At 54.7% G+C, this 57,313-nt stretch carries 55 protein-coding genes (2 of these 55 running past the window's edge); 20 read left to right on the forward strand and 35 right to left on the reverse strand.

What is annotated here, in order from left to right:
- The 4 genes in view from tauD to tauA are tightly spaced (at most 10 nt apart) and all read right to left on the reverse strand, a layout consistent with a single transcriptional unit that may run on beyond the window.
- Positions 1-690, reverse strand: the 5' portion of a protein-coding gene (gene tauD, locus NYE92_RS13035) for a taurine dioxygenase (protein ID WP_013027483.1). The gene continues 150 nt to the left of window position 1, outside the view; only the first 690 of its 840 coding nucleotides appear in the window; it begins with the start codon at positions 688-690; its stop codon lies beyond the left edge, outside the window.
- Positions 687-1,517 (reverse strand): taurine ABC transporter permease TauC, encoded by an 831-nt coding sequence (gene tauC, locus NYE92_RS13040; RefSeq protein WP_013027484.1) that lies wholly within the window; start codon positions 1,515-1,517, stop codon positions 687-689. The genes tauD and tauC overlap by 4 nt, the downstream gene beginning before the upstream one ends.
- A complete protein-coding gene (tauB, locus tag NYE92_RS13045; RefSeq protein ID WP_014604865.1) occupies positions 1,514-2,281 on the reverse strand; it encodes a taurine ABC transporter ATP-binding subunit in 768 nt (255 codons plus the stop codon). Before tauB ends, tauC begins: the two co-directional genes overlap by 4 nt.
- A gap of 10 nt (positions 2,282-2,291) precedes the next feature.
- Positions 2,292-3,281 carry a taurine ABC transporter substrate-binding protein gene (tauA, locus tag NYE92_RS13050; RefSeq protein WP_259019053.1) on the reverse strand — a complete coding sequence of 330 codons (990 nt, stop codon included), beginning with the start codon at positions 3,279-3,281 and terminating at the stop codon, positions 2,292-2,294.
- Between the two features lie 221 nt (positions 3,282-3,502).
- On the opposite strand from tauA, the gene NYE92_RS13055 reads away from it, so the two are divergent.
- On the forward strand, positions 3,503-4,483 hold the full coding sequence (locus NYE92_RS13055) for a LacI family DNA-binding transcriptional regulator (RefSeq protein WP_014604864.1): 981 nt from the start codon (positions 3,503-3,505) through the stop codon (positions 4,481-4,483).
- 2 nt (positions 4,484-4,485) lie between these two features.
- Here the strand turns inward: NYE92_RS13055 and NYE92_RS13060 are convergent, their stop codons facing one another.
- A complete protein-coding gene (locus tag NYE92_RS13060) occupies positions 4,486-5,088 on the reverse strand; it encodes a LysE family translocator (protein ID WP_014604863.1) in 603 nt (200 codons plus the stop codon).
- Positions 5,089-5,142: 54 nt separating this feature from the next.
- On the opposite strand from NYE92_RS13060, the gene NYE92_RS13065 reads away from it, so the two are divergent.
- The 3 genes from NYE92_RS13065 (at position 5,143) to NYE92_RS13075 (ending at position 7,313) form a co-directional block, all read left to right on the forward strand.
- Entirely contained in the window at positions 5,143-6,159 is a 1,017-nt protein-coding gene (locus NYE92_RS13065) for a hydrolase (RefSeq protein ID WP_024471369.1), read from the forward strand.
- Between the two features lie 4 nt (positions 6,160-6,163).
- On the forward strand, positions 6,164-6,382 hold the full coding sequence (locus NYE92_RS13070; protein ID WP_013027490.1) for a YheU family protein: 219 nt from the start codon (positions 6,164-6,166) through the stop codon (positions 6,380-6,382).
- Between the two features lie 61 nt (positions 6,383-6,443).
- The gene (locus tag NYE92_RS13075; RefSeq protein WP_013027491.1) at positions 6,444-7,313 is read left to right on the forward strand and encodes a phosphoribulokinase; all 870 of its coding nucleotides are present in this window, start codon (positions 6,444-6,446) and stop codon (positions 7,311-7,313) included.
- Between the two features lie 29 nt (positions 7,314-7,342).
- On the opposite strand, the gene NYE92_RS13080 is transcribed toward NYE92_RS13075, so the two are convergent.
- Positions 7,343-7,747 carry an OsmC family protein gene (locus NYE92_RS13080; RefSeq protein WP_013027492.1) on the reverse strand — a complete coding sequence of 135 codons (405 nt, stop codon included), beginning with the start codon at positions 7,745-7,747 and terminating at the stop codon, positions 7,343-7,345.
- A 303-nt stretch (positions 7,748-8,050) separates the two neighbouring features.
- Here NYE92_RS13080 and crp point away from each other — a divergent pair, with 303 nt between their 5' ends.
- Both crp and NYE92_RS13090 read left to right on the forward strand, forming a co-directional pair.
- Positions 8,051-8,683, forward strand: coding sequence for a cAMP-activated global transcriptional regulator CRP (gene crp, locus NYE92_RS13085; protein ID WP_000242758.1), 633 nt, complete (start codon positions 8,051-8,053; stop codon positions 8,681-8,683).
- A 58-nt stretch (positions 8,684-8,741) separates the two neighbouring features.
- Positions 8,742-10,817 carry a YccS/YhfK family putative transporter gene (locus NYE92_RS13090; protein ID WP_014604862.1) on the forward strand — a complete coding sequence of 692 codons (2,076 nt, stop codon included), beginning with the start codon at positions 8,742-8,744 and terminating at the stop codon, positions 10,815-10,817.
- Between the two features lies 1 nt (position 10,818).
- On the opposite strand, the gene NYE92_RS13095 is transcribed toward NYE92_RS13090, so the two are convergent.
- The 5 genes from NYE92_RS13095 to ppiA form a co-directional block, all read right to left on the reverse strand.
- Positions 10,819-12,039 (reverse strand): aspartate aminotransferase family protein, encoded by a 1,221-nt coding sequence (locus tag NYE92_RS13095; RefSeq protein WP_029569221.1) that lies wholly within the window; start codon positions 12,037-12,039, stop codon positions 10,819-10,821.
- Between the two features lie 88 nt (positions 12,040-12,127).
- Entirely contained in the window at positions 12,128-12,703 is a 576-nt protein-coding gene (locus NYE92_RS13100) for an aminodeoxychorismate synthase component II (RefSeq protein ID WP_013027495.1), read from the reverse strand.
- A gap of 170 nt (positions 12,704-12,873) precedes the next feature.
- Positions 12,874-13,473, reverse strand: a complete 600-nt coding sequence (locus NYE92_RS13105; RefSeq protein WP_024471371.1) for a putative adenosine monophosphate-protein transferase Fic — start codon at positions 13,471-13,473, stop codon at positions 12,874-12,876.
- Complete coding sequence (locus NYE92_RS13110) at positions 13,463-13,633, reverse strand: YhfG family protein (RefSeq protein WP_013027497.1); 171 nt, start codon at positions 13,631-13,633, stop codon at positions 13,463-13,465. The genes NYE92_RS13105 and NYE92_RS13110 overlap by 11 nt, the downstream gene beginning before the upstream one ends.
- Positions 13,634-13,711: 78 nt before the next feature.
- Positions 13,712-14,284 carry a peptidylprolyl isomerase A gene (gene ppiA, locus NYE92_RS13115; RefSeq protein ID WP_014604860.1) on the reverse strand — a complete coding sequence of 191 codons (573 nt, stop codon included), beginning with the start codon at positions 14,282-14,284 and terminating at the stop codon, positions 13,712-13,714.
- A gap of 260 nt (positions 14,285-14,544) precedes the next feature.
- Between ppiA and tsgA the strand changes: the two genes are divergently transcribed.
- The gene (tsgA, locus tag NYE92_RS13120) at positions 14,545-15,723 is read left to right on the forward strand and encodes an MFS transporter TsgA (protein WP_024471372.1); all 1,179 of its coding nucleotides are present in this window, start codon (positions 14,545-14,547) and stop codon (positions 15,721-15,723) included.
- Between the two features lie 36 nt (positions 15,724-15,759).
- Here tsgA and NYE92_RS13125 read toward each other — a convergent pair whose 3' ends face one another.
- The 13 genes from NYE92_RS13125 to pilM form a co-directional block, all read right to left on the reverse strand.
- Complete coding sequence (locus NYE92_RS13125) at positions 15,760-17,043, reverse strand: cytosine deaminase (RefSeq protein ID WP_024471373.1); 1,284 nt, start codon at positions 17,041-17,043, stop codon at positions 15,760-15,762.
- A 275-nt stretch (positions 17,044-17,318) separates the two neighbouring features.
- Positions 17,319-18,323 carry a tryptophan--tRNA ligase gene (trpS, locus tag NYE92_RS13130; protein WP_013027501.1) on the reverse strand — a complete coding sequence of 335 codons (1,005 nt, stop codon included), beginning with the start codon at positions 18,321-18,323 and terminating at the stop codon, positions 17,319-17,321.
- A gap of 17 nt (positions 18,324-18,340) precedes the next feature.
- The gene (locus tag NYE92_RS13135; protein WP_019106456.1) at positions 18,341-19,018 is read right to left on the reverse strand and encodes a phosphoglycolate phosphatase; all 678 of its coding nucleotides are present in this window, start codon (positions 19,016-19,018) and stop codon (positions 18,341-18,343) included.
- Positions 19,002-19,685: a ribulose-phosphate 3-epimerase gene (rpe, locus tag NYE92_RS13140; protein ID WP_014594778.1), complete on the reverse strand. Its 684-nt coding sequence runs from the start codon at positions 19,683-19,685 to the stop codon at positions 19,002-19,004. The genes NYE92_RS13135 and rpe overlap by 17 nt, the downstream gene beginning before the upstream one ends.
- Before the next feature lie 66 nt (positions 19,686-19,751).
- Positions 19,752-20,564 (reverse strand): adenine-specific DNA-methyltransferase, encoded by an 813-nt coding sequence (gene dam, locus NYE92_RS13145; RefSeq protein ID WP_013027504.1) that lies wholly within the window; start codon positions 20,562-20,564, stop codon positions 19,752-19,754.
- Between the two features lie 96 nt (positions 20,565-20,660).
- Complete coding sequence (locus NYE92_RS13150; RefSeq protein ID WP_024471374.1) at positions 20,661-21,713, reverse strand: SPOR domain-containing protein; 1,053 nt, start codon at positions 21,711-21,713, stop codon at positions 20,661-20,663.
- A gap of 71 nt (positions 21,714-21,784) precedes the next feature.
- Positions 21,785-22,873, reverse strand: coding sequence for a 3-dehydroquinate synthase (gene aroB, locus NYE92_RS13155; RefSeq protein WP_029569222.1), 1,089 nt, complete (start codon positions 22,871-22,873; stop codon positions 21,785-21,787).
- A gap of 38 nt (positions 22,874-22,911) precedes the next feature.
- A complete protein-coding gene (aroK, locus tag NYE92_RS13160; RefSeq protein ID WP_013027507.1) occupies positions 22,912-23,433 on the reverse strand; it encodes a shikimate kinase AroK in 522 nt (173 codons plus the stop codon).
- A gap of 363 nt (positions 23,434-23,796) precedes the next feature.
- Positions 23,797-25,068, reverse strand: a complete 1,272-nt coding sequence (hofQ, locus tag NYE92_RS13165) for a DNA uptake porin HofQ (protein WP_259019057.1) — start codon at positions 25,066-25,068, stop codon at positions 23,797-23,799.
- The gene (locus NYE92_RS13170) at positions 25,001-25,393 is read right to left on the reverse strand and encodes a HofP DNA utilization family protein (RefSeq protein ID WP_133345168.1); all 393 of its coding nucleotides are present in this window, start codon (positions 25,391-25,393) and stop codon (positions 25,001-25,003) included. Before NYE92_RS13170 ends, hofQ begins: the two co-directional genes overlap by 68 nt.
- Positions 25,380-25,868 carry a hypothetical protein gene (locus tag NYE92_RS13175; RefSeq protein WP_210532374.1) on the reverse strand — a complete coding sequence of 163 codons (489 nt, stop codon included), beginning with the start codon at positions 25,866-25,868 and terminating at the stop codon, positions 25,380-25,382. The genes NYE92_RS13170 and NYE92_RS13175 overlap by 14 nt, the downstream gene beginning before the upstream one ends.
- A complete protein-coding gene (locus tag NYE92_RS13180) occupies positions 25,861-26,403 on the reverse strand; it encodes a PilN domain-containing protein (protein WP_210523038.1) in 543 nt (180 codons plus the stop codon). The genes NYE92_RS13175 and NYE92_RS13180 overlap by 8 nt, the downstream gene beginning before the upstream one ends.
- Complete coding sequence (gene pilM, locus NYE92_RS13185; protein WP_026021070.1) at positions 26,403-27,206, reverse strand: type IV pilus biogenesis protein PilM; 804 nt, start codon at positions 27,204-27,206, stop codon at positions 26,403-26,405. The genes NYE92_RS13180 and pilM overlap by 1 nt, the downstream gene beginning before the upstream one ends.
- Before the next feature lie 116 nt (positions 27,207-27,322).
- Between pilM and mrcA the strand changes: the two genes are divergently transcribed.
- Positions 27,323-29,875, forward strand: a complete 2,553-nt coding sequence (gene mrcA, locus NYE92_RS13190; protein WP_014604852.1) for a peptidoglycan glycosyltransferase/peptidoglycan DD-transpeptidase MrcA — start codon at positions 27,323-27,325, stop codon at positions 29,873-29,875.
- A gap of 55 nt (positions 29,876-29,930) precedes the next feature.
- Here the strand turns inward: mrcA and nudE are convergent, their stop codons facing one another.
- Positions 29,931-30,497, reverse strand: coding sequence for an ADP compounds hydrolase NudE (gene nudE / locus NYE92_RS13195; protein ID WP_013027514.1), 567 nt, complete (start codon positions 30,495-30,497; stop codon positions 29,931-29,933).
- Between the two features lie 382 nt (positions 30,498-30,879).
- On the opposite strand from nudE, the gene NYE92_RS13200 reads away from it, so the two are divergent.
- The 5 genes from NYE92_RS13200 (at position 30,880) to pckA (ending at position 36,947) form a co-directional block, all read left to right on the forward strand.
- Positions 30,880-33,015 carry an intracellular growth attenuator family protein gene (locus NYE92_RS13200; RefSeq protein ID WP_110286923.1) on the forward strand — a complete coding sequence of 712 codons (2,136 nt, stop codon included), beginning with the start codon at positions 30,880-30,882 and terminating at the stop codon, positions 33,013-33,015.
- 56 nt (positions 33,016-33,071) lie between these two features.
- Entirely contained in the window at positions 33,072-33,737 is a 666-nt protein-coding gene (gene yrfG / locus NYE92_RS13205) for a GMP/IMP nucleotidase (RefSeq protein WP_370620537.1), read from the forward strand.
- Positions 33,734-34,135 carry a ribosome-associated heat shock protein Hsp15 gene (gene hslR / locus NYE92_RS13210; protein ID WP_013027517.1) on the forward strand — a complete coding sequence of 134 codons (402 nt, stop codon included), beginning with the start codon at positions 33,734-33,736 and terminating at the stop codon, positions 34,133-34,135. Before yrfG ends, hslR begins: the two co-directional genes overlap by 4 nt.
- Positions 34,136-34,180: 45 nt before the next feature.
- Entirely contained in the window at positions 34,181-35,047 is an 867-nt protein-coding gene (gene hslO, locus NYE92_RS13215; protein WP_013027518.1) for an Hsp33 family molecular chaperone HslO, read from the forward strand.
- Positions 35,048-35,327: 280 nt separating this feature from the next.
- Positions 35,328-36,947: a phosphoenolpyruvate carboxykinase (ATP) gene (gene pckA, locus NYE92_RS13220; RefSeq protein ID WP_014594786.1), complete on the forward strand. Its 1,620-nt coding sequence runs from the start codon at positions 35,328-35,330 to the stop codon at positions 36,945-36,947.
- A gap of 38 nt (positions 36,948-36,985) precedes the next feature.
- Here pckA and envZ read toward each other — a convergent pair whose 3' ends face one another.
- Together envZ and ompR are read right to left on the reverse strand one after the other, a co-directional pair.
- Entirely contained in the window at positions 36,986-38,350 is a 1,365-nt protein-coding gene (gene envZ, locus NYE92_RS13225) for a two-component system sensor histidine kinase EnvZ (protein WP_013027520.1), read from the reverse strand.
- Positions 38,347-39,066, reverse strand: coding sequence for a two-component system response regulator OmpR (gene ompR / locus NYE92_RS13230; RefSeq protein WP_001157751.1), 720 nt, complete (start codon positions 39,064-39,066; stop codon positions 38,347-38,349). Before ompR ends, envZ begins: the two co-directional genes overlap by 4 nt.
- 535 nt (positions 39,067-39,601) lie before the next feature.
- Here ompR and yjbE point away from each other — a divergent pair.
- The 4 genes from yjbE (at position 39,602) to NYE92_RS13250 (ending at position 44,882) form a co-directional block, all read left to right on the forward strand.
- Complete coding sequence (gene yjbE / locus NYE92_RS13235) at positions 39,602-39,850, forward strand: exopolysaccharide production protein YjbE (protein WP_014604850.1); 249 nt, start codon at positions 39,602-39,604, stop codon at positions 39,848-39,850.
- 163 nt (positions 39,851-40,013) lie between these two features.
- Positions 40,014-40,490, forward strand: coding sequence for a transcription elongation factor GreB (gene greB, locus NYE92_RS13240; protein WP_014604849.1), 477 nt, complete (start codon positions 40,014-40,016; stop codon positions 40,488-40,490).
- Positions 40,491-40,589: 99 nt separating this feature from the next.
- Positions 40,590-42,914 (forward strand): Tex family protein, encoded by a 2,325-nt coding sequence (locus NYE92_RS13245; RefSeq protein WP_014604848.1) that lies wholly within the window; start codon positions 40,590-40,592, stop codon positions 42,912-42,914.
- 282 nt (positions 42,915-43,196) lie between these two features.
- Complete coding sequence (locus tag NYE92_RS13250) at positions 43,197-44,882, forward strand: alpha-amylase family glycosyl hydrolase (RefSeq protein WP_015699385.1); 1,686 nt, start codon at positions 43,197-43,199, stop codon at positions 44,880-44,882.
- On the opposite strand, the gene NYE92_RS13255 is transcribed toward NYE92_RS13250, so the two are convergent.
- Together NYE92_RS13255 and bioH are read right to left on the reverse strand one after the other, a co-directional pair.
- Entirely contained in the window at positions 44,883-45,152 is a 270-nt protein-coding gene (locus NYE92_RS13255) for a YdgH/BhsA/McbA-like domain containing protein (RefSeq protein WP_026021071.1), read from the reverse strand.
- A 169-nt stretch (positions 45,153-45,321) separates the two neighbouring features.
- Positions 45,322-46,098 carry a pimeloyl-ACP methyl ester esterase BioH gene (bioH, locus tag NYE92_RS13260; RefSeq protein WP_014594791.1) on the reverse strand — a complete coding sequence of 259 codons (777 nt, stop codon included), beginning with the start codon at positions 46,096-46,098 and terminating at the stop codon, positions 45,322-45,324.
- Positions 46,099-46,132: 34 nt separating this feature from the next.
- Between bioH and gntX the strand changes: the two genes are divergently transcribed.
- Both gntX and nfuA read left to right on the forward strand, forming a co-directional pair.
- On the forward strand, positions 46,133-46,813 hold the full coding sequence (gene gntX, locus NYE92_RS13265) for a DNA utilization protein GntX (RefSeq protein ID WP_014604845.1): 681 nt from the start codon (positions 46,133-46,135) through the stop codon (positions 46,811-46,813).
- Between the two features lie 58 nt (positions 46,814-46,871).
- The gene (gene nfuA, locus NYE92_RS13270) at positions 46,872-47,447 is read left to right on the forward strand and encodes a Fe-S biogenesis protein NfuA (RefSeq protein ID WP_013027528.1); all 576 of its coding nucleotides are present in this window, start codon (positions 46,872-46,874) and stop codon (positions 47,445-47,447) included.
- A gap of 37 nt (positions 47,448-47,484) precedes the next feature.
- On the opposite strand, the gene malQ is transcribed toward nfuA, so the two are convergent.
- The 5 genes from malQ to glpE all read right to left on the reverse strand — a co-directional run bounded on the left by malQ (position 47,485) and on the right by glpE (position 54,098).
- Positions 47,485-49,557, reverse strand: coding sequence for a 4-alpha-glucanotransferase (malQ, locus tag NYE92_RS13275; protein WP_014604844.1), 2,073 nt, complete (start codon positions 49,555-49,557; stop codon positions 47,485-47,487).
- Between the two features lie 9 nt (positions 49,558-49,566).
- Entirely contained in the window at positions 49,567-51,972 is a 2,406-nt protein-coding gene (malP, locus tag NYE92_RS13280; RefSeq protein WP_014604843.1) for a maltodextrin phosphorylase, read from the reverse strand.
- A gap of 153 nt (positions 51,973-52,125) precedes the next feature.
- The gene (locus tag NYE92_RS13285; RefSeq protein ID WP_013027531.1) at positions 52,126-52,884 is read right to left on the reverse strand and encodes a DeoR/GlpR family transcriptional regulator; all 759 of its coding nucleotides are present in this window, start codon (positions 52,882-52,884) and stop codon (positions 52,126-52,128) included.
- 39 nt (positions 52,885-52,923) lie between these two features.
- Positions 52,924-53,742, reverse strand: a complete 819-nt coding sequence (gene glpG / locus NYE92_RS13290) for a rhomboid family intramembrane serine protease GlpG (protein ID WP_013027532.1) — start codon at positions 53,740-53,742, stop codon at positions 52,924-52,926.
- Between the two features lie 29 nt (positions 53,743-53,771).
- A complete protein-coding gene (gene glpE, locus NYE92_RS13295; protein WP_014604842.1) occupies positions 53,772-54,098 on the reverse strand; it encodes a thiosulfate sulfurtransferase GlpE in 327 nt (108 codons plus the stop codon).
- A 226-nt stretch (positions 54,099-54,324) separates the two neighbouring features.
- Here glpE and glpD point away from each other — a divergent pair, with 226 nt between their 5' ends.
- Positions 54,325-55,830, forward strand: a complete 1,506-nt coding sequence (gene glpD, locus NYE92_RS13300; RefSeq protein ID WP_014604841.1) for a glycerol-3-phosphate dehydrogenase — start codon at positions 54,325-54,327, stop codon at positions 55,828-55,830.
- 905 nt (positions 55,831-56,735) lie between these two features.
- On the opposite strand, the gene glgP is transcribed toward glpD, so the two are convergent.
- On the reverse strand, positions 56,736-57,313 hold the final stretch of the coding sequence (glgP, locus tag NYE92_RS13305; RefSeq protein WP_013027535.1) for a glycogen phosphorylase. It continues 1,870 nt past the right edge of the window; 578 of the gene's 2,448 nt are visible here — the last part of the coding sequence; the start codon falls outside the window, past its right edge — the gene reads right to left on this strand; it ends in the stop codon at positions 56,736-56,738.

The raw sequence follows: 57,313 nt of genomic DNA on the forward strand, positions 1-57,313 counted from the left end.
GGTCACGTGGGCAAACAAAAAGCCCAGTAGCGCGTCGCTCTCTTTCTGACTGATATCCATAATTCGCGTAGTAAACCCCTCGTTGACAAACAGGGCCTTCTTGCCACTCACGGGATGGGTGCGGATCACCGGATGATAAACGGGGGGATTTTTCGCCACAGCCTGCTGCCACTGCCGATGCGCCTCTTCCGTCTTGCGATGCTTATATTCAGGAAACGCCTTGGTAAAGTCATGCTCTGCACGTAACTCAGCCAGTAATGTCTTAAAAGGCGCAGACAGCGCCTCGTAAGCGGCAATGCCGCTGGTCCACAACGTATCGCCCCCAGACTCAGGCAGCACTTTAGACGCAAGTAACGCCACGGCGGGCGGCGTTTGAATAAAGGTCACATCGGTATGCCAGTTGTCATTATCCGGCGGATTATCCTGGTGCGTGTCCAGAACGATGATCTCTTCCACGCCCTCGGCATGAGGGTAAACCGGATGAATATGGAGATCGCCAAAGCGAATCGCCAGTGCGCGATGCTGCTCGGGCGTAATGACCTGTTCGCGCAGGAACAGCACCTGGTGACGCAGCAGCGCATGATAAAGCTGTTCAAACTGCGCGTCGCTGAGGGGACGTGATACATCAAGGTTGCCGACCTGGGCACCGATAAAAGGCCCCAGCGGCTTGATGGCTAACTTTTCGTTCATTTTTGCTCTCCATTCCAGGGCGTTAACCGGCGTTGCAACGCACGCAGACTCAGCTCTAAACCAAACGCAATCACGGCAATGACCGCGATCCCTGCCAGCACCACATCCGTAGCAAGAAACTCGCCCGCCGACTGCACCATAAAACCCAAGCCTCGGGTTGCCGCGATTAACTCGGCAGCCACCAGCGTTGACCATCCCACGCCCAGACCAATCCGTAACCCGGTCAGTATCTCCGGCAGGGCGCCAGGCAAAATGACCCAACGCAGCTGTTGCCAGCGGGTCGCTCCCAACGAGGCCGCCGCACGCAGACGAACCTGCTGAGCATGACGCACGCCCGCCACCGTCGACAGCACCACCGGGGCGAATATAGCCAGATAAATCAACAGGATTTTCGAGGTCTCGCCAATACCAAACCAGATCACCATCAGCGGCAAATACGCCAGCGGCGGTACGGGCCGGTACAGCTCAATCAGCGGATCGATCAACGCACGCACGACCGGGCTGATGCCCATCGCGATCCCCACCGGGATGCCGATCGCCGCCGCCGCGGTTAAGGCAATCAGCATCCGCGTCAGACTGGCCGACAGATGCTGCCACAGCGTGGCGTCCATAAATCCTTGCGGGCCAGCCACCAGCAGTAGCTTACTTACTACCTGCTGCGGCGAAGGTAAAAACAGCGGTGCAATGAGGCCCAGCGCGGTCACGCTCCACCAGACGAACAGCAGCACAAGCAGGCTCAGGGCGCTCAGCGTAAACGAGGTGGAAAAAGGCCAGCGCAGGCGACGGTGGCGCACGGTGGCCGGCTCATCGTTGATCAGCGCACTCATACAAAGGCCTCCCGCTGTTCAAATACCCGACTCAACACATATTCCCGCTGGGCAATAAAATCAGGATCGGATTTAATGCTCCGGCAGGGTTCGCCCTCCACGAAACGCTGACCAAAATTAAGCGTCATTTTTTCCTGCACGCGCCCTGGCCCGGGAGAGAGCAGCACCAGCTCGCTGGCCAGAAAGATGGCTTCTTCAATGTCGTGAGTGATAAGCAGAATCTGCTTACCGCTGTTGCGCCACAGGGTTAATAACAGGGTTTGCATTTGCTCACGCGTAAACGCGTCAAGTGCGCCGAAAGGCTCATCCAACAGCAACAGTTGTGGATTGGCCGCCAGCGCCCGGGCGATCCCGACGCGCTGGCGCTGGCCTCCTGACAGCTGCCAGATAGGGCGTTTTTCCGCACCTTCGAGTCCGACGCTTTTGATGAAACCCCGTGCAATCTCCTCACGCTGCTGGCGCGCCATGCCGGCTATCTGCAAGCCGAAAGCCACGTTATCCAGCACGTTACGCCACGGCAGCAGGCCTTCGTTCTGAAACACCACGCCACGCTCTGCGCCCGGCCCGCGCACAGGCTCCCCGTCCAGGGAAACCGTGCCGGACTCAACCGGTAAAAATCCGGCGATCAGGTTAAGCAGGGTTGTTTTGCCACAGCCTGACGGCCCCAGCACGACCATCAACGCTTTTTTATCAAGCTGTAACGTGATGTCCTGCAACACAGGCTGGCCGCCATAACTCGCGTTCAGGTGAGCGATACGTAACATGGCGCTCTCCTCAGGGTTTAGCCAAGGGGGCAACAAAGCGGCTGGTGACATAACGGCTGTAATCACTGCCAGCCTGCGGCACTTTTCCCTGCGCTTTCAGAAACTGCGCCGTATCCACGATGGCCTTGTTCACCGGCTGATCCAGCTGTTTAACCTGCTGCGCGGCCGTAAGGTAGGTATTGCCTTTTACCAGTTCCGGAACCGCTTGCTCTGGCACGCCGCTTAAACGCGAAAGCTTGCTGAGGTTGTCAGCCTGTTTCAGCCACTTTTCCGGGTCATCCAGATAGGCTTTCTGCGCCTCAAGGGCGCTGCGGGCAAAGGCGGTAACAATATCAGGATGCTGCTGTGCGAAGTCTTTACGCACGACCCAGACATCCAGCGTAGGCGATCCCCAGCGGCCAACCTGAGAAGAGTCTGTCAGGACCTTGCTGTCCTTTTCCAGTGCATTGACAGCCGGTGCCCAAACGTACGCGCCGTCGATATCGCCCCGCTGCCAGGCGGCCACAATAGCGGGCGGCTGCAGGTTCACCAGTTGGACCTGGGAGGGTTTAATTCCCCAGTGCTTCAAGGCAGCAAGCAGGCTGTAGTGCGTGGTGGAGATAAAGGGGACGGCGATGCGTTTGCCAATCAGATCCTGAGGGCTGGCGATGGTTTTCCTGACAACAAGCGCTTCTGAATTCCCCAACTGAGAGGCGAGCAAAAACGCTTCTATCGGGAGTTGCTGCGTCGCCGCAACCGCTAGCGGACTGGACCCAATATTGCCTATCTGCACATCTCCGGATGCCAAGGCGCGCAATACGCCCGCCCCACTGTCGAATTTGCGCCAGGCTACCGTTGCGCCGCTCTCTTTAGCAAAAGTGTTATCTGCCTGCGCCACCTTGGCCGGTTCGGCAGAGGTTTGATACGCCACCGTCACGTCGACCGCGCCGGCCTGAAACGCCAGCAGTGACAGCACAGTAACCAAAATGGTTGACTGCCCTTTTAACATGATTTTCCCCATCACTTTTATGATGTGGGCAGTGTTGCTGGCAGGATTAATTTCACAAAGGAATTAAAAGTTATCCCTAATAGAAAGAAATTCTTAGATCATCATCTGCAATAGATTGCTGTTATATGCAAATTAAAATTCAGACAAAAAGCCATAAATTTGTCAGGCGCTCACATGCTGGGTGTGCTATTGATATGCGCTATTATTTGCTCCCGGTGAGGCCTGCGAGTTCGATGTCGATCGACAAAGTTGCCCTGTTAGCTGGCGTGTCTAAAGCCACGGTATCCCGCGTGCTTAACGCTCATCCAGGTGTGAAAGCGGATACGCGCCAGAAAGTGCTGGATGCCATTTCAACCAGCGGCTATCAGCCAAACCTGTTAGCGCGTCAGTTGCGTACCTCACAAAGCCATATGCTGCTGGTGCTGATTTCAGATATCACCAATCCCTTTTGTTCCAGGGTGGTGCAAGGCATTGAAGCGGAAGCCGAAATGCATGGCTACCATATCCTGTTGTGTAATTCCGCCTCGCAGTTTAAACGCGAAGCCGCTTACCTGACGCTGCTCACAGGCAAAGTCGTTGATGGCGTCATTACCATGGACGCGGCGGCCGGGCTGGAAAGCCTTATCGATATCATTGGAGATGCGCCCTGGGTGCAGTGCTCAGAGTTTGATCCCCAGATTGCGGCATCCTCGGTCTCCATCGATCATCTTGAGGCTGCGCGCGATACCGTACATTACCTTGCTGCCAGAGGCCGCCAACGCATTGCACTGGTCAACGGTGACATGCGTTATCTGTATTCCCAGTATCGTGAGCAGGGTTATCGCCAGGCCATTGAGCAAACGGATTTGGGCTGGTCTAAGGTCGTCTATACTGCGGATATTTCCTGTGAAGAAGGCAGTCGGGCTTTACGGGAGATGTTGCACTCACCCGAGCGACCAGACGCGGTCTTTGCCGTGTCCGATGTACTGGCGGTCGGCGTCGTGCATGCGGCGCTGGAAGCAGGCTTGCGCGTGCCCGAGGATTTGGCTGTGGTCGGGTTTGACGGTATTCCCTTTACCGGCAGCCTGAATCCGCCTTTGACCACCATAGAGCAACCGATGAATGAGCTGGGCGCCCGCAGCGTACAGTTGCTGCTGAAAAAAATCCGTCAGCCCCATGCGCCGGTTGTCAGGGAGGTGCTGCCCTGGAAGCGCCTGGAACGCGCCTCCAGTTAACGTCAGCGCCAGATGAGCAGTACGCAGGCTGCGGTTAACAGCCCCATACTGAGGTTAAATATCTTCCACGCGCGCGGACTGCGTAAAACACGGCCAATCATCGCGCCAAACCCCATCCAGATGATGCCCGCGACCAGATTGACCATCACCATCCCTACGCTGATTAACAGGACAGAGTGGCGATATCCGGCACCGGCCAGGCTAAAGCTGGCTATCGCCCCCAGGGCCATTAACCAGGCTTTGGGATTGATCAACTGCAACAATCCTCCCTGCCAGAAGGGCATGGGCGCGACCGGCGCCGCATCGGTCTCCAGCTTTTCGTATGCGGCGGTCGCAATTTTCCATGCCAGCCACAGAAGATAGAGGCTCCCGGCAACTTTCAGGATAAGGTGCAGCGAGGGATAGAGCAGGATCAATCCCCCTACGCCAAACGCCACCATCAGTAGCATCAGTTGCATACCAATCATGATGCCGACCATTAACGGAAGGGTACGGAAAAAGCCAAAGTTGGCGCCCGAGGCGGTGAGTAACATATTATTAGGACCGGGTGTAATCGCCGCGACCCAGAGAAACCCTAACATTGATAAAAAAAGACTGAGTTCCATTAATCCGGGTTCTCCCTCCATTATGTGAAAACTTATCGAAGCTAACAGTGTGATATGGAACAGACAAGCCTTTACAACATGAAATTTTCGGGCCCGGACGGCGCGGCGTTCAGCCCTATGCGCGGCCTGACCAATCCGCATGTGCAAACCATACTGCCGCGCCTGTTCCGCCGTACTATAGCGTTAACGCCTCACTGGCAGCGGCTGGATTTACCCGATGGTGATTTTGTCGATCTGGCCTGGAGTGAAGATCCACAGTTTGCCGCGCATAAACCACGCGTGGTGCTGTTTCATGGTCTGGAAGGAAGCTTCCACAGTCCCTACATCCATGGCCTGATGCAAGTCTGCAGGCAACGTGGCTGGCTGGCCGTAGTGATGCATTTTCGCGGCTGTAGCGGCGAGCCGAACAGGCTAAACCGGATTTACCACTCCGGCGAGACGGAAGATGCACGCTTTTTCCTGACCTGGCTGAAGGCCCGCTGGGGACAGGTTCCTACTGCAGCAGTGGGGTTTTCGCTGGGCGGGAATATGCTGGGTTGCCTGCTGGGCCAACAGGGCAGTGACGTTGCGCTGGATGCCGGCGTTATCGTTTCGGCACCCTTGATGCTTGAACCCTGTAGCGCCCGACTGGAACGCGGGTTTTCCCAAATTTATCAGCGTTACCTGCTGAGCCAGCTTAAAAAGAATGCCAGGCGCAAGCTGCACGCATGGCCCGACACCTTACCGGTCAATCTCAGTCAGCTGAATGCCCTGCGTCGCCTGCGTGATTTTGACGACGCCATCACGGCCCGGGCGCATGGCTTTGCCGACGCCACGGACTATTATCGCCGTGCCAGCGCCCTGCCGTTGCTGAGATCGGTGACAAAACCGTTGCTGATTATCCATGCAAAAGATGACCCCTTTATGAGCGATGAGGTGATCCCGCAAAATGACCAGTTATCTGCCACTATTACCTATCAGCTGACAACACACGGTGGTCATGTTGGATTTGTGAGTGGTACCCTGCGTCAGCCTGAATTGTGGCTGGAACAGCGCGTGCCGCAGTGGATTTCCCCTTATCTGGATAGCTAACCCTGTGATTATTCCCTGGCAACAGGTTTCTCCCGAAACCCTTGAAAACGTTATTGAAGCCTTTGTTCTGCGCGAAGGTACCGACTACGGCGAACAGGAACTCAGCCTGACCGAAAAAGTCGCCAATGTGCGACGCCAGCTGCAGCAAGGTGAAGTCGTGCTGGTCTGGTCTGAGCTTCACGAATCGGTCAACATCATGCGCAAAAGTGAGTTCCGTGGCTGATGCACAGAACGAAAAATCGTGCTAACAATGCTCATCGCCTGATTTCACAGGGAGTTTCACTATGTCGGCACGTCATCCGATTATCGCGGTAACAGGTTCCAGCGGTGCCGGAACCACTACCACCAGCCTCGCATTCCGTAAAATTTTTCAGCAACTCAATTTGCACGCGGCCGAGCTGGAAGGGGACAGTTTCCACCGATTTACCCGGCCTGAAATGGATATGGCTATCCGTAAGGCGCGCGATCTGGGTCGCCATATCAGCTACTTTGGCCCGGAGGCGAATGATTTCGGTCTGCTGGAGCAGACCTTTGTTGAATACGGTGATCAGGGCAAGGGCCAGTCACGTAAATACCTGCATACCTACGACGAAGCGGTGCCCTGGAATCAGGTACCAGGTACCTTTACCCCGTGGCAGCCGCTGCCACCGGATACGGACGTGCTGTTTTATGAAGGACTGCACGGCGGCGTCGTGACGGCTCAGCACAACGTCGCTGAAAAAGTGGATTTACTGGTCGGCGTCGTCCCCATCGTTAACCTGGAGTGGATTCAGAAGCTGGTACGCGATACCGGTGAACGCGGTCATTCGCGTGAAGCCGTAATGGATTCGGTGGTGCGCTCAATGGAAGATTACATCAATTTCATTACGCCGCAGTTCTCACGCACCCATATTAACTTTCAGCGGGTTCCAACCGTCGACACCTCTAACCCCTTTGCGGCACGCACCATTCCTTCACTGGATGAAAGTTTTGTCGTCATCCACTTTCAGGGGCTGGAAGATATTGATTTTCCCTACCTACTGGCCATGCTGCAGGGATCGTTTATTTCCAATATCAACACGCTGGTTGTACCTGGCGGGAAAATGGGGCTGGCGATGGAATTAATTATGGCACCGCTGGTAAAACGGCTCATGGAAGGCAAACGCATTGAATAAAATCAGAGGCCGCGCTGGCCTCTGAATAATTACAGCTCGATAACTTCGTAACTGTGGGTAATTTCCACCCCTTTGCCTAACATAATGGCAACCGAGCAATACTTCTCAGCTGAAAGGTCGACCGCACGCGCCACGGCTTTATCTGAAAGTGCTTTTCCACTGACGATAAAATGCAGGTTGATGCGGGTAAAGATGCGAGGCGCTTCTTCCCGGCGTTCTGATTCGAGTTTTACTTCGCAATCAGCCACATCGTTGCGACCTTTTTGCAAAATTGATACCACATCAATGGCGCTGCATCCGCCGGCCGCCATCAGCACCATTTCCATAGGGCTGGGCGCTTTATCGCCGGAATTGCCGTCCATTAAGACCTGATGTCCGGACGAAGACTCGCCGAGGAATGTTAACCCTTCAACCCATTTGACTCTTGCCTGCATAATCTGGCCCCCAGAATGCCCTGTTTTTGCGTCAGAGTACGCTTTTGCCTGGTAAACAGCAATCCGGAGAAATCAGCCTTATTGCTGAAGCGAGACAACACAAGACAGTCGGCGAAAGCTGTGCTACAAACAGTGCTGAAAATATTTTTCGTCATCCGAAGACGAAGCCGGGAAGAATGATGCGCTCTGCGCAAATGCAGCCCGAATAATTTCCTGAATGGAAACACGCTTAACGCTTTCATCGCCTGGCAGGGAAACTGAGCCCTGTATTTTGGGCACGATTACAATAGAGGATAATAGCGAATGGTTCTCGGCAAACCGCAAACAGACCCTACACTTGAATGGTTCCTGTCCCATTGCCATATTCACAAGTATCCATCCAAAAGTACGCTGATTCACCAAGGTGAAAAAGCCGAAACGCTTTACTACATCGTGAAAGGTTCCGTCGCGGTACTGATTAAGGATGAAGAAGGCAAAGAGATGATTCTTTCTTATCTGAATCAAGGCGATTTTATTGGTGAGCTTGGCCTGTTTGAAGAAGGTCAGGAGCGCAGCGCCTGGGTACGTGCGAAAACTGCGTGCGAAGTGGCAGAGATTTCCTACAAGAAATTCCGTCAGCTCATTCAGGTTAACCCGGATATTTTGATGCGCCTTTCTTCTCAGATGGCTCGCCGTCTGCAGGTGACGTCAGAAAAAGTGGGGAATCTCGCTTTCCTGGATGTGACCGGACGCATTGCACAAACGTTGCTTAATCTGGCTAAACAGCCAGATGCCATGACGCATCCTGACGGCATGCAAATTAAAATTACTCGTCAGGAAATTGGCCAAATCGTTGGTTGTTCACGTGAAACCGTGGGCCGTATCTTGAAGATGCTGGAAGATCAGAACCTGATCTCCGCACACGGCAAAACCATCGTTGTTTACGGCACACGCTAAGCCTGACTGTTCACGGCGTGATGGCGACATTATGCCGTGAATGTCTTGTGTTGAGCCGATGTGGCGAAGAATAATCTATCACCCCGAAGTTAACTATGCGCTGCGCCAGACGCTGGTGTTGTGCCTTCCCGTAGCGCTCGGCTGGCTGTTCGGCGATCTGCAAAAAGGATTGCTGTTCTCATTGGTTCCCGCCTGCTGCAACATTGCCGGTCTGGACACGCCCCACAAACGCTTCTTTAAACGCCTGATCATCGGCGGCAGCCTGTTTGCCCTTGGCAGTTTACTGATGCAGTGGCTGCTGCTTAAAGACGTGCCGCTGCCGCTCATCCTGTTTGCCCTGCCTTTGCTGCTTGGCGTCACCGGAGAGATCAGTCCGCTGCACGCCCGACTGCTGCCCGGCACGTTAATCGCGGCAATTTTTACCCTCAGCCTGATTGGCCGTATGCCCATTTACGTTCCGCCCCTGCTCTATATCGGTGGAACGCTCTGGTATGGCCTGTTCAACTGGTTTTGGTTCTGGCTGTGGAAAGAGCAGCCGATGCGCGAAAGCCTGAGCCTGATCTACCGTGAGCTGGCAAATTACTGTGACGCCAAGTACAGCTTATTGACGCAGCTGACCGATCCGGAAAAAGCCCTGCCGCCCCTGCTGGCGCGTCAGCAAAAAGCGATCGATCTGATCAACACCTGCTATCAGCAAATGCATATGCTGTCTGCGAGTCGCGATCACAGCCACAAACGCCTGACCCGGGCGTTTCAGGTAGCACTGGATCTGCAGGAGCATATCTCCGTCAGCCTGCATCAGCCGGAAGAGGTCCAGAAGCTGGTCGAGCAAAGCCATGCTGAAGCCGTCATCCGCTGGAACGCCAGAACGATTTCAGCCCGGCTGCGCGCGCTGGCCGACGATATTCTGTATCACCAACTCTCTGGTCGTTTCGATATGGACAAGCAGTTGGGTGCGCTGGAGAAAATCGCCCTTCAGCATCCGGACAATCCGGTGGGTAACTTCTGTCTCTATCATTTCAGCCGTATCGCCCGGGTGCTTCGAACCCAAAAGCCGCTTTATCAACGCGACCTGATGGCCGATCGCCAGCGTCGTTTACCGCTGCTGCCCGCGTTGCGGAGCTATCTGTCGCTGCGGTCTTCCGCACTGCGAACGGCCGGGCGTTTTTCCGTCATGCTGATGCTGGGCAGCGCCCTGGCCGTGTTCTTTTCGATTCCTAAGCCCTACTGGATTTTGATGACCATCATGTTTGTCAGCCAGAGCAACTACAGCGCAACCCGCGTACGTATTCAGCACCGGGCCCTGGGAACCTTTGCCGGACTGGCTATCGCGGCGGCGTCGCTACGCCTGGATGTGCCTGAACCGCTGGTGCTGAGCATCATGCTGGTGATTACCTTTATCAGCTACCGTTTTACCCGCCAGTTTTACGGCTGGTCAATAGTGGGATTTACGGTTACGGCCGTTTATACGCTGCAACTGCTCTCCCTTAACGGGGCACAGTTTTTACTGCCCCGCCTGCTGGATACGCTGATGGGCTGCCTGATCGCCTTTGGGGGCATGTTATGGCTGTGGCCGCAGTGGCAAAGTGCCCTGCTGCGCCAGAATGCCCATGATGCGCTGGAGGCCTGTCAGGATGCCCTGCGAATGTTGCTGGGCCCGGAGCAGTCACCCGATGCGCTGGCTTACCAGCGGGTTAAGGTCAACCAGGCGCATAACGCCGTATTCAACTCCCTGAATCAGGCCATGCAGGAGCCGGGATTTAATTCACGCTACCTGCAGGATATGCGCTTATGGGTCACGCACTGCCAGTTTATCGTGGAGCACATTAACGCCATGACCATTCTGGCACGTGAACATACCATGCTGCCGCCCACGCTGGCTGAGCACTACCTGCAATGGTGCGAGATCGCCCTGCAACGGTGTCAGCAAAGGCTGGAATATGACGGGGAAAGTTCGCAGACGGATCTGCTACAGGGCGTGGAAGATATAAATGAGGGGCCGGTCACGGTACTGGAGCAGCACGTCAGGCGCATCCTGGAGCATCTGAAAGTCATGCACACGATCTCTTCTCTGGCCTGGAACCAGCGGCCTCATCATGGCCGCTGGCTGTTGCGCAGTCTGCGCCGCAAATAACTCAGGCAGACAGCACTTTCTCTACCGCACGGGCAAAGCGAGCCATGCCCTCTTCGATATCGGCAGGCTCGATAATCAGCGACGGTGCGAAGCGCATCACATCTGTTCCGGCCACCAGCACCATGACGCCTTCCGCAGCTGACGCATTCAGAATATCGCGCGCCTTGCCCGCATGCTGCGGCTTCAGGGCTGCACCAATCAGCAGGCCTTTACCACGGATATCACTGAACAGGTCATGACGCGCATCAATAGCCTTGAGCGCCTCAACAAACTGCTGGCGGCGGATTTCTACCCCATTCAGTACAGCTGGCGTATTGATAATATCTAACGCGGTTTCTGCGATCGCGCATGCCAGCGGATTGCCGCCATAAGTCGTGCCATGCACGCCAGGCGCCATGGTTGAGGCTACCTCATTGGTGGTCAGCATGGCGCTTACCGGAAAACCGCCGCCCAGCGCCTTCGCCGAGGTCAGAATATCGGGCGTCACGCCGTAGTGCTCATAGGCAAACAACTTACCGCTGCGCCCCATGCCGCTTTGCACCTCATCCAGTACCAGCAGCGCATGGTGTTTGTCGCACAGTTCACGTAACCCCTGCATAAACGCTGGTGTTGCAGGCATCACACCGCCTTCACCCTGAATCGGCTCCACCACAATGGCGCAAGTGTGATCGTCAATCACCGCCTTAACCGCGTCCAGATCGTTGAACGGCACATGAACGATATCGGCGGGTTTCGGGCCAAAACCGTCGGAGTACTTGGGCTGACCGCCCACCGTTACGGTGAACAGCGTCCGGCCGTGAAAGGCGTTGTGAAAGGCAATGATTTTGCTTTTGAACGGGCTGTGGCGTTTACAGGCATAGTAGCGAGCCAACTTAAACGCGGCCTCATTGGCTTCTGCCCCCGAATTAGCAAAAAAGACCCGCTCCGCAAACGTGGCGTTGATCAGTTTACTGGCCAGACGCAGCGCAGGTTCATTGGTAAACACATTGCTGGTATGCCATAAGGTTTCGCCCTGTTTCTTCAGGGTCTCAACCAGCGCCGGGTGGCAATGGCCCAGAGCGGTCACGGCAATGCCGCCAGAGAAGTCGATATATTCTTTACCCTGTTGATCCCAGACGCGGCTTCCCTTGCCTTTTACCGGTACAAACTGAGCAGGTGCATAAACAGGCAAAATGACCTGATCGAACGTCTCACGCGTTACTGCCATATTTTCCGCTGTCATTGACAACCTCATTAACTGATTCGTTGAGTCACGATGAAATAATAATCATGAAATATGCATAAAAAATCACTTAAAGGCAAACACAACTTTACTGGTGCAGGAAATTAGCCAACAGCTGGTGTCCCTGTTCACTGAGGATGCTCTCTGGATGAAACTGCACGCCTTCCAGTGCGAGCGTTTTATGGCGAATCCCCATAATCTCATCCGGCTGGCCGTTACGCAGGCTCCATGCGGTCACCTCGAACGCATCAGGTAAGGTTTCCGTTTTGACAATAAGTGAATGGTAGCGCGTAACGGTCAACGGCTGATTCAGACCGCGGAAGACGCCACAACCATTGTGCTGCACCGCCGAGGTTTTACCGTGCATTACCTCGCGAGCGCGAACGATCTGCGCCCCAAAAACCTGGGCTATCGCCTGATGGCCCAGGCAAACGCCCAGTACAGGAAGACGGCCAGCGTAATGGCGGATGGCCTGCAACGAAATACCGCTCTGATCGGGCGTGCAGGGGCCAGGGGAAATCACCAAATGAGTCAGCGGCAGCGTGCGCATTTCATCAAGGGTAATAGCATCATTTCTTACTACCCGAACCTGAGCACCCAGTTGGCAAAAATACTGGTAGAGGTTCCAGGTAAACGAGTCGTAGTTATCAATAAGCAGCAACATGATTGTGATTTCAGGCAGACCGGAGGGATGCGCTGAGCGTTCAGCATCCAGAGTGATGACCAGAGCGCTATCCTATCATGCTGTTCAGGATGAGTGTGATGTGGGGATGCCGGATAACCGATTTCGTGCAGGGCGACGCACCTGGTGCGCCGCCCTGTGGCGTAAGCGGATCAGGGGGCTTTGGCTTCACTGACGATACGGGCAAAGAGCTTTTCCAGCGGCTGCAACGCGCCGGCGGCACCGGCCTGATTTGCCGCAACCCAGTCTTCGGCGCTCAGGTTGTCCCATTCCAGCACGTAGCCGGCATGCAGCGCCAGCTGTTCAAAGAAAATACGCTGCGCCCTGCCGTTACCTTCGCGGAAGGGATGCAGCATATTGACTTCGCAATAGTACCAGGCAATCCGTTTCACAAACTCAGCCTGAGGCAGACAGGCCAAGGCTTTCTCCTCTTCCAGCGCCGCCATCAGTGCATTTCCCTCTTTTTCGATGTACTCGAAATGACAAAAAGGGGTTTCATCGCGCCAGATGTCCAGCGTACGCAGTTCGCCGGCCCAGCTATAGACGTCCTGAAACAGGGTACGGTGAATATGGCAGAGGTAGGGTAATCCGATCTTGCGCGGGCCCAGTTCAAGCGTGGCAAGGCGCGCGGCACTAAAGCTTAACTCGGCTTTACGCAGCTGCGCGGCATCGTGAATATCAAGAAGGTTTTTCAGTACGGTATCGTTTTGCCACAGGTAGGGATCCTGAGTGACGGCAGTGTTAGCAGCCATATTGCCTCCTCAGTGAGGCCAGACGCGCTTCTGCATCTTCACCCTTGATTTCCGGTTCCGTCAGGGTAAAGCCTTCGAGCCGACAGCTTGCCCGATAGCTGGCATTTCGCCGCTGTTGCCAGAGCGCTGCTTTTTGTTTATCTGTGAGTTTGTTTGCCATACCGCCTCCTGCTCAGGTTTGCTCTAAGTATAAGAGCAAATTTTCCCTTTGCCGGAGACGAGATGGCATGGGATCAAATTACGGTAAGACTTTCGCTGACAAAATGACCACAGGTTTGGTTGGCACATTCTGATACGGGCCCACGTCTTTTGTCGGCACCTGAGAAATTTTATCCACCACGTCCTGGCCTTTGACAATCTTACCAAATACGGCGTAACCAAAATCACGTTGACCATGATCCAGAAAAGCGTTGTCAGCAACGTTCAGGAAGAACTGGCTGGTGGCGCTGTCTTTATCGGCGGTACGGGCCATTGAGATGGTGCCACGCAGGTTGCGCAAGCCGTTGTCTGCTTCGTTTTTAATCGGCGCGTTGGTCTGTTTTTGCTGCATTTCACTGGTAAAGCCACCGCCCTGGATCATAAAGCCAGGAATGACGCGGTGAAAAATCGTGTTGTTGTAAAAACCGCTGTTGACGTAATCCACGAAGTTTTTAACTGAAACCGGTGCTTTTTGATTATTCAGTTCGAGTTCGATATTGCCAGCAGAGGTGGTAAGCAGAACATGCGTATCACCTTTAGCCGCTAAAGCTGAGGCGGAAACAGAAGAGAGCGCTAACAGGGCAACTGCCGCTGTCAAAGTACGTTTAAACATGAGTAATTCCTTACTTTGGAGAGCCAGCTCAAAAACGATATTGATTGTAAAGAGCATGTAATACAAGAGCCAGCGTTTTACCTATATTTACGCTAAAGGCACCCACCAGAGCCTGAATAAGGTTGCTTCCGCTTCGTGACTAAAATCACAGTATTGATGAAATGAATGACATCAGTTTTCACTCTTAGTTTATTAAGATCACGGTTACGTTTACAATTTCTGACGCTTCAGGCTCTCCCGCTTCCTAACAGGTTCAGAACATGACAAATCGTAATCGTATCGGCCTTACCTGGATTAGCTTTCTATCGTATGCGCTTACCGGCGCACTGGTGATTGTCACCGGCATGGTAATGGGCGATATCGCGAAAGATTTCCAGATTCCTATCGACAGTATGGGCAACACCTTCACCTTCCTGAACAGTGGCATTCTGGCTGCGGTTTTCCTTAATGCCTGGCTGATGGTGATTGTGCCGCTCAAACGGCAGCTGATATTCGGCTTTGTGCTGATGGTGTTAGCCGTCATCGGCTTAATGACCAGCCGCGATCTGTCGGTATTTTCACTGTGCATGTTCGTGCTTGGCGTGGTCAGCGGTATTACCATGTCGATTGGCACCTTCCTGATAACCCATATTTACGAAGGCCGTCAGCGCGGTTCACGCCTGCTGTTTACGGATTCGTTCTTCAGCATGGCAGGCACCATTTTCCCCATCCTTGCCGGTATCCTGCTGGCGCGTCATCTGCCGTGGTACTGGGTTTACGTCTGTATTGGCGTGATCTATGTTGGCATTTTTATCATGACGCTGTTTGTTGAATTCCCGGTGCTGCGCAAGCCGGAGAACAGTCCGACCGTTGAGAAAGAGAAATGGGGGGCTGGCGTCCTGTTTCTGGCCATTGCGGCGCTATGCTACATCCTGGGCCAGTTAGGCTTTATTTCCTGGGTGCCAGAGTACGCGACCAAAGTCATGGGCATGAACATTGACGACGCCGGTCAGCTGGTGGGCAGTTTCTGGACCGCCTACATGGTCGGTATGTGGGTGTTCAGCTTCCTGCTGCGCTTCTTTGATCTGCAACGTATTTTGATGGTGCTGGCAGGCCTGGCAACGGTGTTGATGTACTGGTTCGTAAGCAGCCATGACGCCAGCATGCTGAGATGGATTATCTTAACGCTGGGCTTTAGCTCAAGCGCGATTTATACCACCATTATCACCCTGGGCTCGCTGCAAACCAAAGTGGCCTCACCCAAGCTGGTTAACTTTATTCTGACCTGCGGCACGGTCGGCACCATGCTGACCTTTGTTGTGACGTCACCGATTGTGAAAAACAGCGGCGTTCACAGCGCGCTGTTAACCGCAAACGGCCTGTACGCGGTGGTGTTTATTATGTGTGTGCTGTTAGGTCTGGTGACCAAACACCGCTCCCACGGTCATAAAACCCATTAATCTCTCTGGGCGGCGCCACCGTGCCGCCCCCGCCTTTCAGCGTTTAAACGTCACGTCTTCCCACTGTTCTAAACAGATTGCGCTTTTCGCAGGCTGAGTCTCGGCGATCACCTTTCCGCGACGCAGCGAATAGCGCACCGGTACCTGTCTTCTCACCGCGTCAAAGCCGTTTTCCGCTGGCAGGATAATCAAGCTGGCGTCATGCCCGCGTTGAATGCCGTATTCTGCAAGATTCATCGTTTTGGCACTGTGATGGGTGATGAGATCGATCCCGGCATTAATTTGTTCATAGCCCATTAGCTGACACACGTGTAGCCCCATATGCAGCACCTGGAGCATATTGGCCGTGCCCAGCGGATACCAGGGATCAAACACATCATCGTGACCAAAGCAGACGTTAATCTCCGCCTCCAGAAGCTCTTTAACACGGGTAATGCCGCGCCGTTTAGGGTAACTGTCGAAACGGCCCTGAAGATGAATATTGACCAGCGGATTCGCTACAAAGTTAATGCCGGAGAGCTTCAGGAGTCGAAACAGACGCGATGTGTAGGCACCGTTATAGGAGTGCATCGCCGTAGTGTGGCTTGCGGTCACGCGTGCCCCCATGCCATCGCGGTGGGCCAACGCGGCCACGGTTTCAACAAAGCGCGACTGCTCATCGTCAATTTCGTCGCAGTGCACATCCACAAGCCGGTCATAACGGTTAGCCAGCGCGAACGTTTTATGCAACGACTCGACGCCGTATTCCCGGGTGAATTCAAAATGAGGAATCGCCCCGACGACATCTGCGCCGAGCCGCAGCGCCTCTTCAAGAAGCGCTTCACCATTGGGATAAGACAGGATGCCTTCCTGCGGAAACGCCACGATCTGAATATCAATCCAGGGTGCCATCTCCGCTTTAAGTTCCAGCATCGCTTTGAGAGCCGTTAAGGTGGGATCGGATACGTCCACATGGGTACGGACATACTGTATGCCGTTCGCTATTTGCCACTTCAGCGTCTGCATTGCCCGCCGTTTGACGTCCTCATGACTCAGCAACGCTTTGCGCTCTGCCCAGCGCTCAATGCCCTCAAACAAGGTCCCGGACTGGTTCCAGGCTGGCTCTCCCGCGGTTTGCGTGGTATCCAGGTGAATATGAGGTTCAATAAAAGGCGCAAGGGCCAGGCCACCTTCCGCATCCAGCGAGGCGCCGTCCGCAGATATCTGCTGAGGCTGTGCCGTCATTCGGACGATTTTCCCTTCAGCAATTTCTATCTGCCACAGTCCGTCACGTGTGGGCAGACGCAGATTGTTTATCCATCGAAGTGGTGCGGTTGTCATTGCGGGCTCCTGATACGTTAAGCGCTGCTGATTAAAGCTAACACGATAGCGTTGCCCTGCTCCAGATGACTTTGTAAGTCAGTAACCTCACTTAAGGTAATGGGCTGAATCGTGCAGCACTCCCTTAAGAGGTATAGCGTACTGCGATTGATGTACATCAATAAGCACCAGACAGGTGATTCGCCGCTGTCGGATTGTCCTGCACGAAATATTACGCTGGTGGTAAAAACAAAACGGCGAGCCTCTGCTCGCCGTTTACATGCCCGACTCGCCGATTAGGGCTGAGCGACAAAACCTACAGCGTCATAAACCTTTTTCAGGGTTTCCTGCGCCTGAGCACGGGCTTTCTGCGCACCGTCACGCATCACCTGCTCCAGCAGCGCTTCATCGTTACGGAAGCGATGATAACGTTCCTGCAGATCAGTCAGCATACCGGACACCGCATCAGCTACTGCGCCTTTCAGATGCCCGTACATTTTGCCTTCAAACTCCTGCTCCAGCGCCGTTACGGGCTTGCCGGTCACGCCTGACAGAATGTCCAGCAGGTTTGATACGCCCGCCTTCTCTTTAATGTCATAGCGAATGACAGGTGGCTCTTCCGAGTCGGTCATCGCGCGCTTGATTTTTTTGACCACGGATTTTGGATCTTCCAGCAGGCCGATAACGTTATTGCGGTTATCGTCCGACTTAGACATCTTTTTCGTCGGTTCCAGCAAGGACATCACGCGTGCGCCAGATTTAGGAATGAACGGCTCGGGCACTTTAAAGATATCGCCATACAACGCGTTAAACCGGCTCGCAATGTCGCGACTCAGTTCAAGGTGCTGTTTCTGGTCTTCACCCACTGGCACCTGCGTCGTCTGATAAAGCAAAATGTCTGCAGCCATTAGCACCGGATAGCTGAACAATCCCGCGTTGATGTTTTCTTCATAGCGCGAGGATTTGTCTTTAAACTGCGTCATACGGTTCAGCTCACCAAAATAGGTGTAGCAGTTCAGGATCCAGCTGAGCTGCGTGTGCTCGGGCACATGGGACTGAACGAAGATAGTGCTTTTCTCGGGATCGATACCACAGGCCAGATACAGCGCCAGCGTATCTAAGGTGGCTTTACGCAGTGCTGCCGGGTCCTGGCGAACGGTGATCGCGTGCAGGTCGACGATACAGTAAATGCAGTGGAAATCATCCTGCATCTGCACCCACTGACGCAGCGCACCCATATAGTTGCCAATGGTCAGTTCGCCGGACGGCTGTGCGCCGCTGAAAACGATGGGTTTGCTCATGCTTATGTCCTGATAAATTACCGCCCGATAGCGGGCAAAAGTTCGTCAAAAGAGTCAAGGGTGAGATCGGGTTGGCTGGTCGCAATAGGCTCGCCGTAGTTATAGCCAAAGGTCATACCAATATTGGGAACACCAGCCGACTGCGCAGCCAAAATATCGTTGCGCGAATCCCCGACAAACAGCAACTGCGCGGGCAGCAGGCCAAATTTACCCAGCACCAAAAAAATGGCCGCAGGATGCGGTTTTTTCGCTACGACGTCATCACCGCCAATAATCAGCGAAAACGCGTCATCAATCCCCAAAGACTTCAGCAGCGGGGCGACAAACGGCGTAGGCTTATTGGTCACAATCGCCATCGGTATGCCCTGCGCCTGCAGGGTTGCCAGCGTTTCCTTAACCTGAGGAAACAGCGTGCTGCCGGCTTCCACGGTACTGGCATAGTGCTTGTCAAAGAGCACTCGCGCATCACGCTGCTCATCCTGCTGTGGCTCACGCCCCAGCGCCCAGGTCAGCGCGCGGGCCATCATGATATCCGCACCGTTACCAATCCAGGTGGACACGCGCGCCACGCCAGCAGCCGGTAAACGCAGATCCGCAAGCGTCAGATCGATTGCGTCAGCCAGGCCCGGCGCGCTGTCGACCAGCGTACCATCCAGATCGAACGCCAGTGCGCGTATATCAGTGAAATGAGCCATTGGCTTTCTCCAGCTCGTTTCGCATGTCATCGATTACTTTTTTATAGTCCGGATGGCCAAAGATGGCTGAACCGGCCACAAACATATCCGCGCCTGCTGCGGCGATCTGGCCAATATTATCAATCTTCACGCCGCCGTCCACTTCCAGACGAATGCTGTAGCCGCTCTGATCGATGCGCTTACGCGCTTCACGTAGCTTATCCAGGGTGCCGGGAATAAATGACTGCCCGCCGAAGCCAGGGTTCACCGACATCAGCAGAATGATATCCAGCTTATCCATCACGTAATCAAGGTAGCTGAGCGGCGTGGCGGGATTGAAGACCAGGCCGGCTTTGCAACCGTGCTCTTTGATCAACTGCAGCGTACGGTCAACATGCTCGCTGGCTTCCGGGTGGAAAGTAATGTAGGTGGCACCAGCTTTGGCAAACTCGGGAATTAACGCATCCACGGGCTTCACCATTAAATGCACATCGATTGGGGCCGTAATACCGTAATCGCGCAACGCTTTCAGTACCATCGGTCCCATGGTCAGATTGGGAACATAGTGGTTGTCCATAACGTCGAAGTGAACCACGTCGCCTCCGGCCGCCAGTGCTTTCGCAGTGTCTTCACCCAGGCGAGCAAAGTCTGCCGAAAGGATGGAAGGGGCCAGCAAATATTGTTTCATCCGATTCTCCACTGTTGTGCGCCAGCATCGCTGCTGGCGAAATACCCTGGCCGCGGACGAAACAGACTAGCGATAGAGTGCCAGCAGTTCGTCGACCTTGGTGCGGCCGGTTATGCTTCGGCTAATAGAACGCCGGACTTTAACCACATGTAACACGGCATCCTGATACCAGCAACGCGTCAGCTCAGTATCATGATTAGAAATCAGTACCGGAATCTGGCTCTCAGACGCCAGCTTAGCCGCCAGCTGTGCCAGATGCTGCTGTTCATGCAGACTGAAACTATTGGTGTGGTAAGCCGTAAAGTTAGCCGTCGCGGACAGTGGCGCGTACGGCGGATCACAATATACCACAGAGCCTTTCCGGGCATTGTTTAGGGTAACATCGTATGATTCACAGACAAACGTCGCTTTCTGCGCACGTTCGGCAAACCACAGTAACTCTGCTTCCGGAAAATATGGTTTGCGGTAGCGACCAAAAGGGACGTTGAACTCGCCGCGTAAATTGTAGCGACACAGGCCGTTGTAACAATGGCGATTAAGATAGAGAAATAGCAGCGCACGCTGATAAGCATCCTGGCTGAGATTGAATTCAGTGCGGAGCTGGTAATAGCAGGCTTCGTTATTCCCTTCAGGCGTAAAGAGTAAACGCGCATCGCGGATAAAATCTGCCGTACGCGTTTTCACGATGTTGTAGAGATTGATGAGATCGTTGTTGATATCGGCCAGATGATAGCGATCAAAATCGGTGTTGAGAAACACTGAGCCAGCGCCAACAAAGGGTTCGATCAGGCAATCACCTTGCGGCAGGTAACGGTGGATCTCTTCGACTAAGGGAAACTTTCCCCCCGCCCATTTCAAAAAAGCGCGATTTTTTTTCATGCTGTCGTGGTAATTACATCTTATTGTGAGGCTGTGGTTAAACCGACAGCAGATCTGCGCTTAAAACGGGACCGGCAACGGCCGGTCCCACATCATTTATTGGCTGGCTTCTTTCCTGACCTGACTGACCGGTTTTACCCATGGGTTCTGTGCGCGGACGGCGGCAGGCAAGGTAGCTACAGCGCGTTTTGCGTCCGCGGGCGTTGCATACGCACCACTCACCAGCACGTACCAGGGTTGGCCATTGCGCGTCGTCTTATACACATGGTACGCGCTCAGATTCTGTTTCCTGGCCCATGCATTCAGGCTTTCTGCTTTGGAGGCACCGCTCAGCTGCAGAGTGTAATTGCCGCCAGGCAGCGATTTACTCGCCGCTGCGCCGCTGCCAGTGGCTTTAGCTGGCGCAGTATGCGCGGCAGTGTGCGCTGGCGTGGTGTGGGTTTTATGCTCGCTGGCTGCGGGCTTAGTCGCGGTTTTGACTGGTTGCTCACGCATGTGACGTGGGGCGACTGCGGTCTGACCTGAAGGCGCCCGGCCTGTTGTTGCTGGCGCTGAACCGGCTTTGCCGCTAACCGTGGCAGGCGCCGTAGGCAGTGAGCTGCTGTTTTCTGCTCCCTGCACCGCGCCATCAACCTGCTGCTGTTGATTGGTCAGGGCGCTGTTGAGATCGCCGGGTAACGTTACGCGCTGCTGATTTGCTGGGGTTTCAACGGGCGCTGCCTGCGTCGGCGTTGAAGCCACCGGCGGCATAGAAATATCGCGTGGCGCATTTGTCGCTCCGGCAGAAGAATCCGTACCCGATGCATTCTGCGCTGTCGAAGAGGACGGCTGAGTCCCTGCGGCATTTTGTCCACCGCTCATGGCGGTAGATCCACTCAGATCAATATTTTTTTCGCTGCCCGTTCCCGCGGCTCCGCTGGCAGGCGCGTTCTTATTATCGCTGGCCGAAGAGGACTTACTGTCGTCAGAACCGTTGAGCGCAGAACCGATTCCCAGCACTAACAGCAGTAACACCAGAATCCCGACGCCCATCATGACATGCTGGCGCGATACCGGTGCTTTCGTCGCAGAAGACGATTTACGTGGGCGCGAGGGACGACGGTCGCTGGCGTCAGGTTTTAACTCATCATCCGGTTTGAACTCATCCATTTTGCCTCCTCCGTAAAGCGGCATCCCGCACTGCGCACCTGCGCGCCGCGTCACCACTTACCTGCTTAATATCAAGATTTCTGGCAATCATTAATTGCAGCCATCACCATATCATGAGCCACGCCACCGCGCACTTCAGCGCGACCAATGGACAGCGGCAGTATCAGACGCAATTCACCGGCCAGCACTTTTTTGTCACGCATCATATGCGGCAAATAGTCCTCTGCCTGCATCTCTACCGGCCCGTTCACCGGTAAACCGGCCCGCTGCAGTAAAGCAATGATGCGATCGGTGTCCTGTGCGCTGAACTGGCCCAGACGTTGCGCCGTGCGCGCCGCCATGACCATCCCGGCAGCAATCGCCTCACCATGTAACCAGTTGCCGTAGCCCATATGGGCCTCAATGGCATGACCAAAAGTATGACCCAGATTCAGTAATGCGCGCTGACCGTGCTCGTGCTCATCTGCGGCAACGACCTCCGCCTTCAACTCGCAGCAGCGGCGAATACACCAGGCCAGTGCAGATTCATCCAGTGCCAGAAGCCCATCAAGATTCTGCTCAAGCCACTGAAAGAATTCACCGTCCAGGATAATGCCATACTTGATGACTTCAGCCAGACCGGAAGCCAGTTCACGTGACGGCAGTGAACGAAGACACACCGTATCGATCACCACCGAGGCGGGCTGATAAAACGCGCCGATCATGTTTTTGCCAAGAGGATGGTTAACGGCCGTTTTGCCGCCAACCGATGAGTCAACCTGCGACAGCAGCGTTGTCGGTACCTGAATAAAGCGCACGCCGCGCTGATAGCTTGCCGCAGCAAACCCCGTAAGATCGCCAATGACACCACCGCCAAGCGCCACCAGCGTAGTATCACGGCCGTGGGGTTTTTGCAGTAGTGCGGTAAAGACCTGATCCATCACGGTCAGCGTTTTATACTGCTCACCGTCGGGCAAAATCACCTGATCCGTTTTCACCCCCGCCGCCTTCAGCAGAGCCGATACCTTATCCAGGTAGAGCGGTGCCAGCGTCTGGTTGGTCACCAGCATGGCATTGTCACCCGCTTTTAACGGCCAAAAAGAAGCCGGATCGTTAAACAGTCCGGCGGCGATAGTGATGGGGTAACTACGTTCCCCCAGTGAAACGGTGATCTTCTCCATGATGCTCGATACCTGTCAAAGAGCCTTCAAACGTTGGATCAACTTTTTTCCAACATGTGGATAATCTGATTCGCCACCACTTTTGCACTTTGATCGTCAGTGCGGATAGTGACGTCGGCGATCTCTTCATAAAGCGGGTTACGTTCACCTGCCAGCGCTTCAAGCACTTCACGCGGCGGTGATTCTACCTGCAGTAAGGGGCGTTTTTTATCACGCTGTGTACGTGCCAGTTGTTTCTCAATAGTGGTTTCAAGATACACCACGACGCCGCGAGCGGAGAGACGATTACGTGTTTCCCGGGATTTTACGGAGCCACCGCCGGTCGCCAGGACGATGCCCTGCTTCTCGGTCAGTTCATTGATGATTTTTTCTTCACGATCGCGGAAGCCAGCTTCGCCTTCAACGTCAAAAACCCAGCCCACATCCGCTCCGGTGCGTCGCTCAATTTCCTGATCGGAATCGAAGAACTCCATATTGAGTTGCTGAGCCAACTGACGGCCAATAGTGCTTTTGCCGGCACCCATCGGCCCAACCAGAAAGATATTGCGTTTCTCTGCCATTTTGTCGGTATTACTAAGAATTCGTTAATGATACCCCGCTTTCAGCATTTTGCTGGCGGGACAGGAACTGAGACCTCATGAGCGTTAGCAAGAGTCAGACGAAAAATTATCTCAACACTCAAGGCTGTTTGGCAACCGATTATATTGCTTACAGCACATCCATTTCTGAATTGGCCCGTCGTTCGCGAAACTGTAATGCGTCAGTACAGCGTTGTGACATTACGGCGAGCAGAGGAATTCTTTCATCTGCTTGCCTGGTTTTTCCAACACAGACGCTTACAACGTGTTAAAAATCGCTAAACCTTGTAAGCTAATTCCAGCCCTGCGTCAACGCAGTTGGACTTTATGGGCACATTTTCCGTTTTATCGTGCCGAAAGCGCTGCTTCCCTGACCAATCGCGGCGTCATGAAAATGACCAGCTCACGTTTTCTCTGCTCTTCTGCATGCTGCCGAAACAGGCTGCCCACAACAGGAAGATTACCGAGCAGCGGAACCTGGCGCTGCCCGCGAGTGCGCTGCTGATGAAAAATTCCCCCCAGCGCCAGCGTTTGCCCGTCACTGACCGTGACCTGAGTTTCAATTTCCTGCTTATCAATGGACAAAACCTGTGAATCGCCGGTCTGAACCGCCCGACCCGGCACGTTCTGACTGATGCGTATTTTGAGCTGAATGCGGCCATTGCCTAAAACGGCAGGCGTGACCTCCATGCCCAGCACTGCCTCTTTGAACTCAATGCTGGTCGCTCCGCTGTTGCCGGCAGAGACTTCATAAGGGATTTCAGTGCCTTGCTTAATGGATGCCGTTTGTTGGTGGGAGGTAAACAAGCGCGGGCTGGCGATAATTTCCACCTGATTTTCCTGCTCCAGAGCGCTGAGTTCTAAATCCAGAAGTTTGCCGCCAATCCGCGACAGCGTGACGCCCACAGACACGTCGTGGGAATTCAGCCCCAATGGAATATCAAGTAAAGGATGACGTAATGCACGATTTATGACGTCGCCTTCGTTATACAGCCGCCAGTTGACGCCCAGTTCATGCAAGTGCTCTTCGCTGATGGTGACGATATGCGCCGCCAGTTCCACCTGCTCCAGCGGGACATCCAGTGCACGTATCCAGCGCGCAGTCTCCTCAAGCGCCGACGGGTTGTCGCGCAGCAGTAGGCTGTTGGTCCGGCTGTCAACCGTTGCACTGCCGCGCGCGGTCATCAGCGATGGCCGTTCACTCTGCAGGCTGCGATGGACGTCGCTGGCACTGGCATAGTGCAGGGGGATCCTGCGTTGTTGCAGCGGCTGTTGCTGTAACGCTTCGGCCTGTTGTGCCTTTTCGGCCTCATGCCGTTGCTGCTGCCAGCTCTCAGGATAAACCAGCAGAACGTTCTCCTCTTCCAGTAAGGTCAGGCGAGCCATACGGCCGACCAGCGACAGCGCCTGTTGCCAGGGTACATTCTCCAGCCGCAATGACAGTCTTCCCTCAACCTCAGGCGAAATCATCAGGTTAATGTGCTGATAATCAGCCAGCGCCTGCAAAACACGTTCAACAGGTGCATCATCAAATGCCAGGCTTAAGCCGTCATCGTGGCTGGCGTGAGCGGGCATCAGGCATAGCACCAGCCACGTCAGAATCGCTGTCCTTATCATGCAGGCTTCCTTTGAGACGAAAGGTGAAACGTTGAGATGAACAACTGCCCGGTACTGACAGCTCAAGGGTACGCGACGTGAACTGCACGGTTTGCCACGGCCCCATCGGGAAAGGGCGATCGCTGAGAACTTTCACGCCATGACCCTGCGGCGTCACCAGCCAGCCCTGAAACCTCGGCGCACGACCCACAATGCCCTGTAAGCGCCATTCGCTGGGCGGCTCAACGTCTGCCAGACAAGCCGTACCGGGAAGAGGACGAAAAGGATCGCGCGCATGAACGGCGCCGCAGCAGAGCAATACCAGGATGACGCTAACGGGCTTCATCGGATTGCAGCCAGAGTTGCGCGACCAGATGCGCCGGATGTGCGGTGAGTTGAAAACGCCCCGGAAATGCCGTCGCTGATTGCGACAACGCTGAAAACAGCGGTTGAAACTGCACCCATTGCAGGTGGAACGTCAGCACCCTCGGCTCTTCATCAGTAAGCCACTGCATTAACTGCGTCCCCCGCTCCGCGATGATGGCCTCCAGCGTGCGTGGCGCTGCAGGTTGTCTTGCCGTTTCCAGCACCAACTGAGCCTGTAATGTCGCAATGTCAGGATGCTGAGCCAGCTGAAACTGCCGCTGTTGCACCCGCTGCTGCTGCTGCGCCAACTGAAGCCGGGCTTCGTGCGTTACCCGCCGCTGCGGCTGCAACAGCATCCACCAGGCAATAAAGAACAGCCCAAAGGCTGCCGCCAGCAGGCTGAGATAGCGAAGCGGCCAGGATAACTGTAACCATTGCTGCATAGCGTTACTCACTGACTTCCTCCTTGAGTGTAATGCGCAGAGTGAAGTGGTAATCCCCTTCTGACTGGCGCTGCACATTGCCCTGCCGAATCTGTGCAAAAAAAGCCACGCCCGTTAAGCGCTGACGAAAATGGCGGATAGCCTGCATTCGCAGTGCCCTGCCCTCCAGCAGCAACTGCGCATCGTGCTTTTCCAGCCGCGTTAACCACAGCCCATCGGGCAGCATGACCGGCAGGTCCTGCCAAAGCTGCTGCCAGACGCTGAATTGCCTGGACTGCTGACGAAGCCAGATGCGCTGTTGCTGCAACCCGTCCAGCTGTTGCAGCAGATGTTTTTGCTGCTCTGCTCGCGCAACAAGGCGCTCAAGAACAGGACTGAGTTGAGCATGCTGCCGCCGGACATGAATGAGAGCCTGATGTTCCTGCCAGTACAACAGGAGCACCGCCAGCGTTAAAAGCAGTAATGTCAGGCCCAGCGCGATAATGCTCTGGCGCCTTTGACGCTGCCAGCGCCACGCCCGCCAGGGTAAAAGATTAACCGCCACCATCAGCGATCCTCCTTTCGCAGCGCCAGCCCGGTTGCCAGCGCGAACGCACCGGGATTGTCAGGTAAAGGCGGCTGATAGCGAAGTGGCTGGAAGGGTGAAAAAGGACGCGTACCCTCAGGAAACGAGAGGTTGTCGGCATCGCAATAAAACAGGTGGCTTGCCTGCGGAAAGGCCTGCTCACGCAGAGCCGATAACCCGTCCACTTCAGCCAAAGATGCTGCACTGATGCCGTCACTCCACAGGTAACGTGCATCCTGTCGTAAAACCACTACACTTCCCGCTGCTAATTGCGCCTGCTCAGTCACCATTTTTAGCGCATGCGTAGCCAGTTCAAACACGCGCGGCTTGAGTCCTGCCTGCGTCAGCGGGGCCAGCCACTGTTGCACCACATCAAGCCGGGCTGCCGTAATACACAGCTGGTTATGGGTGGGATCGAGGCGGTAATCCAGCGCCAGTTCGCGCACGTCAACGGGAAAAAGGCGTTGGGCCGCCGCCTGGATGAAACGGCTTAATGCGGGTTCTTTTAACGGCAGTTCGGGAAGGGAAAGCGGCTGCTGCAATACCAGCTGGGCAGGCAGGCCCACACGCAGTGAGTAGCGTAGAGGCAAGCGCTTGCGCCAGCGGGTTAACACGGTCAGCAATTCAGGGGAAGATTGCAGCACGCCGTTTCTTAACGTATCTTGCGCCAGCCGCTGCTGCCACCAGTGGCATAACTGCCAGCCCTGGCGGCGACGCAGGATGGCAATGGCGCAGCACTGCCTGTTCTGGATATCCAGCCCAATTTGCCAGGTGTGCAAAGTCATGCGCGCGATCTCCTTATCGTCCAGAAAAATGGACATATCAAAGCGTCTGGCTTGCCTTTATACTACTGCGCGGTTGCTTATAAACTGCCCAAACGACAACAGATGGGAAATCTCAGGTGAAGTTCGTAAAGTATTTATTGATCCTTGCAGTGTGTTGCATCTTGCTGGGAGCTGGCTCGATTTATGGTTTGTACAAATACATTGAGCCACAGCTGCCCGACGTTAACACGCTGAAAGATGTGCGTTTGCAAACCCCTATGCAGGTTTACAGCGCTGAGGGCGATCTTATCGCTCAGTACGGTGAAATGCGCCGTATACCGCTTAGCCTGCAGCAGGTTCCGCCTGAAATGGTGAAAGCGTTCATTGCCACGGAAGACAGCCGCTTCTATGAGCATCACGGTGTGGATCCCATCGGGATTTTTCGTGCTGCCAGCGTTGCGCTGGTGTCAGGTCATGCCTCTCAGGGTGCCAGTACGATTACCCAGCAGCTGGCGCGTAACTTTTTCCTGAGTCCGGAACGCTCCCTGATGCGTAAGATAAAGGAAGCCTTCCTGGCGATTCGCATCGAGCAGTTGCTGAATAAAGACGAAATTCTTGAGCTGTATCTGAATAAAATCTATCTCGGCTATCGGGCTTACGGCGTGGGCGCAGCCTCACAGGTTTATTTTGGTAAGCCTGTCAATGAGCTGTCATTAAGTGAAATGGCGACCATCGCAGGCCTGCCTAAAGCGCCTTCGACGTTTAACCCGCTTTATTCGCACAGCCGTGCGGTAGCACGCCGCAACGTCGTCCTGGCCCGCATGCTGGATCAGCACTACATCACCCAGCAACAGTACGATGAAGCACGTAATACGCCTTTAGTGTCCACTTATCATGGGCCTAAAATCGTCTTCGCTGCGCCTTATCTGAGTGAGATGGTGCGTCAGGAGATGGTAAAACGTTATGGCAACAACGCCTATACCGATGGCTACAAGGTTTACACCACCGTCACACGTCGTCTGCAGCAGTCAGCGCAGGAGGCCGTTCGGAATAACGTGATGGCCTACGATATGCGCCACGGCTACCGCGGCCCTACCAGCGTGCTGTGGAAAGTTGGCGAGCCCGCGTGGGGACAGGCGCAAATTGTTAAGGCGTTAAAAGACCTGCCGTTATACGGCCCGCTTCACCCGGCCGTGGTCACACATGTCCAGAGCGATGAAGCCACCGTTATGATGAAAGATGGCAGCAACGTCTCGCTGACCATGGCAGGCGTGCGCTGGGCGCGTGCCTTTAAGTCGGACACTGCGCAGGGGCCAACCCCTAAGAGCATTACTCAGGTTCTGCAGCCGGGCCAGCAGGTTTGGGTGCGCCAGGTCGGTGAGACATGGTGGCTGGGCCAGGTGCCGGATGTTAACTCGGCGCTGGTTTCGCTGGATCCTGCCAACGGTGCCGTGCGTGCGCTGGTGGGCGGTTTTGACTTTAACCAAAGCATGTTTAACCGCGCCACCCAGGCCCTGCGCCAGGTCGGTTCGAACATCAAACCGTTCCTCTACACGGCCGCGATGGATCGGGGATTAACCCTGGCATCCATTCTTAATGACGTTCCTATTTCCCGCTGGGATGCGGGTGCCGGGGCTGACTGGCGTCCGAAGAACTCCCCGCCGACCTACGATGGTCCGATTCGTCTGCGTCAGGGCCTTGGCCAGTCGAAAAACGTGGTGATGGTGCGTGCGATGCGTGCGATGGGCGTGGACTATGCTGCAGAGTACCTACAGCGCTTTGGCTTCCCGGCTCAGAATATTGTGCATACCGAATCGCTGGCCCTTGGCGCAGCCTCGTTTACGCCTCTGCAGGTCGTGCGCGGCTACTCGGTTATGGCGAATGGCGGTTTCCTGATTGATCCTTACTTCATCAGCAAGATTGAAAATGAGCAGGGACAAACCGTTTTCGAAGAAAAACCGAGAATTGCCTGTCCACAGTGCAACCTGCCCGTGATTTACGGCGAAACCAAAAAAGCGTTGGCGCTGAACGCCGAAAGCGTTGAGAACGTTGCGCCTTCCGCTCAGCAGCAAAACCAGACGGTGCCGCAGCCTGAGCTGGAGCAGGTACCTGCACAGCCACAGTCAGGTGGCGAACAGCTGTATGCGCCACATGTGATTAATACACCGCTGTCATTCCTGATTAAGAGCGCGCTGAACAGTAACATTTTTGGCGAACCGGGCTGGATGGGAACAGGCTGGCGTGCCGGCCGCGACCTGAAACGTAATGACATCGGTGGTAAAACGGGGACAACCAACAGTTCCAAAGATGCCTGGTTCTCGGGGTACGGGCCTGGCGTGGTGACCTCGGTGTGGATTGGTTTTGACGATGCGCGCCGCGATCTGGGCCGCAGTACGCTTTCCGGCGCCATTCCCGATCAGATCTCGGGTTACGAGGGCGGCGCGAAGAGTGCACAGCCTGCCTGGGATGACTTCATGAAGGTTGCCCTGGAGGGCGTTCCTGTGCAGCCGCTGACGCCACCAGAGGGGATTGTGACGGTTACTATCGATCGCAGCACCGGCAAACTGGCCAACGGCGGGGGCAATACGCGCCAGGAATACTTTATCAATGGTACTCAGCCAACCGAGTATTCGGTACATGATGCAGGGACAACCATCATGGATAATGGCGAGAGCCACGAACTGTTTTAATCTTCAGGGGCGGCGCAAGTCGCCCCTGCTCACCGAAAACTGCTTTTACGGCCCATCAATAACTGATACGTCCCTGCTTCACCAGCCACTCACGCACCATAAACAATGCGCTGACGTTGCGTGCCTCGCGAAAATCAGGCTCCTGCAACAAAGCCAGCAGATTACTCAACGGCCAGTGATGGACGACCAGCGGTTCAGGCTCATCGCCTTCCAGCTTCTCCTGATAAAGCCCTTCCGCCACCACAATATTCATCTTGCTGGAAAAGTAGGACGGCGCCAGGGTCAGTTTGCCCAGGGTGGTCAGTTGACCCGCACCAAATCCCGCTTCTTCTTTAAGTTCCCGATCGGCAGCCTGATTTACGGTTTCACCCGGATCAATTAAGCCTTTAGGAAAGCCCAGTTCGTAGCTCTCCAGGCCCACCGCGTACTCTTCAATCAGCACCAGGTGATCGTCAATAATCGGCACGATCATCACCGCTTCACGTTCCGAGGGCTTCATGCGCTCGTAGATACGCCGCGCGCCATTACTAAAGGCCAGATCTACCGCTTCAACAGTAAACAATCGTGACTTCGCCACGGTTTCTACATTGAGGATGTCCGGTTTTTTTAACGACTTTCTCATATCAGCCTCAAACTTGCTGCGCCAGCACTCAGGAACGAATTAGCATACCTAACCCTCCGCCATTGTGCGACTCTCAAGGCGCACGCGAAGCGTATGTTGTTTTTCTACGATAACACTGGTTTGTCAGGTACAAAAAATTTGTGTTAGTCAATATCTCACGCCAAAATTCAGACAATGCCGATACAATAACCTGTGCACTGTGGTTACTATTCTGGCAATGTGTGATGTAATAACGCCTAATTAAATGATTTACATTACTATTTCGTTTATTGTTAAACTTGTCAGCGTTGTTTAACCTCCCATAAGTCGTCTTAACTATCCGGCGCATCTGGGGATAATAAGTTTAAAGTGAAGGCAGTATTTTGGCTGAATTGAGCAAAGCATGAGCACAATAATTATTATATTGGCCGTAGTGCTAACCTGTTCAATTCTGGCAGGTATTGGATTTTGGTACGCTATGCGGCGCAGGCCGCCGTTGGCGAAACCGCTGCCATTTATTAGTCCGCCCTGCCGTAAACTCTCTGAGCGGGAGCGCAAGGCGGTTGAACAATACCTTGCCGCACTGGAAAAACAGCCCCGTATCCTCAGCCCGGGTGAAACCCGTCGTCGTCATGAAAAACTGGTGCTCACGGCACAAAGCAACAACGTTTACCCTGTTACACGGGCGATAACCCGTTATGGCCTTTCCACGGACGATCCGCATAAGTGGCGCTACTACCTCGATGAAGTCGAAGTGCATTTGCCGCCGCTGTGGGAACAGTATATTACGGACGAAAACTACGTTGAGTTAATCCGCACCCAGTCGATCCCCTTGATCATCTCTTTGAACGGGCATTCTCTGGTGGATTACGCTATCGATCAGCAGTCGCTACCCAATTTGATACGTCCGTCCTCCACCAACGCCTCGATCCGTAAAGCCGAAAGTGAAAACGTCGAGCTGGTACGAGTACGCAAAGAAACGCTGGAAGAATACCGACTGTCTCGTCCCGATGGCACGCGCGAAGCCGTAATTATCTCATTTGCCCTGCTGCTGTTTTTTATTGGTTTGCTGCTGCCCGCGAGCCTGATGATCTGGCTGTCCGTCCTTGCTGGCATGATGATTGTCGCCAGCCTGTGGCTGATGTATCGCGTACCGGGTGAAAATGGCCTGCGCGAAATTCACTGCCTGCGCGGGGCCCCCAAGCGCTGGGGCCTGTTTGGGGAGTCAAATCAGGAGCAGAGCAACATTACGCTGGGGATCATCGATCTGGCTTATCCTACACACTGGCAGCCTTACGTCGCGCACGATCTTGGTCAGGTAACGGATGTCGATATTTATCTGAATCGTCAGGTAGTACGCCAGGGGCGCTTCCTTTCGCTTCAGGACGAGGTAAGGAATTTTCCGCTACAGCGCTGGCGGAAAAATGTTGTTCTTGCCGTTGGCTCGCTGATTGTTCTGGCCTTGTTGATCACCTGGATCCCCCTCAGTATGCCCATTAAACTCAGTCTGGCATGGGCTAAAGGGACGGAGAGCCTGGATGTGAATAGCGTAAACCAACTGAGTCGTGAAGATCTTAAAGTAGGCGACAGCCTTAAGGTCACCGGAACCGGTATGTGTGCGGTACCGGACAACTACCAAAGCAACCGCACCTATACTTATATGCCGTTCGATTGCTCGCAAATTTACTGGAATAACGCCACACCGCTGCCGCTGCCCCACTCAGATATTATTGAGAAAGCCTCGGCGTTGCTGGACACCACCACCAGGCAGCTCCATCCTGAAACGAACACCGACCCCAAACTGAACCCACAGTTAGCGTCGGCGATTCAGAAATCAGGCATGATTCTGCTGGATGACTTTTCGGACCTCGTGTTAAAAACGCAGGCGCTTTGCAATCAGGCACAGGACTGTATGCGACTCAAAAATGCGCTGGTCAATCTGGGGAATGCCAAAGACTGGGACACCTTAGTCAGCCGTGCCGATTCTGGCCAGCTAAACGGGATGAATGTCCTGTTGCGTCCGGTCAGTGCGGAGGCGCTGGAAAACCTGGTGCACACGGCAACCTCTACCTTCTTCTTCCGCGAAACGCGCCGCGCCGCAGAGAACCTGAACAGCCCACCGCCAGGCGGGTTTGTTATCGCCAGTGATGAAGGGCATCAGCTCGTCAATCAGCCTCAGCCCGCCGTTCCTCTGTTTGATCTGGATGCGGGTTCGCAGTGGCAAGAGCTACAGCGTCTGTCCTCCTTGTTGCTGCACACACCGTTTAGCGCTACAGGCATCATTACCGGCATTTATACCGATGCCAACGGCACGCGTCATATCGCCCTGCACAATGAGCCTGACGCCATGGCAAAATGGCGCTATCTGGGCGCCGCACTGTTGCTTATCGTGTTGCTGACCTGCGCCATTACCAACGGTCTGCTGGCACTGCGGCGCATCCATCTTAACCGCCAGCGAATGCTTGCTATCCAGCAGTATTACGATAAGTGCTTTAATCCCTCGCTTAACACTATACAGGGCGTGCGCTCCATATTCTGAGCCACCTGCAACTGTGCTACCCTGTTGCGCTGACAAGCAACGGGTGAATTGCCATGATGTTCAACGGGTCCGACATTGACACCGTGCTGCTCGATATGGACGGCACGCTGCTTGATTTGGCGTTTGACCGCTTTTTCTGGCTGGAGCATGTCCCTGACATCCTGAGCACCCAACGCGGCATCCCTGCTGCTCAGGCCCGGCTGATTATTGAAGAAAAATATCAGGCCGTAGCGCATACGCTAAACTGGTATTGTCTGGATTACTGGTCACAGGCGTTGCAGTTGGACATTCATGCCATGACCTGGGAACAACGTCACCGGGTCAGTATCCGCGCGGATACGCTGCCTTTTCTACAGGCACTGCGTCGCGCGGGTAAGCGCACCATCCTGCTGACCAATGCGCATCCCTGGAATCTGGATGTGAAACTCAAACAGACAGCTTTAGCACCACACCTTGATTTATTGCTTTCCACCCATACCTTTGGCTATCCGAAAGAAGATCAGCGTTTGTGGCAGGCAGTTGAGCAGCACACTGGCTTTGATGCATCGCGGACATTGTTCATCGATGACAGCGAAATCATCCTCGATGCCGCCAAATCATGGGGAATCGGCTGGTGCCTGGGCGTCAGTAATCCTGACTCTGGCCGTCCTGAACAACACTTTCAGCGTCACTGTGCGATCAGCGACTACCGCACACTGATTCCGTTCTGGGAGCAGCAATGAAAGAGAAACCCGACGAAGGCGTTCGTCTTGATAAATGGCTTTGGGCGGCACGGTTCTACAAAACCCGCTCGATTGCGCGCGAAATGATTGAAGGTGGCAAGGTTCATTACAATGGTCAGCGGAGTAAACCCAGTAAACTGGTCGAACGGGATGCTGAGTTAACCCTGCGTCAGGGCAATGAGGAGCGAACGGTCGTCATTGCCGAAATCAGCGAGCAGCGGCGCCCCGCCAGTGAAGCACAGTTGCTTTACCGCGAAACCGAAGCCAGTATTGAAAAACGTGAAAAAGTGGCTCTGGCACGCAAGATGAATGCGCTGACCATGCCCCATCCCGATCGCAGGCCCGATAAGAAAGAACGCCGCGATTTGATGAAGTTTAAGTTATCGGGCGATGAGTAAACCGGCTACTGAGCCGGTTATCGTCCGCCAAAAGAGAGAAAAACTATGTCTGTACAAGATCAACTGCGCCGCTATTTATTTGAAAATGCTGCCGTCCGCGGCGAACTGGTTAATGTTTCAAACACCTGGCACGCTATCCTTAAAAATCACGACTACCCGCCAGCCGTACAAACGCTGCTGGGGGAGTTACTTGTGGCAACCAGCTTGCTGACTGCCACGCTTAAATTTGACGGTGAAATTACCGTGCAGCTTCAAGGCGATGGCCCCCTGACCTTAGCCGTGATCAATGGTAATAATCAGCAGGAGTTACGTGGCATCGCCCGCATGAAAGGTGACATTCCTGACGACAGCACGCTCAAAAGCATGGTGGGTAACGGCTATCTGGTTATCACCATCACGCCTGAAAAGGGCGAGCGTTATCAGGGCGTGGTAGGACTGGAAGGTGACACGCTGAGCGACTGTCTGGAAGACTACTTTATGCGCTCCGAGCAATTGCCGACCCGACTGTTTATCCGCACCAGCGACGCAGGCGCAGCCGGGATTCTGCTGCAGGTCCTACCGGCTCAGGACACGAGTAAAGATGACTTTGAGCATCTGGCGACGCTGACAGAAACCATTAAAACCGAAGAGCTGATTGATTTGCCTGCAACCGATGTCCTGTGGCGGCTTTATCACCAGGAAGAGGTGACCGTTTACGATCCGCAGCCGGTTGTTTATAAATGCACATGTTCACGCGAACGCTGTAGCGAGGTGCTGAAAACCCTGCCGCAGGAAGAAGTTGACGAGATCATTGCAGAAGATGGCAAAATCGATATGAACTGCGACTATTGTGGATCGCATTACGTATTCGATGCGGTAGACATTGCCGGGATCCGCAGCAACTCCGTTGAGAACAGCAATCGACTTCACTGATCGGACCAGGGCGGTTATGCCGCCCTGCCTGCCTCACTGCTATGCCATTAATTTACTTAGCAAATTATCTTTTTTTACTTTCATAACATCTTAAAAACGTTCGAAACATATCCTTAACGCGCCCTAAGTCTCATTTTTAACGAACAAGCCTTTCTCGCCTGGCACAGTAGCGTAAACTGCGCGCGATCGCGTCTCCGCCCATCACTCTGTGGCATTTTAAGGACGCGATCCCAAACTCTCTTTGCCCTACAGAACAGACACCGATTTAAGGAGCAGTAAAATGCGCGTTAACGGCCTGACCTCGAAAGCCCTTGCCGATCTGGGCATCACCGATACCACTGAGGTGGTTCATAACCCTGATTACGCTACGCTATTTCAGGAAGAGATGCGTCCGGAGCTCGAAGGTTTTGAGCGTGGCACCCTGACGCAGAGCGGCGCAATCGCCGTTGATACCGGGATTTTTACCGGGCGCTCGCCCAAGGATAAGTACATTGTGCGTGATGACACCACGCGCGATACGCTGTGGTGGAACGATCAAGGAACCGGAAAGAACGATAACCAGCCCCTGTCCCAGGAAACCTGGCAGGCGCTGAAAAAATGCGTGACCCGGCAGCTCTCAGGGAAGCGTCTGTTCGTTATTGATGCCTTCTGCGGGGCTAACCCGGATTCACGCCTGAGCGTGCGTTTTGTTACCGAGGTTGCCTGGCAGGCGCATTTCGTCAAAAACATGTTCATTCAGCCGAGCGCGGCTGAGCTGGATAACTTCACGCCCGATTTTGTGGTGATGAATGGGGCTAAATGCACCAACCCTGACTGGCAGGCACAAGGGCTGCATTCCGAGAACTTTGTTGCCTTTAACCTGACCGAACGTATGCAGCTGATTGGCGGCACATGGTACGGCGGAGAAATGAAGAAGGGGCTGTTCGCGGTGATGAACTATCTGCTGCCGCTGAAGGGCATTGCCTCTATGCACTGCTCCGCCAACGTGGGTAAAGCAGGCGATGTCGCGGTATTCTTTGGACTGTCCGGCACGGGTAAAACCACGCTTTCTACCGATCCGGACCGCCAGTTAATCGGTGACGACGAACACGGCTGGGACGATGACGGCGTGTTCAACTTTGAAGGCGGCTGTTACGCGAAAACGATTAACCTTTCTGAACAGGCTGAGCCGGAAATCTATCGCGCCATTCGTCGTAACGCCTTACTGGAAAACGTCGTGGTACGTGAAGACGGCAGCATCGATTTTGCTGACGGCAGCAAAACCGAAAACACCCGTGTGTCCTATCCGATTAACCATATCGACAATATTGTTCAGCCGGTTTCCAAAGCAGGCCATGCGAAGAAAGTCATTTTCCTGACCGCCGACGCCTTTGGCGTGCTGCCGCCCGTCTCCAGACTGACGCCAGAGCAGACTCAGTATCATTTCCTGTCGGGCTTTACAGCGAAGCTGGCAGGCACGGAGCGCGGAGTAACGGCGCCAACGCCAACCTTCTCAGCCTGTTTTGGCGCAGCCTTCCTGACGCTGCATCCCACACAGTATGCAGAAGTGTTGGTGAAACGCATGGAAGCGGCGGGCGCGCAGGCTTATCTGGTTAATACGGGCTGGAACGGCAGTGGCAAGCGTATCTCATTGAAGAATACCCGCGCCATCATCAACGCCATTCTGGCCGGTGAACTGGATGATGCACCAACGGAGACCCTGCCGGTGTTCAACCTGCAGGTGCCAAAAACGTTGGGCGATCTGGATGCCGAAACGCTCGACCCGCGTCGTACCTGGGAAAGCGAAGAGAAGTGGCAAGCGGCGGCAGATGATTTAGCCCAGCGCTTTATCACTAACTTTGAAAAATATACCGATAATGCGGCCGGTGCTGCGTTGGTAAAAGCAGGTCCTCAGCGTTAATCACAGCGGCGCGGCTTAACAGGCCGCGCCGCTGCTGTTTAACTCAGTGCAAGGTTGCTGTTGTTGGCGCCCGACTCCGGGCTTTCCGCTAAGGGTAACCAGGCACGGATACGTAATCCGCCGCGTTCACTGTCACCGATCTCTAGCGAACCCTGATGCGCATCAATAATGCGCTGGACGATCGCCAGCCCAAGGCCCGTGCCGCTGGTGCTGCGTGCGCTGTCACCGCGCACAAATGGCTGAAAGAGATGCGCCAGCTGATCCGGCTTAATGCCGGGACCGTCATCTTCAACCTGGAACCAGGCCCTATGCAGCTCGCGTCCGCTGCTGACTTTGATCCAGCCGTTGCCGTAACGCGCCGCGTTCACCACCAGGTTAGCCAGGGCGCGCTTAATCGAAAGGGGATTAATCTCCAGCATGAGCTCTTCTGCCATGACGGCGTTTTCAATTTCACGTTCATAACCGCTTTCTGCGGCCACTACTTCGCCCAGCACGCTGTTAAGATCGGCCAGCTCAGTCTGCATCTCCTGCCCGGTGCGCAGGTAATCGATGAACTGCTCGATGATGGCATTGCACTCTTCGATGTCTTTGTTAATCGACTCTGCCAGGTAGCCATCCTGTTCATTCATCATTTCCGTCGCGAGCCGGATGCGCGTCAAAGGGGTGCGTAAATCGTGGCTGACGCCCGCCATCAACAAAGTGCGGTCATCGGCAAGCTGCTTAACGCCCGCCGCCATTTGGTTAAACGCGCGCGTCACCGAACGCACCTCTGACGCACCGTATTCACGTAATGGTGGGGGAATAATGCCCTTGCCCACCTGTAATGCGGCATGTTCTAAATCGACTAACGGGCGGTTCTGGATGCGGATAAAAAGCCATGCGCCGCCTATCGCCAGCAACATTATCGCCAGGGTATAGCGGAACAGCGGCGAGAAATCACCCTGATGAATTTCCGTTAACGGCACCCGTACCCAAATGTCGGGCGATAGCCAGGTTTTGAGCCAGACAACAGGGGAGTTTTTGTTGACCTCGACGCGAACGTCTGTCGGGCCGCCAAGCTGCTGGCCCATCTGATCGCTAAGGAATTTGTAGTGCTGCGCCCAGCGCAGTCCGCTCTCCTCTGCCGCCGCATTGGTATAAAGCGAAATACCCAGTTCACGATAAATTTCGCGACGAAAAGCGGGCGGCACTTCCAGCTGCGTACCATCTTCCAGTTGTAAACGGTCGGTCATCAGCATACGCACTTCGTAGGCGAGGACTTTATTAAACTGTTGCAGGCTCGGAAGAATGGCAAAGTTCAGTACCACCAGGTAGGTCGTTACCAGGCTGACGAACAGCAAGGTAACGATCAACAACAGGGTGCGTGCAAATGAACTTCGTGGCGAGAAGCGCAGCCGCCTCATGCTTTACTGCCGTCCGGAACAAATACATAGCCCAGGCCCCAAACGGTCTGGATGTAGCGTGGATGGGCTGGATCTTCTTCCACCATGCGTCGCAGGCGGGAAATCTGCACGTCGATAGAACGTTCCATGGCGCTGTACTCCCGACCACGGGCCAAATTCATCAGCTTATCGCGCGACAGCGGCTCACGTGGATGGCTTACCAGCGCCTTGAGAACGGCAAATTCACCGCTGGTCAACGGCATAGGTTCGTCTTCACGGAACATCTCACGCGTGCCCAGGTTAAGCTTGAACTTGCCAAAAGCGATGACCGCTTCTTCCTGAGACGGCGCACCGGGCAGTTCATTGGCCTGACGGCGCAATACCGCACGAATACGCGCCAGCAGCTCACGTGGGTTGAACGGCTTTGGAATATAGTCGTCAGCACCGATTTCCAGCCCAACGATGCGATCCACTTCTTCGCCCTTGGCGGTCACCATAATGATAGGCATCGGGTTGCTCTGACTGCGCAGGCGGCGGCAAATGGAAAGACCATCTTCGCCAGGCAGCATCAGATCAAGCACCATTAAATGGAAGGATTCGCGGGTTAACAGACGGTCCATCTGCTCGGCGTTGGCGACACTGCGCACCTGAAAGCCCTGCTCGGTAAGATAGCGCTCTAATAGTGCACGTAAACGCATATCGTCATCGACGACCAGAATCTTGTAGTTTTCTTGCATTTTTAACTCCCAAAGGCGCTATTGCCTGAGCCGATATTGTTAAAAAAAGATGCGGCACAGTGACAGTGTTTAATGGTTTATATTCTAGTCAAAATTGTTACAAAGCATATTAAACAGCAGCTTATATTTAAATTTTGGTCTGACGGCCGGGCAAGCTGCGTAATGACCACGGCGTTGAACAGAATACGGCAAATCTGAAATATTGGGTAAAATTCCGCTATTCACTGGTTTAGACGCGGCACACCGTGGCACAGCACTTGCAAATTCAAGCGCTTGCCAGAAAATTTGACTTAAATGACGTTCGTATCTGACGACGAATCCCGGATAGTCCGGTTTTTTAGACTGATAACAGCATAATATTCGGAAAAAAAACAGGTTAATACGCGACCTCTCTCGGATTAGTTTGATAAGCCTCCCGAACAAGGCCATCTGCAGGTAAAGAGAGATAAATCAAACAGTAAAGCCCGCTTTGCGGCCCAATGGATTTCACCCACACTATAGCGACACCAACTTGCCGCTTTACGGGGAAACCATAATGAAAAAAACGATTTTACTGCTGAGCGCACTGGCTTTGGCCAGCGTCGGTCAGACTTATGCCGCTACCGCAACCGGTGAAGCCGCGGGCGCACAGGCAACGACCACCGCTCAGGGTAACTCCAACGCGATTGGTATTGGCGCAGTCGCCGCTCTGCTGGGCGTTGGACTGGCAACGGCTGGCGGCGGCGGCGGTGACGGCACCAACAGCAGCACCTCGACGACCACCTCGACCAAAGCCGGTAAGTAATTCCTGCCGCCACGGAACCGCACCGGTCTGGATATGACAGCCCCATCCTCTGTCATCGCCGTATAAGGGTTTTTTAACAGGTAAAAAACCCTTTTCCCACCTCTTTTTCGCCACGCACGATTTGCTTTACACTGATCCTCTTTCGATTTGACCGGCTTGTACCATGAGAACCCGACTGATTACCCGAGAAGGTTTCAACACCTTAAAAGCTGAACTCGATCACCTGTGGCGTGAAGAGCGACCTGAAGTCACCAAAAAAGTGACCTGGGCCGCCAGCCTCGGCGACCGCAGCGAAAATGCGGATTATCAATACAATAAGAAACGCCTGCGTGAAATTGACCGCCGCGTGCGCTATTTGAGCAAGAGCATTGAGCAACTGCGCATTGTGGATTATTCACCCCAGCAGGATGGCAAAGTATTTTTTGGCGCCTGGGTTGAAGTCGAAAACGATGACGGCGATGTGAAGCGCTTCCGTATCGTGGGTTACGATGAGATTTTTGGCCGCAAGGATTACATCTCAATTGACTCGCCCATGGCGCGGGCGCTGTTAAAAAAGGCCGTCGGCGACGCGGCGGTAGTAGAAACGCCAGCGGGCCCGGCATGCTGGTATGTCAATGAAATTAGCTATGTTGAAGGCTGATTCAGAATATCGCTGAAAGCAGGCCGCTTCTCTGGCAATTTCAGCCATCAATCCGTATAACTATCGGCTATTTCTCAACCCAGAAAGCATAATAGTCCGATGATGAATGTTCTTAGCCAGCTAATTGCAAGTGAGCTACAGGCGCGCCCTGAGCAAGTTGATGCGGCCGTCCGCCTGTTGGATGAAGGGAATACCGTGCCGTTTATCGCACGTTATCGTAAAGAGGTGACGGGCGGCCTGGATGATACACAACTCCGCCAGCTCGAAACCCGCCTCAGCTACCTGCGTGAATTATCCGAGCGTCGGCAGGCCATCCTGAAATCTATAGAGGAACAGGGAAAACTCACCGACGATCTGGCGAATGCCATCAATACCACCCTCAGCAAAACCGAACTTGAAGACCTCTACCTGCCCTATAAGCCTAAGCGCCGTACGCGTGGCCAAATCGCGATTGAAGCCGGGCTGGAACCCCTGGCCGATACCTTATGGCAGGATCCTTCACAGGACCCTGAGCAGTTGGCAACAGGCTATGTGAATGTGGATAACGGTGTCGCTGACGTTCGTGCGGCGCTGGATGGCGCGCGTTATATCCTGATGGAGCGCTTTGCTGAAGATGCCGCCCTGCTGGCTAAAGTCCGCCACTATTTGTGGAAAAATGCCCATCTGGTCTCAAACGTGGTGGAAGGCAAAGAGGAAGAAGGCGCGAAATTCCGCGACTACTTCGATCACCATGAGCCGCTGCACAGCGTCCCTTCGCATCGCGCGCTGGCCATGCTGCGCGGTCGTAATGAAGGTATTTTACAGCTGTCGCTGAATGCCGATCCGCAGTTTGATGAGCCACCGCGCGAAAGCCACGGTGAAACCCTGATTGCGGAACACCTGAATCTGCGACTGAATAACGCACCGGCTGACAGCTGGCGCAAGGCCGTGGTCAGTTGGACCTGGCGCATCAAAGTCATGCTGCATCTGGAAACCGAGCTGATGGGTACCGTTCGCGAGCGTGCGGAAGACGAGGCCATTAACGTCTTTGCCCGTAACCTGCACGACCTGTTAATGGCGGCACCTGCGGGCATGAGGGCCACGATGGGCCTGGATCCCGGCCTGCGTACCGGTGTGAAAGTTGCCGTGGTTGACGCGACCGGCAAGCTGGTCGCCACCGATACAGTTTATCCGCATACCGGGCAAACGGCCAAGGCGGCGGCGGCGGTCGCGGCGCTGTGCGTGAAACATCAGGTGGAACTGGTCGCCATCGGTAATGGCACCGCCTCACGTGAAACCGAGCGCTTCTTTCTGGATCTGCAAAAACAGTTTCCCCAGGTCACCGCCCAGAAAGTGATCGTCAGCGAAGCGGGCGCCTCAGTCTACTCCGCGTCTGAATTAGCTGCGCTGGAATTTCCGGATCTGGATGTCTCACTGCGTGGCGCAGTGTCGATCGCCCGTCGCCTGCAGGATCCGCTGGCCGAACTGGTGAAAATCGATCCGAAATCGATCGGTGTCGGCCAGTATCAGCATGACGTCAGCCAGAGCCAGCTAGCAAAAAAACTGGATGCGGTGGTGGAAGACTGTGTGAACGCTGTCGGTGTCGATCTCAACACGGCTTCGGTACCGCTGCTGACGCGCGTGGCCGGGTTAACCCGCATGATGGCACAAAATATTGTTGGCTGGCGCGATGAAAACGGCCGTTTCCAGAACCGTCAGCAGCTTCTCAAGGTCAGCCGTCTTGGGCCTAAAGCGTTTGAGCAGTGCGCTGGCTTCCTGCGCATCAACCACGGCGATAATCCACTGGATGCCTCGACGGTGCACCCGGAAGCTTATCCGGTGGTGGAACGCATTCTGGCCGCGACCGAGCAGGCGCTGAGTGAGCTGATGGGCAATCCCACCAGCCTGCGTAACCTGAAAGCGTTGGACTTCACAGACGACCGCTTTGGTTTACCTACTGTGACCGACATCATGAAAGAGCTGGAAAAGCCGGGCCGCGATCCCCGTCCTGAGTTTAAAACGGCACAGTTTGCCGAAGGCGTGGAAACCCTGAATGACCTGATGCCAGGCATGGTACTTGAAGGCGCCGTGACCAACGTCACCAACTTTGGTGCGTTCGTCGATATTGGCGTGCATCAGGATGGCCTGGTTCATATTTCTTCGCTGTCGGACAAGTTTGTGGAAGATCCTCATCAGGTCGTAAAAGCGGGCGACATCGTTAAAGTTAAAGTGATGGAAGTGGATCTACAACGTAAGCGCATTGCCTTAACCATGCGCCTTGACGAGCAGCCGGGAGAAGGCAACGCGCGCGGCGCTAAGAGCGGTGCGCCACGCGAAGAAAAACGTCCGGCCGCGAACAAAGGCCGCGCACGTCCTGCCAGCCAGCCCGCAGGCAACAGCGCCATGGGCGACGCGCTGGCGGCGGCATTCGGTAAAAAACGCTAGTTACGCACCACGCAGTCACCTCTTATCCCCGTCATGGAGAAGGAGGTGACTGTCATCCTTCTCTCGCTGGTCGCTCGTTTTATCTGAACAGAAAAAACGTTCCAGGCCGCCTCTGTTTACCTTCTGACGCGGGCGCAGTTGCCGATGTGGGGCTTCACGCCTGCTGCTTTGCACTGGCTTTTCAGGCCGACCTGGCACGTTTGAGTTGAAAATCCCCGCCCTGACGCTACGCTAAAAAGACGCCCGTCATAATAACGACACCTGCTGTGGCACCCTTTGATAATGGAAAAGATCACTGCTTTAATCGATAAGATTTATGCCGATGCCTTTCCTCAGGCTATGCGCGAACGCCTGCTCGCCACGATCGTTGAAGCCCGTGACACCACTAAGCTGCCGAGAAAGGCCCACTGGGATGAGCAGGACGTGGTGCTGATTACGTATGCCGATCAGTTCCGCGAGCCGGGCAAACCCACACTCAACACCTTTTCACGTTTCTACCAGCAGCATTTGCACGCCACGTTTCCGCTGGTGCACCTCCTGCCGTTTTATCCCTATTCGTCTGACGACGGCTTTTCGGTCATTAACTACCATCAGGTCGATCCGCTGTGTGGCGACTGGCAGGACATTGCCTTACTGCATCAGGAAACGCGCCTGATGTTCGACTTTGTCTGTAACCATATGTCAGCGCATAGTGCGTGGTTTAAACATTATCTTGCTCAGGATGAAGGCTGGGATGATTTTTTTATCAGCCTGCCGCCCACCACCGACCTCAGCGCGGTCACGCGGCCAAGAACGTCACCGTTGCTCACCCCCTTTACGCTGGAAAACGGTGAAATCCGCTTTGTCTGGACCACGTTCAGTGCCGATCAGATTGACCTTAACTTTGCCCGTCCCAGGGTGCTGGTGCGCATGGTAGAGGTGCTACTCGACTATCTGAAACGTGGCGCGGACTATGTGCGACTGGATGCGGTGGGATACATGTGGAAAACGCCAGGCACGAACTGTATTCACCTCGAAAAAACGCATCTGCTGGTCAAACTGTTTCGCGCCATTGCCGACGTGGTCGCACCCGGCACCGTCATCATCACCGAAACGAATGTGCCGCACAAAGACAACATCAGCTACTTTGGTAACGGGCAAGACGAAGCCCAGATGGTGTATCAGTTTTCCTTGCCGCCGCTGGTGCTACACGCCATCCACACCGGATCGGCTCGCGCTCTGCGTCAATGGGCCAGCACCCTGCAGGTGGGCAATGGCGATACAACCTTTTTTAACTTCCTGGCCTCGCACGATGGTATAGGTCTTAATCCGGCACGCGGGATTTTATCGGAGGTGGAGATCACGGCGCTGGTGCGCGATCTGGCACTGGAGGGGGCGCTGATCTCCTATAAAAACAATCCTGACGGCAGCACCAGCCCATACGAAATCAACGTGACCTATTTCGACGCGCTTAACCGCGAAGGCGATGACGACGAAACGCGCCTCAAACGCTTTATGCTGGCGCATGCTATTTTACTGGCCTTTCCGGGTGTTCCAGCCGTCTATATTCAAAGCATCCTGGGATCGCGTAATGACTATGACGGCGTACGTGAGGCAGGCCATAACCGGGCCATTAACCGGCAAAAATATTCGCTCTCCGCTATCGAAGACGCACTGGTGAACAGCGACGGCTTACGCCATCAGGTTTATACCCGGCTGAGCAAACTGATTCAGCAGCGTCGACGCCAGACGGCCTTTCATCCCGACAACCCGTTGACGTTGTTTCAGAGCGATAATGCCCTGCTCATCATGAAGCGTTATTCGCATAACGGCGGTGATGAATTACTGTGTGTGTTTAATCTCAGTGGCAGGCAGATTGAAGCCCGGTTACCGGAGGCGCATCTTTTTCAGGATGTGGTAAGCGGTGAGAAAATTGATGGCACCCAGCCAGTAACGCTGGATGCCTGGCAATTCATGTGGCTACGATAATTACTTGTACACTTCCGCTGTCGCACTGAACTTACCGTGCTCACGACCCGCGATCACCAGGAAGTATTTGCCACCCTTCTCATCAGCGGCCTCTGACAGCTTCTTCTTAGCATCCATCGGCGACGTGGTTTCGGCCGTGGTATTTACGGTGCCGATTTTGGTCAGATGCATCTTCTGCACTTCTTCTTTGGTGACTTCTTTCGCCGCCAGAGCAGAGAATGACACTGCGCCCATCATCATTGATGCAACAACCCATTTCATAACCTTCATTTGTCTACCCTCATTCATGATCCATTGTTGAGATGTAAGCAGCCGCAAATCGCTTAAGGCTATATCGAACGGCATAGTCATCTCCCTGACTAATCGCATAGAAGTGCAGCGGCCTTGCTCACTCATGAAGTATTGCCGCTGCGCAGAAATTTGCCAGTAACGGCCAGGGTTATCTGTCTAATTTGCTGATAAATGAAACAATGTGCTGGCAGAACGCATCCGGGTGCGAAATAAAGGGGGCATGTGCCGCTTTGTCCGTTACGACAGACGGCGACGTGGGCAGCAGCGGATCGAGTTGCTGCACAATCCGGCGCGGCACCAGACCATCCAGCGCGCCATACATCCGCAAAAAGGGCAGCGTAATGGCCGTAAGCCTGTCACGCAAGTCATCGTCGCTCAGAATCGTCAGGCCGCCATTGAGCACGTCCACGTCTGGCATCGGCTGCGACAATACCACCTCCTTAAGCTTACGTGCATCCGCCCGAGCGGTTTCCGTTCCCATGGTCTGCAGCGCCAGAAAACGCTCGACGGTACGCTGAAAATCGTGACTGAGCTGCTGCTGGAAGTTATGCAGGGTTAAGGGGGCAATACCCGGCCAGTCATCGCGGGCCGTAAAACAGGGCGAAGAAGCCACCGTAATCAGGGCGCGTAACCGCTCTGGCTCGCTCAACGCCAGCTGTGTGGCGACCAACCCACCAAGCGACCACCCCAGCACAATGGCGCGAGGCGGCAGAAAGGGCACCAGTGCCTGCGCCATCTGTTCCAGCGACAGGGCAGCAAACCCGCGGCTGCGACCATAGCCAGGCAGATCCACCAGGTGCAGGCGAAACTGTGCGCTGAGTCGCGGCACAATGTTTTGCCACACTTCCGCATTCAGTCCCCAGCCGTGCAGCAGCACAAGATCGTCATCTCCTTCGCCACAGGTATGCCAGTAAAGTGAGCTCATCCGTTACTATTCCATGATTGATAAGGAGGTCACTATGCTACCAATGCCCGCCCTGTGTTGGCTATGTCAGTTACCCTTGCGGATTGCCCTGCATGGACTCTGCAGCATTTGCCTGCGCCAGCTACCACGGCTGCCGTCACTGTGTCCGTGCTGCGGCCTTCCTGCCGCATCCGATGCTCTGCCCTGCGGTCGTTGCCTGCTTAGACCGCCGCCCTGGCAGGCGCTAATCTGCGTCAGCCACTATCAGCCCCCGCTCAGCACATGGGTGAATCAATTAAAATTTTCGGGTATTACCGCACTCAGGGTGATGCTGGCCCGGCTGCTTTTGCTAAGCTGGCTCAATGCGTATCGCAGAGGACAGACCGTTCGTCCCGACTTACTGATGTGTGTTCCGCTGCATGCCCGACGCTGCTGGCGGCGCGGTTACAACCAGACGGCCCTGTTGGCAACGCCGCTGGCACGCTGGCTGGAGTGTGAATTCAGCCTGGCGTTATCCCGTCAGCGCGCCGGCGCCGTTCAGCATCAGTTGAGTGCCCGTCAGCGGCGCCGCAATCTACGCGGTGCGTTTTGCCTTGAAACGGATGTTAACGGACGCCATATCGCCTTAATCGATGATGTGGTGACGACCGGCAGCACGGTCAGAGAAATCAGCCGCCTGTTACAGGGGCGAGGCGCAGCCAGCGTGCAAGTGTGGTGCCTGTGCCGTACCTTGTAGAGCCTGAATGATGGGCGTATTATAACCAACTAAATTAGTCAACTATTGAGCAACTGACATGATCCGAATTACTGATTCTGCCCAAGAGCATTTTTCAAAACTGCTATCCAAACAAGAAGATGGCACCCAGATTCGCGTATTCGTGATTAACCCGGGTACGCCAACTGCCGAATGCGGTGTGTCCTACTGCCCACCGGATGCGGTAGAAGCGACAGATACTGAACTGAAATTTGAAAAGCTGTCAGCCTATGTGGATGAGCTGAGCGCGCCCTATTTGGAAGACGCTGAAATCGACTTCGTAACGGATAACCTGGGTTCGCAGCTGACGCTCAAGGCGCCTAATGCCAAAATGCGTAAAGTTTCCGATGATGCGCCGATGGTTGAGCGTGTTGAGTACCTGTTACAGGCTCAGATTAACCCGCAGCTGGCAGGCCACGGCGGTCGCGTTTCGCTGATGGAAATCACCGACGACGGTTTTGCTATTCTGCAATTCGGCGGCGGCTGTAACGGCTGTTCGATGATCGACGTCACCCTTAAAGACGGCATTGAGAAAGAACTGCTGGCGGCGTTCCCGCAGCTGAAAGGCGTGCGCGATATCACCGAACATCAGCGTGGCGAGCACTCTTTCTACTGATGTTTACGCGCGACAGCCCGGCTGTCGCGCGCATCCGTTATCCTGCCTTGCGTCGTTTAGTCACGGTTTCCAGCAGTTTATTCACGTTATCGTCGGCAAAAATGCGTTCCAGCGGCTGCGCGAGCTTGCGCCGCCAGTTGGGATATTGATCGACCGTACCCGGCACATTCACCGGCGTCGTCATCCCCAGCCAGTCTTCCGGCTGTAGCCCCAGCAGCGCACTGTTCGTGTCCGCCAGAAAACGGTGAACGGACTGATTCAGTTCGGCCGTCATCGCCAGAGCATCCGCCCGCTTTGCGCTGCGCGACGGTACGGCTCCCGCTTTATGCAGAGCATCCAGTAAGGCCTGTTTTTGCTTCATCCGCTGCTGCTGCAGGTTCTGTACCGTTTGCCCGTCTGGATAAAGCCCGATTTTCTCGCCAAGCTCTAAATCACCTGCACTCCAGAAGCCGGTCAACGTGGGAAGATCGTGCGTACTGGCGCTGGCAATGGACTGGCGTGGATAGGCCTGGGGGGCACGGTAAGTCCCCTGTTTTTCCTGCTCAAACCACAAGACTTTCCAGGAAAACACGCCGCTGTCGCGCAGCAGGCTGACGATCTCTTTAGGTACCGTACCGAGATCCTCACCAATCACCATACAGCGCAAACGCTGGCTTTCCAGCGCCAGAATGCCAAGCAGATCGTGCACAGGGTAAGCGACGTAGGCGCCTTTATCCGCCGTTTCACCTGCCGGAACCCACCAGAGGCGCAGCAGAGCCATGACGTGGTCAATACGCAGCGCCCCGCAGTCACGCATATTGGCGCGCAGGATATCAATAAATGGTTGATAGCCCCTGGCCTGCAATACGTGAGGATCCATTGGCGGCAGCCCCCAGTTTTGCCCCAACGGCCCCAGCCTGTCAGGCGGCGCGCCAATTGATGCCTTAAGGCGGTACAGCTCCGGATCGTGCCAGGTTTCGGCACTGCCTTCGGCCACACCGACCGCTAAATCACGATACAGCCCCACGCTCATGCCCAGCGCCTGGCTCCGTGCCCAACACTGAGAGAACTGCTGCTGTGCCAGCCACTGTAACCACTGCCAGAAGGCAATCTCATCCGCGTGCTGCGCGCACCAATCCTGAACGTCAGAAGACTGACTGTTACGCCAGCGCTCAGGCCAGGCCGGCCAGCCCGCGTGCGTGGCACCTTTCCCCTGCATTTCAGCCTGCAGACCCTCATAGGCCGCCTGATAGCGCAGGCTGTCGCCCCCCTGCTGGATGAAATCCGCAAACTGCTGCTTCTGTGCGTCTTGCGCATCGCGCGACTGGAACCGGGCCCAGCCGTGACGTAATGCCGTAATTTTCAGTGCCATAACCGCGTCATAATCCACCCATTCGCTTTCACGGGCTTGCTTTAACGCCTTTTGGGTTTTGGCACTTTTCCACCACTTCTGACCCGCGCTGCTTTGTTGGAAATCGGCAACCTGTGCCACATCGATGTAAATAATATTCAGCCAGCGGCGCGATGAAGGGCTGTAGGGGCTGGCAAAAGCGGGGCTGGACGGATAGAGCGCATGCAACGGGTTCAGGCCAACAAAGTCGCCGCCGCGTGCGGCAAGCTGCTCCAGCAACATTTCCAGATCGCCAAAATCACCGATGCCCCAGTTTTTCTCTGAACGCACGGTATAAAGCTGCACCAGCGCCCCCCAGCGTTTCTCTCCGGCGCGCAAGGCCGGTGGCAGATAACAACGGCGCGGTGTCACGATCACACGCGTCTGCCACTCACGCTTGCCCTTGCTCAAGGTCAGCTGGTGATAACCCTGCCCCAGAGGCGAAGGCAGTTTAAAGGGCGCACCGCCTTCGAGGGTTCCGCTAAGGGTTTTGCCTTTCTCTGTCTGCAACTGCCAGCGGAAGCTGCCGTCCATCTGAGGCGTCAGCTCGCGTTTACGGTTACCGCTAAAAACCACAACGGGGGGCAGCGGAGATTTACCGGCTTTCTGTGGGTTTTCCATTATGCCCAGTAAGGCGCGTTTGGTATCATCGCTGATGGCTTCAGGTTCACCGTTCGCATCGAAATACGTGAGCGCTATTCCCGCCGCCTGGGCGGCTTTATCAAGTGAAGTGGATTTCATCGCAATTCCTTAGCGTTGCGCCTGCCAGATGCGCTGTTGATAGTCCCGAATCGACCGATCCGAACTAAAAATACCGGTTCGCGCCGTGTTGAGAATGGCGGCGCGCGTCCAGGCTTCCCGATCGCGCCACAAGGCCTCAACCCGTTTCTGCGCATCGATATAGGCCTGATAATCCGCCAGCACCAGCCAGGGATCGCCATTTTTTGTCAGGCTATCCAACATTAGGTTGAATGCATGCTTATCGCCATGACTGAACGTTCCTTTTTTCAGTGATCTCAACAGTTCATCCAGTTCCTTGTTGTGCTTACGGACTTTTTGCGGTTTGTAGCCTCCGGCCTTGAGGGCTTTAACGTCATCCACGGTATTGCCAAAAATAAAGATATTTTCTGCCCCTACCTGCTCCGCAATTTCCACGTTGGCGCCATCCAGCGTGCCGATAGTCAGCGCGCCATTCAGTGCAAGTTTCATGTTGCCGGTGCCGGAAGCTTCATAGCCTGCGGTGGAAATCTGCTCTGACAGATCGGCGGCGGGAATCAGGTATTCGGCGGCCGTGATGCGGTAATCCGGAATAAAGACCACCTTCAGCTTGTCGCCGACAAGCGGATCGTTGTTCACCACCTCTGCCACCTTGTTAATGGCATAGATAATGTTCTTTGCCAGGTAGTAGCCTGGTGCCGCCTTTGCCCCAAACAGAAACACTCTGGGGATGATACTGGCGTCATTGGGGTTGTCGCGGACGTTTTTATAGCAGTGCAGAATATGGAGCAGACCCAGATGCTGACGTTTATATTCATGTAGCCGCTTAATCTGCACGTCAAAAATCGCGTTTGGATTAACCACAATGCCGGTGTGCTGAGCAATATAGGTGGCTAACCGCGCTTTGTTGTGTTGCTTAACCGCGCGAAAACGCTCACGGAAAACGGGATCGTCGGCGTAAGGCTCAAGGCCCTGCAGCGCGGTCAGGTTGTTGACCCATTCACGCTTCAGGGTGTCATCAATCAGGCCAGCCAGCGCAGGATTGCACTGCTTTATCCAGCGGCGCGGCGTAATGCCGTTGGTGACATTATGAAACTTCTGCGGCCAGAGCTGATGGTACTCGGGAAAAAGATCCGTCACGACCAGCCCGGAATGCAGGGCCGCCACGCCATTCACCGCAAAGCCACTGACAACGCAAAGATTAGCCATTCTGACCTGCCCCTCGGCGACCACAGCCAGTTTGTTCCAAAGCGCTTTGTCATCAGGCCAGCGCTGTTTAACCTGCTGTTTGAGGCGACGGTTGATCTCTTTGATGATCATCATGTGGCGCGGCAGCAGGCTGCGTATCAGCTTCTCATCCCAGCGCTCCAGAGCTTCGGGCATTAAGGTGTGATTGGTATAGGCAAACACGCGGCTGGTGATGTGCCAGGCCTCGTCCCAACTTAGCTGGTGCTCATCCAGCAGTAGGCGCAGCATCTCCGGAATGGCGATAGTGGGATGCGTATCGTTAAGCTGAATGACCTCAAAATCAGGCAGCGCATGAATGCTTCTCCCCGCCTGATGATGGCGACGCAGAATATCGGCCACCGCACAGGCACACTGAAAATACTGCTGCATCAGACGCAGGCGTTTGCCCTGTGGATGGTTATCATTGGGATAGAGCACTTTGGTCAGGCTGGCGGCATCAATCCCCTGCTTCTCAGCCTGCAAAAACTGACCGTCGTTGAACAGGGTCAGGTCAAAGGGATGCTCACTGGTCGCTTTCCACAGCCTCAACGGCAGGGTGACGCCATTGCGATAACCTGTTACCGGTAAATCCCAGGCTTCTCCACGAAGATAAATGGCGGGCTCCCACACTTTACGCCCGTCATCCTGCTTAATGACTTTTCCGCCCATCGCGACGCGGACATCCAGCGCGGCGTTATGCCGAAACCAGGGGTACGTCTCGCGCGCCCAGTCGTCGGGTTCCTCGACCTGTTTCCCCTCTGCAAAACGCTGGCGAAACAAACCGTACTGGTAGTTAAGCCCGTGCCCGGTAGCGGGCTGCCCAACCGTCGCCATTGAGTCCATGTAACAGGCAGCCAGCCTGCCCAGGCCACCGTTCCCCAATGCCGGATCAACTTCTTCTTCCAGTAATTCGCTTAACTCAACCTGGTATTCCGCCAGCAGGGATTTGACCTCGTCGTACCACCCCAGATTCATCAGGTTATTTCCTGTAAGGCGCCCCAGCAGAAACTCCATTGAGAGATAGTTAACGTGACGCTGGGGTTGCGCGCCCCGGACCGCCGGTTGGGCGTTGAGCAATTCGTTGACCGTGGCACTCAGTGCCTGCCACCACTGGTGCGGCGTCATTTGTTTTGCGGAGGAGAAACCAAGATGTTGCCAGTGGCGGGTTAACGCAGCCTGAAAACGGGATTTGTTGAATTTCTGCTGTGGCATATCACTCCCTTTTGTATCCATATGGGTAAAGCAAAAATGGAATGCGCATGGGCCAGCCATATTGCTGGCGGCCATGTTAATTAAATACGCGAGTGGAGAAAAAAGCGACAGGCAGGTTTGAAAAACGCCAGTGATCTGACTGGCGTGCAGGTCTCAGCAGAGTTCGAGGTGAACCTCATGCTGTTCAATAACTTTCATGATGCTGTTAGGCGGCATCTTATCGGTGTAGAGATAGTCGAGCTGGCTCATATTCCCCAGATTGACCATCGCGTTACGGCCAAATTTCGAGTGGTCTACCACCAACATGACACAGCGGGAGTTTTCGATGATGGCGCGTTTGGTACGGACTTCGTGGTAGTCAAACTCCAGCAGCGATCCGTCCATATCGATGCCGCTGATCCCGAGGATGCCGTAATCAAGACGAAACTGTGAAATAAAGTCCAGCGTCGCTTCCCCCATGACTGCGCCGTCACGCGTACGCACTTCTCCACCGGCGATAATGACCCTGAAGTCTGGCTTGCCCATCAACAGCATTGCCACGTTCAGGTTGTTGGTCACCACGCGTAAATCGCTATGGTTTAACAACGCATGTGCCACGGCTTCTGGTGTGGTACCGATATCGATAAACAGCGTCGCCCCGTCCGGTATCTGGCTGGCCACCCGCTGTGCGATACGCGCTTTTTCAGCTGACCACATCATCTTGCGATCCTGCCAGGCGGTATTCTCTGAACTGGAAGGCAAGGCCGCGCCGCCGTGGTGGCGCTGAATTTTATTTTGATCGGCAAGGTCGTTTAAATCACGACGAATCGTTTGTGGGCTGACCTCAAAATGATCGACCAGCTCCTCAGTACTGACATATCCCTGACGCCGAACCAGATCAATAATGGCGTCATGACGTTGCGTCTGCTTCACATTCCTCTCCTGTTTCGGGCTTATTCTTATTCGTTGTGACTACCGTTTACGCTTGCGTGTGTCGACAAACGCCATTGCCAGTCCGACAAGCAGGCCACCAACGTGTGCTGCGTTAGCGATAGCCAGACCAAATGCACCAAACCAGCCCACCACCAGCCAGACAAGTGCAAAGCCGATTAACCCACGCTCCAGATAAACACCGCTGTCGGGATCGCGTTCACCGCGCAGCCAGCAGTATCCCATCAGCGCATAGACCACACCGGACAGGCCGCCAAACCAGATACCGCTAAATTTCGACTGAAGCCAGCCGCTGAGCAGTGCAGAAATGATAAAAATAACAAAAAGCTTACCGCTGCCCAGACGTTTTTCTACGGCTCCACCGAGATACCACCACCACATCAGATTAAACAGGATGTGCAACAGTGAAAAGTGAAGTAGCACATGGCTAAACCAGCGCCAGATCTCAAAATGTTGATCGGCATCTGGCCACGCCAGCCAGTACATTACGGTACGATCGCCCAGTACCTGCATCAGCACAAATACCGCAATACAGGCAAACATAACCACCATGGTCAACGGCCCGGCACGCTCACGGATGTTTGCCCAGATATTGCTTCGCTCATAGCGCAACCCGCTGTCGGTTTTACCACTGTGCCAGCTTGCCGCCTGGTAGCGCGGATGGTTGGGATCGCGCACAAACTGCTGAAGTTCGTTTTCGACCATCGAAAGCTGGCTTTCATCATCCAGCATAATGACGTAATGACTTTCACGTTCAATACGCAATTTCACGCCGCGCGTTGCCATATAGTCAACAAAAGCCTGCGCCATGCGCGGCTGGTTAAATTGGGTAATGCGCATTACTCACTCTCCGTGTTACGCCTGACCAGTCACTCAGCGCCACTGGTCACCTGTTGAGGGAAGGCGGCGCGCCAGGCATCAAACCCGCCATCAATACTGTAAGCAGTGGTAAATCCCTGGGCGTGCAGATAATCCGCTGCACTTTTACTGCTGTTGCCGTGATAGCACATTACCAGCACCGGCAGACTTGTATCGGTTGAACTGATAAAATCATTAAGGTTGTTATTCGATAAATGCAAGGCGCCGTTGGCATGACCAAGAGCAAAACTTTGCGCATCGCGGATATCCACCATTACTGCGCCTTGTGCCAGCCGCTGTTGAGCCTGATGAACATCAATACATTGGTAAGTTTCCATGGTGTCTCTCATAACATCATCAAAATGACGTCTAGTGTAACCTGATAATCCTCACCAATAACCTGACAATCACTACGGCTATTCACCTTTGCGCCCAGATAATGTTATCCATATCACGCAAAATTGTTTTTAGGTGGTTAAATACTGGCATCAATGTTGGTTTGCGATTATGATTATGCTCGAAAACGAACATAAGTGAACTATTCCGAACATCGGAGGAGACAACGTGGAAACCAAAGACCTGATCGTTATCGGCGGCGGCATCAACGGTGCTGGCATCGCAGCAGACGCTGCAGGACGCGGACTGTCGGTGTTAATGCTAGAGGCGCGGGACCTGGCTTGCGCGACCTCTTCCGCCAGCTCAAAGCTGATTCACGGTGGCCTGCGCTACCTTGAACATTATGAATTCCGTCTGGTGAGCGAAGCGCTGGCCGAGCGCGAAGTGCTGTTAAAGATGGCACCCCATATCGCGTTCCCAATGCGCTTTCGCTTACCACACCGCCCGCATCTGCGTCCGGCGTGGATGATCCGTACCGGTCTGTTTATGTACGATCACTTGGGCAAGCGCACGAGTCTGCCGGGCAGTAAAAGCCTGAGCTTTGGTGCAGAGTCTGCACTTAAGCCTGAAATTAAGCGCGGTTTTGAGTATTCCGACTGCTGGGTGGACGATGCCCGAATGGTGGTACTCAATGCGCAGGAAGTGGTTAAACATGGTGGTGAGGTGCGTACCCGCACTCGCGTGACTCGCGCATGGCGTGAGAACGGCCTGTGGATGGTAGAAGCTGAGGATATCGACAGCGGCAAAACCTTCACCTGGCAGGCCAAAGGCCTGGTCAACGCCGCCGGTCCATGGGTTAAGCAGTTCTTCGACGATGGCCTGGAGCTGAAATCGCCTTACGGTATTCGCCTGATCAAAGGCAGCCATATTGTGGTGCCGCGCGTTCACAATGAGAAGCAGGCTTATATCCTGCAAAACGAAGATAACCGTATTGTGTTTGTCATTCCGTGGATGGATGAGTTTTCTATCATCGGCACCACCGACGTGGAATACAAAGGCGATCCGAAAAGCGTCGCTATTGATGATAATGAAATCGACTACATCCTGAAGGTGTACAACGGCCATTTCAAAAAGCAGCTGACGCCTGACGACATTGTGTGGACCTATTCCGGCGTGCGTCCGCTTTGTGATGACGAGTCCGATTCGCCGCAGGCGATCACTCGCGATTACACCCTGGATGTCCGCGATGACAACGGTCAGACACCGCTGCTGTCCGTTTTTGGTGGCAAATTGACGACTTACCGTAAGCTGGCCGAGCATGCGCTGGAGAAGCTGTCGAAGTATTATCCTGATGCGGGCGCAGCATGGACTAAAAACTGCGTGCTGCCCGGCGGTAATATTTCCGGCAGCAGCGACGATTACGCTGCCAGCCTGCGCCGCCGTTACCCGTTCATTACTGAAAACATGGCACGTCACTACGCCCGCACTTACGGTAGCAGCACCGAAGTGCTGCTTAAAGACGCGACATCGCTGGAAGACCTGGGTGAAAACTTCGGTCATGAGTTTTATGAGGCGGAGTTACGTTATCTTGTGCAGCATGAGTGGGTGCGTGAAGTGGATGATGCTATCTGGCGCCGTACCAAGCAAGGTATGTGGCTGAACGAAGCCCAGCAGGCACGCATTGCCGAATGGCTGGCGGCTAAGGCGAAGCCTACGCTGTCGCTGGCATCGTAGTCGCGCGTCAGCGCTGAAAGCGCGGTGCAACAGGTTGCGGCCTGTTGTGCCGTTTTTTTTGCCTGCGCGGCAACGTGTTGAGGTTCATTGCATGAACGTGGCTTTTGGTTGGTTGCCTGAGCGGCGTCCAGTTATGTAACTCTGAGAAGGTTTCGCTCGCCAGGCGGCGGGCAGTTTCAGTCCGCCCCGTGCGGGCGACCGACAAGGGGCCGCCAGTCGCCGCGGCCCCTTGACCCCAGGCTCCCGTCCTGCCCACCCGCCGCTGCGCGGTGCCTTCGCTGCTTCAGGATTTCTGCCGGACCGCCAGGACGCGCCGTCCCTGGCGCGGCCTGACTTTCGCCGACGTCCTGTCGGCTCATCCGGAAATCCTGCGTCCGCTCAGCGGGACGGGAAGGCCGGCCCACTCCCCCGCTTCAGTCTCTGGGTTAAGACCAACTTCCGTATCGCTTCAGGTGTCATAAAAGCATCCGCCCCATTAGTGTTCATTTTTTGTTTCATCAGAATTCCATTGCATGCTGTTAATAACAGACAAAACCAGCCTTTTGGAAAAACAGAAAATCTCACAGACGAGGGGTTTTCAGAAGGCATCCGCCGCGCTGAGGAAAGAACGGAGGCCAGGACGGCGCGGCACGGAAGCCGCGACGAGGACGGCTGCGCCAGGGATGGCGCATCCGGACGGTCCGTCAGGCCGCAGTGAGTGACGAAGGTACAGCGGCGGCTGCCGGACGCCGGGATTGTTAAGGGGCTGGCGCGAGCCCCTTAACCCGACCGCCTGCACGGACAGGCTGAAACTCCCCGGCGCCTGGTGGGCGGAACCTGCTCAATGCAAGACCGTGCCCCCACACCTGCCAGGTGCACAACCGTTGCGGGCGGAACCTGCTCAGAGCAGAAACGTTACCGCCAAACTACAACCTTACCGGCGAAATATTCCAAATCTCATCCGCATATTCCTGAATCGTACGGTCAGACGAGAAATAGCCCATGCCAGCAATGTTCATAGCCGCCCGGTGCTGCCAGACATCCGGCTGGCGATACAGTTCATCAACCTTATCCTGCGTATCCACATAGCTGCGGTAATCTGCCAACAGCTGATAGTGATCGCCGAAGTTGACCAGCAGGTCGAACAGATTACGGTAACGGCCGGGATCCTGCGGACTAAAGACGCCTGAGGCCAACTGAGTCAGCACCTGATGCAACTCTGCATCTTCTTCATAGTATTTACGCGGGTTATAACCTGCTTTACGCAAGGCTTCGACCTGCGGCGTTGTGTTACCAAAAATGAAGATGTTCTCTTTACCCACGTGCTCCAGCATTTCAACGTTGGCCCCGTCCAGCGTGCCGATAGTCAACGCGCCGTTGAGCGCAAATTTCATATTACTGGTACCCGATGCTTCGGTACCTGCCGTTGAAATCTGCTCAGAGAGATCGGCAGCAGGAATAATAATCTGCGCCAGACTCACGCTGTAGTTAGGAATAAATACGA

This window comes from Pantoea sp. B566, from assembly GCF_024793925.1.
Classification (GTDB): Bacteria; Pseudomonadota; Gammaproteobacteria; order Enterobacterales; family Enterobacteriaceae; genus Pantoea; species Pantoea ananatis.

What these genes read in the sequence shown, in the direction of transcription:
- greB (WP_014604849.1), top strand. Translation starts at nt 40,014, where the DNA reads ATGAGAACCCGACTGATTACCCGAGAAGGTTTCAACACCTTAAAAGCT.
- NYE92_RS13150 (WP_024471374.1), bottom strand. Translation starts at nt 21,713, where the DNA reads ATGGATGAGTTCAAACCGGATGATGAGTTAAAACCTGACGCCAGCGAC.
- hofQ (WP_259019057.1), bottom strand. Translation starts at nt 25,068, where the DNA reads ATGATAAGGACAGCGATTCTGACGTGGCTGGTGCTATGCCTGATGCCC.
- glpG (WP_013027532.1), bottom strand. Translation starts at nt 53,742, where the DNA reads ATGCGCATTACCCAATTTAACCAGCCGCGCATGGCGCAGGCTTTTGTT.
- envZ (WP_013027520.1), bottom strand. Translation starts at nt 38,350, where the DNA reads ATGAGGCGGCTGCGCTTCTCGCCACGAAGTTCATTTGCACGCACCCTG.
- crp (WP_000242758.1), top strand. Translation starts at nt 8,051, where the DNA reads ATGGTTCTCGGCAAACCGCAAACAGACCCTACACTTGAATGGTTCCTG.
- ppiA (WP_014604860.1), bottom strand. Translation starts at nt 14,284, where the DNA reads ATGTTTAAACGTACTTTGACAGCGGCAGTTGCCCTGTTAGCGCTCTCT.
- gntX (WP_014604845.1), top strand. Translation starts at nt 46,133, where the DNA reads ATGCTACCAATGCCCGCCCTGTGTTGGCTATGTCAGTTACCCTTGCGG.
- NYE92_RS13170 (WP_133345168.1), bottom strand. Translation starts at nt 25,393, where the DNA reads ATGAAGCCCGTTAGCGTCATCCTGGTATTGCTCTGCTGCGGCGCCGTT.
- yrfG (WP_370620537.1), top strand. Translation starts at nt 33,072, where the DNA reads ATGTTCAACGGGTCCGACATTGACACCGTGCTGCTCGATATGGACGGC.
- trpS (WP_013027501.1), bottom strand. Translation starts at nt 18,323, where the DNA reads ATGAGCAAACCCATCGTTTTCAGCGGCGCACAGCCGTCCGGCGAACTG.
- dam (WP_013027504.1), bottom strand. Translation starts at nt 20,564, where the DNA reads ATGAAAAAAAATCGCGCTTTTTTGAAATGGGCGGGGGGAAAGTTTCCC.
- aroK (WP_013027507.1), bottom strand. Translation starts at nt 23,433, where the DNA reads ATGGCAGAGAAACGCAATATCTTTCTGGTTGGGCCGATGGGTGCCGGC.
- hslR (WP_013027517.1), top strand. Translation starts at nt 33,734, where the DNA reads ATGAAAGAGAAACCCGACGAAGGCGTTCGTCTTGATAAATGGCTTTGG.
- NYE92_RS13090 (WP_014604862.1), top strand. Translation starts at nt 8,742, where the DNA reads ATGTGGCGAAGAATAATCTATCACCCCGAAGTTAACTATGCGCTGCGC.
- NYE92_RS13100 (WP_013027495.1), bottom strand. Translation starts at nt 12,703, where the DNA reads ATGTTGCTGCTTATTGATAACTACGACTCGTTTACCTGGAACCTCTAC.
- NYE92_RS13135 (WP_019106456.1), bottom strand. Translation starts at nt 19,018, where the DNA reads ATGGCTCATTTCACTGATATACGCGCACTGGCGTTCGATCTGGATGGT.
- NYE92_RS13110 (WP_013027497.1), bottom strand. Translation starts at nt 13,633, where the DNA reads ATGGCAAACAAACTCACAGATAAACAAAAAGCAGCGCTCTGGCAACAG.
- malP (WP_014604843.1), bottom strand. Translation starts at nt 51,972, where the DNA reads ATGCCACAGCAGAAATTCAACAAATCCCGTTTTCAGGCTGCGTTAACC.
- bioH (WP_014594791.1), bottom strand. Translation starts at nt 46,098, where the DNA reads ATGAGCTCACTTTACTGGCATACCTGTGGCGAAGGAGATGACGATCTT.
- ompR (WP_001157751.1), bottom strand. Translation starts at nt 39,066, where the DNA reads ATGCAAGAAAACTACAAGATTCTGGTCGTCGATGACGATATGCGTTTA.
- NYE92_RS13095 (WP_029569221.1), bottom strand. Translation starts at nt 12,039, where the DNA reads ATGACAGCGGAAAATATGGCAGTAACGCGTGAGACGTTCGATCAGGTC.
- rpe (WP_014594778.1), bottom strand. Translation starts at nt 19,685, where the DNA reads ATGAAACAATATTTGCTGGCCCCTTCCATCCTTTCGGCAGACTTTGCT.
- NYE92_RS13180 (WP_210523038.1), bottom strand. Translation starts at nt 26,403, where the DNA reads ATGGTGGCGGTTAATCTTTTACCCTGGCGGGCGTGGCGCTGGCAGCGT.
- hslO (WP_013027518.1), top strand. Translation starts at nt 34,181, where the DNA reads ATGTCTGTACAAGATCAACTGCGCCGCTATTTATTTGAAAATGCTGCC.
- NYE92_RS13245 (WP_014604848.1), top strand. Translation starts at nt 40,590, where the DNA reads ATGATGAATGTTCTTAGCCAGCTAATTGCAAGTGAGCTACAGGCGCGC.
- NYE92_RS13200 (WP_110286923.1), top strand. Translation starts at nt 30,880, where the DNA reads ATGAGCACAATAATTATTATATTGGCCGTAGTGCTAACCTGTTCAATT.
- tsgA (WP_024471372.1), top strand. Translation starts at nt 14,545, where the DNA reads ATGACAAATCGTAATCGTATCGGCCTTACCTGGATTAGCTTTCTATCG.
- tauC (WP_013027484.1), bottom strand. Translation starts at nt 1,517, where the DNA reads ATGAGTGCGCTGATCAACGATGAGCCGGCCACCGTGCGCCACCGTCGC.
- pilM (WP_026021070.1), bottom strand. Translation starts at nt 27,206, where the DNA reads ATGACTTTGCACACCTGGCAAATTGGGCTGGATATCCAGAACAGGCAG.
- NYE92_RS13060 (WP_014604863.1), bottom strand. Translation starts at nt 5,088, where the DNA reads ATGGAACTCAGTCTTTTTTTATCAATGTTAGGGTTTCTCTGGGTCGCG.
- tauA (WP_259019053.1), bottom strand. Translation starts at nt 3,281, where the DNA reads ATGGGGAAAATCATGTTAAAAGGGCAGTCAACCATTTTGGTTACTGTG.
- tauB (WP_014604865.1), bottom strand. Translation starts at nt 2,281, where the DNA reads ATGTTACGTATCGCTCACCTGAACGCGAGTTATGGCGGCCAGCCTGTG.
- NYE92_RS13255 (WP_026021071.1), bottom strand. Translation starts at nt 45,152, where the DNA reads ATGAAGGTTATGAAATGGGTTGTTGCATCAATGATGATGGGCGCAGTG.
- yjbE (WP_014604850.1), top strand. Translation starts at nt 39,602, where the DNA reads ATGAAAAAAACGATTTTACTGCTGAGCGCACTGGCTTTGGCCAGCGTC.
- NYE92_RS13075 (WP_013027491.1), top strand. Translation starts at nt 6,444, where the DNA reads ATGTCGGCACGTCATCCGATTATCGCGGTAACAGGTTCCAGCGGTGCC.
- pckA (WP_014594786.1), top strand. Translation starts at nt 35,328, where the DNA reads ATGCGCGTTAACGGCCTGACCTCGAAAGCCCTTGCCGATCTGGGCATC.
- NYE92_RS13125 (WP_024471373.1), bottom strand. Translation starts at nt 17,043, where the DNA reads ATGACAACCGCACCACTTCGATGGATAAACAATCTGCGTCTGCCCACA.
- NYE92_RS13250 (WP_015699385.1), top strand. Translation starts at nt 43,197, where the DNA reads ATGGAAAAGATCACTGCTTTAATCGATAAGATTTATGCCGATGCCTTT.
- NYE92_RS13055 (WP_014604864.1), top strand. Translation starts at nt 3,503, where the DNA reads ATGTCGATCGACAAAGTTGCCCTGTTAGCTGGCGTGTCTAAAGCCACG.
- aroB (WP_029569222.1), bottom strand. Translation starts at nt 22,873, where the DNA reads ATGGAGAAGATCACCGTTTCACTGGGGGAACGTAGTTACCCCATCACT.
- malQ (WP_014604844.1), bottom strand. Translation starts at nt 49,557, where the DNA reads ATGAAATCCACTTCACTTGATAAAGCCGCCCAGGCGGCGGGAATAGCG.
- nudE (WP_013027514.1), bottom strand. Translation starts at nt 30,497, where the DNA reads ATGAGAAAGTCGTTAAAAAAACCGGACATCCTCAATGTAGAAACCGTG.
- glpE (WP_014604842.1), bottom strand. Translation starts at nt 54,098, where the DNA reads ATGGAAACTTACCAATGTATTGATGTTCATCAGGCTCAACAGCGGCTG.
- NYE92_RS13080 (WP_013027492.1), bottom strand. Translation starts at nt 7,747, where the DNA reads ATGCAGGCAAGAGTCAAATGGGTTGAAGGGTTAACATTCCTCGGCGAG.
- NYE92_RS13105 (WP_024471371.1), bottom strand. Translation starts at nt 13,473, where the DNA reads ATGGCTGCTAACACTGCCGTCACTCAGGATCCCTACCTGTGGCAAAAC.
- NYE92_RS13065 (WP_024471369.1), top strand. Translation starts at nt 5,143, where the DNA reads ATGGAACAGACAAGCCTTTACAACATGAAATTTTCGGGCCCGGACGGC.
- nfuA (WP_013027528.1), top strand. Translation starts at nt 46,872, where the DNA reads ATGATCCGAATTACTGATTCTGCCCAAGAGCATTTTTCAAAACTGCTA.